This is a genomic window from Mesorhizobium onobrychidis, assembly GCF_024707545.1.
Lineage (GTDB): Bacteria > Pseudomonadota > Alphaproteobacteria > Rhizobiales > Rhizobiaceae > Mesorhizobium > Mesorhizobium onobrychidis.
Genome location: NZ_CP062229.1, coordinates 4444440 through 4500268 on the forward strand (window position 1 = coordinate 4444440; position 55829 = coordinate 4500268).

Consider the following 55829-nt stretch of genomic DNA (forward strand, 5'->3'; position numbering starts at 1 on the left):
CTGGCCTCGGCAAGATCCAATACAGTGAGCATTTCGAGGGCAGTGCGCTGGCGCTCTTCCGCACCGTCGAGAAGATCGGGCTCAAGGGAATTATCTCGAAGCGCGCCGACAGCCGCTACAGGAGCGGACTGTCGAACACATGGCTGAAGGCCAAATATTTCGAAGAAGCCGATTTCCGAGTTGGGCGTCGTTTATGAGCCAGGTACGGCTCCAATGGCCCTGATCGCTGCTCAAGGGGCGTCCTCACCGATTTGAGGATCGTGCAAGATTACCACCATAGGTATCCACGTTATGAAATAGCCAAGAAGAGATTCGCTCCGCTTGCGCGTAACCGGCCTGGGCGGGCGGACGCGACACGCATACCAATCTGGCGGAACAAATCATGATCATTCTCATTGTGGTGATCATCAAGGGAGATTGATCATGGGCGACCGGCACAACCCAAAAATCGAGGCACCGGCAAATGTCGAAAAGGACCCGGAAGATTGGATCAGCGGAGATGACCCCATGACCCCCGCACAAGCCTCCTATTTGAAAACTTTGGCCGAACAGGCCGACGACCCTGACGCCTATGCTGACGGCCTCAGCAAGGCGGAAGCCTCTAAACGCATTGATGCACTCCGGGAGAAGTTAGGCCTGTAGTGCCCGCTCGTGGCTTTTGGTCTCCAGCGACGGGGAGCCGTTCCATCGAACCAGGCAGCGGCTCTGTCCAGTTTGTTACCGTGGTCTGGAGGCTTGCGGTGCTCTGTATTACGAATTGGGTGACTGCGGCGGCAAGCGTGGCGACGCCGAGGGAGATCAGCCCTAAGAGCGGTCGCGGCAGCCGCCGTGACGGCATTCTACTGCCGGCGCGCCTTCGCCACTGGCCAGACCGATTGTCGTAGCGAGATTTGTCCACGCCCTTCTTCCCAAACGGAGAATGCGTCCATTGCGGGCGAGAGTCCAGCGCGCGCGGCGCTTACGCGGTCTGAAGCTGTTCGACAGAATTCGCGCCTGACAGAGCCTAGTGTTCGGTCGGCAGCGGCTCATGATTCGGGGAGATGATGATGCAGCACCTCACCAAGGTTTCTCCCACGTCGAATGTCTGGCCACAGACGGGGCAGAACTCGAAATGCCCTGCATCGTCGTTGGCAGGCGGCGCCTGCCCTTGATGCCGGTTGCGGGGTTGTCGGTTCGATCTCGTCTCACGTTGGTTGCTACCGCGCGCTTGATAGGGACGGCCCGACAGCCGCTGCGGGGTAGGCAACCGACCGGCGGGCCTAACCGGCGGGGTGTGGGCGTGTCCAGCCGGCTGGGACGAATAATAAGCCGTTTCATGCATCATTGCTAATTTAGTAAAATGGTCACGTTCCGTTCCCCTAGCCGCCAGATCGGACGGACCTAGACTCGAATCCGTGCGTAAACCAGTGCGTGCCGCATGAAGCCAAATTCGACGGCTACCGCTCGCAAATCATCATCGAGGACGCTGGCGTTCGCATTTTCACCCGGAGAGGTCTTGATTGGACTGCCAAGTTACCGCGATCTGGCCGAGGCAGCCAAAGGTCTCAACGTACCGAACGGCATCATCGACGGCGAAGTCGTCGTCTTGAATGATGCCGGCCTGTCGGATTTCGCGGCTTTGCGCAAGGCCATCACCAGGCGCCAGCACGACCTCTATTTCGTCGCGTTCGATCTGCTGCATCTCAACGGTCACGACTTGCGCGACACGGCGCTTGAGGATCGGCGGGAAATCCTGGCCGGCCTTATTGGATCTGACAGCCGCATCCAGTTCAGTGAGACAATACCAGGCGAAGCTAACGCGATCTATCATCTGATCGACACGGCCGGCCTGGAGGCGGTGGGCGCCGGCCCCAGTGCCCTGTTGACAGCGTCGATCAACAAGGCGGCCGGAAACGGCTTGTGAAGGTAGGCGATACAACCTGCCTTGGCGCCTTGCTGTTCGAGGGCTGCATCGTCAACGGCAGTGATGAAAATAACCGGGAGACGGGACCCCGCATCTTTCAGCCGCTGCCGCAGTTCGATGCCCGACATACCCTCAAGATGGATATCGAGCACAAGGCAGCCGATCCGGCTCGTGGTGTCGCGGTGGAGAAAGGCTTCGGCCGACGAAAATCCCTGGGTCAGAAAACCATGTGCGTTCAGCAGCCGCTCAAGACTCGTTCGCATGCTGGAATCGTCTTCGACGACCGCCACCACCCTGCGCTGGTCGGCTTGCCGGGTCATCACCTTCCCGAATTTATTCTTCGGCTGTCAGCGGATATGCGCGAGCACGACAATCACATATTAGTGAACCGGAATTAACCCCGCGCATAAAGCGGCCGCACCCAGACCATGATCCCGAACCGAAGGTCAGCGCGGGATGTATCTGCCTCTATTGGTGGCCACCGAGCTCAAAGGCCATCTTGCAGAAGTCGCCATGCGCATCCCGAATGCCGTCCTCGTCGCAGTCCTTCATGATCCCGGCGCGATCCTCCTCCGCCGTCGCCGCCCACGCGGTCTTGAATTCCTCTTTCGACTTCAACGTCTTCATGTCGGCAGCGGTTTAGAAGGGCGCCATTTTCGTCGGCTCGTCGAGGATGCCTTCGCCAGCAAGTGCGGCGCCGGTCATCATCGGAAGCGCCATCGCGCCCATGCAAAGAATCTTGATTTTCATGATCATTCCTCCTGCTTGGTTGAGCCTCCCGCTTGGTTGAGATCTGCAGCCTACGCTAACTGAAACGCCGAACGACTCATATTGTTCTTGTGGGCAAAATTCCCCTTATCAAGGCGGGGCGGTCGGTTCGGGTGATTTGGGTTTGACCCTAGTTCTCAGGCGAGATGGTTTGCGCCCTATCGGCTGATGCAAAGTCCATCGTGAACGGCTGCCCGCCGATCCCCTGGGCCAACAGGGGAGACAGTTCAACAGGTGTGCATCGATCCACTGCGTCCATGGCAGCAGCGACGAATTGCTGACGTGCTTTCTCGTCGCCGGCGACATTGATGAACGTGGCTTCTGGTGGACCAATCAGCGATCCATCGCTCTTGAGGCTGAAACTCAGCCTAACGGTGGAGTTTTTAGCGCCGGACGGCGGTTTCCAGCACGACATGACGGCTGCCCCAACCTCGTCCATCGTGGTGAGTGGATCCGCATGTGTCGTCAGCGGCAGCAAAACCAGCGCAATGGCAAAGGAAACATCTCGCTTGAGGCTTTTCATGGCTTTCCCCGATCTGGATGTCGCTTTTTCAAAATCCCGGCGGTGCGTAGTTGCGTCGATGCCTTGTCGCTCGGTCAGGCAAATCTGGCCTGCGCGCGTGTGCCCTCTCTTGTCGAAAAATTAGAGATACGAAATGCTTCGTGAGCATGATTAAACCCCTCTTTGGGCGTGCATGTCAGAAACCAAATGCATTGGTTCCGCGATGAGGCAGCAGACTTTCCATTACGTCTTGAGGCGCTCAATCTTCCCGCGGAAGACCCAGTAGACCCCGATCGTGTAGGCGACGATCACCGGCAGGACGACGATCCCGGCATAGAAGAAGAAGCGCAGCGAAACGTCCGGCGCGGCAGCGTCGGCCACCGTGACCGAATAGGGAATTAAATGGGGCCAGAACATTACGCCGAGCGTTAGAAATGCTGTGCAAAAGAACGCCATCGCCATCGTCAAAGGAACAGCATCCCGTCGCGTCCGTGCACCGGCAAGAAGGCCCAGAAGGGCAACAAGGCTGAACATCGGCAAGACCAGCCCCCAACTGCGCTGCCCAAGATTGCTCCTTGCAATGGCGCCTAAATCGGTCGTCAGCGCGATGATGAAGGCCACGCCCAGTACGGCAAACACCGCGGCGGCGAGCCACGGGATGCGCGCGTAGGCCCAGTCCCGCAGCCCGCCCTCCGTCTTCAAGACGATCCAGCAGGCGCCGAGCAGCGCATAGCCGAGCACAAGCCCGATTCCTGTGAGGACCGGGAAAGGGTGCAGCCAGGTGAAGGCGCCGCCGGCATATTGCATGTTCTCGACCGGAATGCCGCGGATCATTGCGCCAACCGCCGCCCCCTGGACAAAAGCGACCAGGATGGAACCGTAAGCAAATCCGGCATCCCAAAACCGGCGCATACCCCCGCTGCGATAGCGGAACTCGAACGCAACGCCGCGGAAGATCAGGCCGACAAGCATCAGCAACACCGGCAGATAGAAGGCCCCGAGGAAGACCGCATAGGCCGCCGGAAAGGCCGCGAAGAGACTTGCGCCGATTATCACCAGCCAGGTTTCGTTGCCGTCCCAGAACGGCGCGATGCTGGTCATCATCTCTCCGCGCTTGGCTTCGTCGCGGGTGGTGCCGAAAAGAATGCCGACGCCGATGTCAACGCCATCGAGGAGCACGTAGATCAGGATGGCGGCCGCGATGACCGCAGCCCAGAACAGGGCGAGCGTGCTCGGGTCAGTCATCGATGCCTCCGGCCCCTGTCTGGCTACCGGTCGCGGTGGCGGCCGTGTCGGCGAACGCCAGTGGCCGGCTGGCTGTCGCATTCGGGATCGCCTCGGCCGCCGTGACCGGCCCGTCGCGCAGCAGCTTGTAGATGTAAAAGGTGCCGAAGCCGCCAAAGACGGCATAGACCAGCACGTAAACAGTGAGCGAGAGGAGCACGTCGCCGGTGGTCAGCGATGGCGTCACCGCATCACTGGTTCGCAGGACGCCGTAGACGACCCAGGGCTGGCGGCCGACCTCGGCGGTATACCAGCCGCTCAGCACAGCGATGAACCCGGTCGGGAATGACAGGAATGTGCCCCAGAGGAACCAGCGGGTCGTCTCCAGCCGTCCGCGCCAGCGCAGGAGATTGCCGAACCAGGAGACGCCGAGCATGATCAGCCCCATGCCGACCATGACGCGGAAGCCGAAGAAGGGGATCACCACCGGCGGCCGATCGTCGACGGGAAAGGCATCCAACCCGGTCTCACGGGCAGTCCAGTTGCCCGAGGCGATGAAACTGCCGAGCCTGGGCACTTCAATCGCAAAGTAGTTGCGTTGGCTTGCCTCGTCGGGCCAGGCAATCAGCACCTCCGAGGCTGGTTGCTGGCTTTGCCAGCGGGCCTCGATCGCGGCGAACTTCGCCGGCTGGTGTTTTAGCACGTAAAGACCCGTGAGGTGGCCGAAGAACAACTGCACGGGGATCAGGACAGCCGCCAAGCCGAGCCCCCAGTGCAACATGACCTGTGCCGCCGGACGATGCTCTCTCCGCAGCATGTACCAGGCCCCTGCGGACGCGATGCTCATTGCGCTGGTCAGGAACGCAGCCAGCAACATGTGCGGCCAGCGCACCATCATCACCGGCCCGAGCACGATCTCGCGCCAGTCGGCGGGGATGATCCTGCCGTCGACGATCTCGTGGCCGACCGGCACCTGCATCCACGAATTGTTGGCGAGAATCCAGAACGAGGAGAGCATCGTTCCGAGCGACACCAGGCAGCAGGCAAAGAAGTAGAAGCCTGGGGGAACCCGGTCCCGGCCCAACAGCATGATACCGAAGAACGTCGCCTCGAGCATGAAGGCGGTGAAGGCTTCGTATCCCAGCAGCGGCCCCTGGATCGACCCGGTGCGCTCGGCGAGCACGCCCCAGTTGGTGCCAAACTGGAAGGCCATGACGATCCCCGTCACCACTCCCATGCCAAATGACACCGCAAAGACCTTCAGCCAGAAGTCGAAGATGCGCCGGTAGAGCGGATTGCCGGTGAAAAGCCGCATGCCCTCGATCGTCGCCAGCCACGCCGCCAGACCCATGGTGAAGGCCGGGAAGATGATGTGGAAGCTGATGACGAACGCGAACTGGATGCGCGACAGGATTACCGGGTCGAGTTCCATTGCATCTCCTCCTCGGCACCGTCAGGCGGATCGGGAGCCGCCTCACTCGGAGGCGCTGCCGACCCTGACTTGGATCTCCCTCAGTTCTTTTATGCAGGTCACGGGCTCGCCTCGGCGCCGTCAAGGCCCAGCACGACGACCTTGGCCTTCACGACCTTCGTCGGCCACATCGGCGAGGTGAAGCCAGCCGCCACCGCGACCTTCTGCTTGTCGTCGGCGGTGTAGGTGATGACGCCGCCGCCGATGCCGCCGCCGATATGCTCACCCCAGAGTTTCTCGCCGGTCGCTGCATTGAGCGCGTAGAAATTGCCGTCGACGTCACCGAAGAAAACGACGCCGCCCGCCGTCGGGGTCATGCCGCTGAGGACAGGGTAGTTCAGCTTGGCCCGCCAAGCCCATTGGCCGGTATCGGCGTCGATGGCATAGACCCAGCCGTGCCAGTCCTCGTCGCCCTCAAGAGGGTGGCCGAAATCGTTGAACGGATTCAGCGCCGACATGCCTGACCAGGGAACCCCCATCGGCGCTGTCTCGAGCTTGTGCCTGTCCTCGAGCGTTACCGCATAGCACCAGTCGACCTCGCCAACCAGGACGAGATTGGTCGCCGGATCATAGGCTGGGCTGTTCCATTCCGCGCCGCCCACCGAGCCGGGGCAAAACCGCACCGACTTGCCCACCACGAAGGGAGCCTCGACGTTCTCAATCGTTGTCGCCGGCACCCTGTACAGTCGCTCGCCGGTAGCGCGGTCGATGCCGTAGACGTGACCGTCCTTGGGTGTGACCACGACCAGGTCCTTGCCGCCCTGTGTCCTGACAAGGATCGGCGGGTTCGACACATCCCAGTCGTGCCAATCATCGGGGCTGATGTCGTAGTGGTCGCGGTAGTCGCCGGTCTTGGCGTCGAGGATGACCACCGAGCCGGAATAGAGGTTCGCAGCCTCTCCGGCGACGCCCTCGCGCACCCCGACGGCGAAGTCCGGCGCCGGGTTGCCGCCGGGGACATAGAGCGAGCCGGTCTCCGGGTCGAGGGTGGTCGACGTCCAGACCGCGCCGCCGCTGATCGGAATGCCGGGCTTCGTATTCCAGGTCGCTTCGGTGCGCGGCGATTTCCCGAGCGGGCCGCGGACCAGGTCGCCCTCCTGATAGGGCACGAGGTAGAACTCCCAGACGATCTTGCCGGTCTTGGCGTCGAGCCCGTACATGCGACCCTTCACGCCCTTGTAGTCGCCGCCGGCCTGGCCGACATACACCATGCCGTCCCAGGCGATCGGGGCGGCAGGCACTGTCTCGCCGATGCTCGGATCGGCGATCGTCGTCTGCCAAAGCCGCTTTCCGGTCTTGAAGTCATAGGCCAATACCTGTCCGTCCTGGGTGCCGCGAAACAGCATGCCGTCCCAGTAGGCGGCGCCACGGTTGACCCCCAAAATGCTCGGCGGAATGTCCTCGTGTGTGCGCCAGTTCTCGGCGCAGGTCGCCGGATCGAGCGAGAAGATGTCGAACTCCGTGGTGCCGATCAGCGCCCCGTCCACCATGATCAGGCCGGTTTCGAAGACGGTGAGGACGCCGGTGTCGTAGGTGCAGAGGACCTTCATCTGCCCGACGTTCCCGGGGGTGATCTGCGTCAGCGGCGAGTAGCGGTCTGACGTCACGGTGCGGTTATAGCTCGGCCAGTCCGCGCCCGCCGCCGGCGCCTGTGGCGTTCCGTTCGAGCGCGGCGCCTTAGCCGTCGAACCGCCCTGATGCTCAGGATTCGCCTCCGTCGCCAGCGTGCCCTTCGGGGCGTCGAAGCTCCGGTAGAAGTTGAACGCCATTCCGCCATATTTGGCCATTTGAGCCGGGAACATCTTGTAGATGGCGGCCCCTGCCGCCACACCGAGCAGGGCTAAGACGACGACGGCAAGCAGAATTCTACGCATAGCGTCCCTCCCAGGCTTTCAGGCGACCTCGCCCGTTGAGATCATCTCGGCCGATGCTAGCCGTTCGCGCGCTACTCAAAATCGAAGATGCGCTTCCAGTCCTTCTTCATGCTGATGACGATCCAGCCGTCCTTCATTGCTTCGTCGTAGAGTTCCTGCGGGAATGCGCCCACCTTGGTGTCGGGCAGGCCCTGGGCCGGACCGTAGGCGTACTCGCGCTCGGCGTCGTCGTGGAGCAGCAGCATGGCGAGCCGCGCACCGTCTCCGGCCATGGTGTATTCCAGCATCTCCCGGTCGCCGGTCGAATTTCCGAACGCCGCAACCGGACGCCGCCCGATCATCAGATGGATGCCCTCTGGCTTGCCGGCATTGTTGTCGTTCAGCAGAAGCTTCGGCTCCTTGGTCAGGATCGGCTTGCCGTCTTCGCCATAGCTATACGTGGTACTTCCAGCCGTCCCCACGACTTGCTCCGGCGGGATGCCGTATGTTGCCTCGGAATAGACGCGAACGAAGTCCTGCCCGCCCCCGGTCACAATGTAGGTCTTGTAGCCGTTGGCACGCAGGTAGCGTAGGACTTCCTGCATCGGCTGGTAGGTCAGCTCGGTATAGGGACGCTTCCAGCGCGGATCCTTGGCGGCTGCGGTCCACTTCGCAGCCTCGGCGTTGAACTCATCAGTTGTCATCCCCGTGAGCGTGGCCGCGAGGAGCTTTTCGAGTTCGTGCATCGGCAGCTTGGCGATCGCCTCGCGGTCCCCTGTCAGCACGGTCTTGAACGGCTCGACATCCTTTAGTTCGGGCTTTGCCTTGACGAGGTCCGGCACCCTGTCCAGGCAATAGATGACCTGGCTGTACATCGGGTGTTCGACCCAGAGCGTTCCGTCCTGGTCGAAGGTCGCGACCCGTTGTTCGGCCGGTACAAACGTCGCGCCGCCTTCCTTGGTCGTCGCCTCTACGAACTCGACGATCGCCTTCTTCGCCACGCCGTCATTCCAGGAGGGCAACGGGTCATCCTGCGCTCGCGCGATCAGGCTGGTGCAAGCAACAGCAATTGGAACCAGAATGGCGGTTAGTGCCGCAAAGAATGTACGGCGGCTGATCACAGGATGTTGGAACCTATCCATTTTGCCATCTCCTCCTGGATGTGAGCCAAGGCAGGCGCCTGAATCACCAGGCTCCTGGCTTCATCGGGTTCGGTCCGCCGTTCTCAGGGAGCGGCCCTCAACGTCATAGTGGTGACCCCGCCCGCGATGTTGATGCCCGTCTGGCCCTCGACAGAGATAGGCTGCAAGGAGAAGGCACGGCCGCTGCCGCCGACGAGAACGTTGGCGCCTGCGCCGAGGCCAATCGACGCGTTTGCGCCCACTCCCGAATAGGTCCCGGCCAGGGCCCCCGCCGGAACACCGCTGCTGGCAGCAATCACGCCCCAGATCAGATGACCCTCCGCAACCTCGCCGAGCGCCACGCCGAACTGATCGATTGACCCGGTGTAGTTTTCGACCTTTCCGCCCCGGTCTTGGAAGACGCACGAAAGTGTCTGCTTTTCGACCACGAACATTCCGATGCCGGCAGACACGTCACACGACAGCCTGCCGGCTTGCGTTGAGTCCTGAGAATTGGCTTCGAGAGGGACCAGTGCGACGATCAGTGCAAGACATGCGCTGCGGAGGTGGGCCATTGTCATTTCTCCCTTCAGGTCGTGAACTCATAAATCTGATCGAAAATCTAAATGGTGTGAGGTCATCTGCTGGGTACGCATGGTCCCGAACCGAAGCCAGCGAAGCAACAAGTTGCAGACCTTTCGGGCAAGACCATGCGAGGTTCCCTTTGTTCTTCCTAGTAACACGGCGGATAGGGATAATACCCGCACTGGTCCCCATAGTAGGGGTAGCCGTAGCGGTAGGGAGCGGTCGCCGCGGCTCCAATGGCAGCGCCAGCCACCGCGCCCGCTGCAAGGCCTGCGCCGCCATACCAGGCCCCATGATAGACCGGAGCATGCCAGTAACTGCCGCCATGCCACCCGCCGCCATGCCATCCACCGACATGGGCGAAGGTGGCATCACCGACATGCGCATAACCGCCGTGGAAGCCACCGCCGCCAAAACCTCCGCCGAAGCGATCGATGAAAAGCGCAGCCGGCCCAACAGCACCATCCAGATTTCCTTCGAGGACAGCGACGTCGAAGGTGAGCGTTGTTCCTTCGAGCTTCGGGGTTTTCAGGGTGACGACCGCATCGCTTACATCCGACCCGTCGCCGCCAAGCACCGAGACAGTCGCGTTCGGCGGATCGATGGCGAAGTTGTCCTTGCCTTCATCCCACTGCATGATGAATTGCTCTGTCATGACATGCCCCGCGGCCCGGATCGGGCGGTCGGCGAATACAATCGAGTTCTTGGATACGCCTGTCATGATCAATTTGCCGCCCTCCAGCTTGGCGCCCTCCGAGTTGAGGACGGCGAGCGATGGCACCGGGCCGGTCGGGGTAACCTCGCCGATGGTCTTTTCGAGCGGCACATGCGGCTTCTTGGCGGCGTCCTGGGCCATGGCTCCGGTTGTTGCCAGCGCCAGACCTCCAGCAAAAGCCACAAGGCTTGTGATGCGGGTCCTGTTCATTGCAGTTGTCCTTCGCGTTTGAGTTCGCCGGTACTGTCCTTGCGGTTTTCACCCTGATCGAAACCCGAAACCATGGTTCTACTTCTCTGGAAAAATCTGTTTCCAGTTTGCATAGCTAATTGCTCGACGGCGGGTTCCTGAGCTTCTCCATGGCCTGCTCCACCGAGAACGAGCCGGGCGCCTGACGGGGCGGAAACTCCTGGAAGCTCGCCAGATGCTGCGCGACAACTGACTGCGCCGGGACGAGGACGAAAGCGTGTTCGATGAACCATCGCACATAGTCGCCGGCCTCATGCTGGATGCGAGGCCGATGGCGACGGTTATCGCGGCTGCAAAACCAAATGCTATCGGTTTTTTCATCTCGCTTCCTCGAGGTCGATGGCTTTGTCAACGCGTGAGCCGAGGGCCAGTTTGTATAGCGCGCAGCCAGGCTGACGCGCGACCGGACGCCCCTCGAAGTGGGGCGTCCGGCATGGCGGGTCAGTCGTGACCTGTCTTCATGCTCCGGACTTGCGCCATCACTTGCTCCAGATTGTAGCTTGCAGGGTCCTGGAGCGGCGGGAAGGCGATGTAGGTCTCGAGATGCTTCAGCCACAACTGCTGGCCGATGGGCAGGATGTTCCAGTCATAGACGTAGGCGGTGGACGGTGACGCGATGGAGCCGCCCATACCGGTGATTGTCTTGATCTGCTGTCCGACCGAAGTTTCGAACGGATCGCGCTTGATGTTGACGACCTGGGTCCAGGCAAAGGGCATTACACCGGCAATGAAGCCAGCCGGATCGTCTGATACCATCGCGAAATACATCTTCCAGTTCTTGTAGCGGACCGCCGACGGCTCCTTGCCGGAATAGTACAGGAAAGAGTCGCGCGCGGATGGCGACTTGCCTTCCAGGAAGTCGCGCTGATCGATGCCGTCGAGAGTGGTCTTGACGACATTCGGATATTTGCCCGTTTCGATCTCCTTCTTCAATCCGTCACCCTTCGGGCCGCCGGCGATGTTCACGAGCGTCGGCACCCAGTCGAGCGACGAGAAGATGTCGTTCTTGACCGTGCCGGGCTCGATGTGCCCAGGCCAGCGCACGACCAGCGGGGCACGCATGCCGCCTTCCCAAGTGCTGAGCTTGCCGCCCTTGAACGGGGTGGTGCCGCCATCCGGGAAGGTGATCGTCTCTGCTCCGTTGTCGGTGGTGAAGACGACGATGGTGTTGTCGAGCTGGCCCATGTCTTCCAGCTTCTTGAGGACGACGCCGATGTTGTCGTCCATCTGCTTCATGCCGGCTTCGTTCATGCCCCAGTCCTTGCCGCCGGGCTCGCCGATCATATTCAGATATTTGTCAGGCAACACCGTCGTGATGTGCATGCGCGCCGGGTTGTACCAGACGAAGAACGGCTTGTTGGTCTGCTTGGGGTCGTTACGGTCGAGGAAGTCGACGACCTTGGCAGAGATTTCCTCGTCAATGGTCTTTGACCGCTCCAGCGTCAGCGGACCCTCGTCCTTGCAGGATTGATTTGCCGGGGATCCGTCGGAGGATGTGCACGCGAGCATTGGACGCGGTGGCGTCAGGCAGGTCGTTGTCTTGGGATCGACCGCGCCCGGAACCTCAGCCAGGCCTGGGATCGGTGTATTCATGCAAGGTGGCGCGATCCCCTGCTCAGTCGGGCTCTTGTTGATGTCGGGGAAGCTCACCCCCTGCATGGCGTCGAGGTGATAGAGGTAGCCCCAAAATTCCTGGAACCCGTGTGCGGTCGGCAGGGATTCGGTGGTATCTCCGAGATGGTTCTTGCCGAACTCGCCTGTCGAGTAGCCGAGATCATTCAGGAACCTGGCGAGGTGAGGCGTGCCGGCCCGCAGGTAGGACGGGCTTCCGGGAATTTCCGGCAGGACCATGCCGACGCGCACCGGCTGCATGCCGGTGATAAAGGCGGTCCGCCCAGCAGTGCAGCTCTGCTCGGCATAGTAGGTCATGAATTTCGCACCTTCCTGGCCGATGCGATCGATGTTGGGCGTTTCGCCGACCATCAGGCCCTGATGATAGATGCTGGGCTGCATCCAGCCGATATCATCACCCATGATGAACAGGATGTTGGGCTTTTGCGCATCCTGGGCCTGTGCCGGCGCATGCGCGCCCCAAAGGACCGTCGCAGCGGTCAGTATCCCAATGCTGCAGTCAAGGATTCTACGACTCATTTCCCTCTCCTCTGGTTGCTTACGGATAGATGCCTCGCCACCGCCCACGGCACGATTTCGAGCCTGAGCGACCTCCCGTCACCAGTCGGGGCGCTCAAGCTGACGCCACGGTAGCCCCTAGCTAACGCATGGTGATATTGTCCTTTGGGGAAGTTGTTCAGGTGCAGATGCGGTAACGCTGCCCGATCTACTTTCCCAGCTAAGAACTTGGCCTACGAGGGGACATCCGTCATGCTGCGCGACCCGGTTGGAGAAGCGCGCGATTGCCAGGCACCACGTGCCTATCAAGGATCAAATCGACGCGCCGGCATTGCGCTCGTATGGATTGCCGCCAATCTGCTGTTGATGTGCTGGCCGGCTGCGGCAGCCGCAGAGAACGAAGTCGGTCGCGCTCTGGAAATCTGGTCACGACGGCGGCGATCCCTGGCCACATACTTGCTCCGCCCTGTTAGCGAGGTCGTTGCACCGGGGTATCATTGCTCTGAAGTCTGCAGGGCGGAAGGTGCGCACGGGTGCGCACATGTGCGCACCCCATCTTTGGGGGCGGGCACGACAGGCTGACCCGCCAGCGGGACAGCACCAGGGACGTCACACAAGTGTCATCGATGTAGGCTAGCCAAATCCGTGCGCTTCCTTTGCTTCGTGCGATCAGCTATCTTCCACCGCTCGTAGTTTCGCTGGAAAAGGGTCGGCTTGGGGAGGGGTGTTTATGACACCAGCATCCGACGCCTCGGGTCGCGGGCCGGTATCACCCGGTCCACCGCCGGCCGACATCCGCTTACAGTTGGAACGTATCCTTGACAGTGCGACTCTTCAGGCGAGCCCGCGGCGGCGGGCCTTCCTCCGGTACCTGGTGGAAGAGACGCTCGCGGGACATGCCGACAGGCTGAAGGGCTATTCGCTCGAGCGTGCGGTCTTTGGCCACGACGGGACGTTCGGCTCGCAGTCCGAGTCGGTTGTCCGCTTCGAAGCCCGACGCCTGCGGCGCGACCTTGACAGCTACTACGTCGATGCCGGCGCGCGGGATCCCGTTCGTATCACCATTCCGAAAGGCCAGTACGTTCCACATTTCAAATGGCACCAGGCGCCGACAGAGGCACCGCCGTCGGATAACACCGAACCCGACCCCAGAGGTGGGACGGTAGTCGGGGCAATTGGCGCAGCGCCGGCCGCCGACGAGGCGGGCGGTGCCGGCATAGCCGGGCGCCGCCGGGGCGTCTTGGCCGGCCTGCTCGCCGTCGTGGTCCTCGCTGCGGCCGGCGGGCTGTGGCTGTGGCTCCGCAGCCCATCGCCGTCGGGTGCTGAGCCAGTTCGCGGTCCGGCCGTTGTCGTCCTGCCCTTCGAGACGCTCAGCGCCGGGGAGGACGACCGCTTCCTTGCTGCCGGCGTGACCCAGGAGCTCATCACCGCCCTGATGCGGTTCGAGGGGTTCAGGCTCTATTCCGTGCCGGCGAGTTTCGGCCAGGACGCGCGGGCCGACCCGGTAACGCTCGGTCGTAACCTCGGGGTCGGCTACGTCGTCAAGGGCAGCGTCAGTTCCGACGCGGCGACCGTGCGGGTGGCGGCGCAGTTCTACGACGCGCAGACGGGCCGTGTGATATGGAGCGAAACCTACGACCGGGCGCGGACAGCGGGCGCTCTGCTCGGCGTCCGGGCGGAGCTCGCCGCCAGCATCGCGGCGGTGCTGGGTCAGCCCTACGGCGTCGTCAACAGCGACATGGCGGCCCGCCTGTCGGGCGGCGTCGAGCCTAACATGGCCAGCTACACCTGCGTGCTGAAGGCCTACACGTACCGCCGCACCTTCCGGGACGAGCTTCGCCAGCCGGTCCTGGCATGCCTCGAGGCTGCGGTCGAGCGCGACCCGGACTATGCCGAGCCCTGGGCTCTGCTCGGCTGGCTGCACCTCGATGCCGCCCGCTTCGGCTTCGTGCCCGAAGCCGAGGTCCCGCGCGAACTGAGCCAGGCGCTCGACTTTGCCTCCAGGGCGGTCGCGATCGGCCCCGAGAACGTGGTCGCGCTGCGGGCGCTTTCGGCAGTCCAGTACCACCTCGGCAACTTCAACGAGTCGGAGCGCATCCAGCGGCAGGCGCTGGCGCTCAACCCGAACGATCCCGATACGCTGGCGCAGCTTGGCTGGCGGCTGGCCGTTCGCGGCCGCTGGGACGAGGGTCTTGCCTATAGCGAGCGCGCGATCGAGCGGACCATCGACCCACTTGGCTGGTACTACGATATGACCACGATCCACCTCTATCTCGAGGGTCGCTATCGCGAAATGCTCGCCTCGGCCGAGCATTCGGCGGCTGGGGACCCCACCGGGGTGTCGCTCCTTGCCATCGCCCACGGCGCCCTCGGAAACCACGCCGCGGCGCAGGAGGCGCTGGCCACGCTGGCTAAGCAGGCGCCGGCGTTCAACCGCGATCCCGCCGCCGTCTTCCGCCGCTTCCAATTTCTCGAAAGCATCAGCGACGCCTACATGGATGGCCTGCGTAAGGCCGGCTGGACTGAACCCAGCGTTTCGACCGTGCCCCACGGAAAATGACCGCAGCGGCGCAGTCGCGCCCGCATGGAACCCGCCAGTCATTAGACGCATCGGGGCGGACCGAGTCGATGGCGGCCGATACCTGTGTGGCTTAGTAACCGTCTCGTGATGCCGCCGCCACGAACATATCGATTTTGCGAAGGTGATGACCAGACGGTTCGCGGTCTTCCAGATCAAAACAGCAAAGTTCGCCTTGCGCCAAGTCGACCGCGCTGCTGCAAAATTGCTGCAAAGTGCATTGGAAAAGATGGTGAGAGGCGCGTCGGGAACCTTTACCAAACGCCAGAAAATATAGTCGCGTCAATGAGTTGCTCTGGTGCCCCCGGACGGGATCGAACCGCCGACCTTCGGTTTACAAATTCGGTGCCCCAAACAAGGGTTAACTCATATCGGGGGCAACGACCGCATACCGCCGTGAGGGAACTAGCAAGGGCTGTGCGATGGCACAGAAGAATTGGCGGAAGGGGCGGGATTCGAACCCGCGGAAGACTTGCGCCTTCGATGGTTTTCAAGACCATTGCCTTAAACCGCTCGGCCACCCTTCCACTGTTATCTGCGCCAGCGCTTGCCGAACGGGCGCAGATTTGGGGCAGATTTCGTCCTCCTTTTCAGCGATGACCCTTGTGTTACAAGGCATTGTTCGCCATCAGACACCGGTTTTCAAGACCGGTGCCTTAAACCGCTCGGCCATCCCTCCATCGTGATTTTTCAACCACTTGGATGCTCGTCCTGATCTCGACTCATACCTGTTGGCACTGCTGCGCCGCCTGGAGATCGCGTTCGCGCTTCATTGCTCTAGTGCGCCCGACGAAGTCCTGTCAACCGGCCGTTGCCTGTTCCTGCCAACGGCTGGGCATGGGCGCTTTGACGGCGGGGCTGAAGCAGGACGAACAGCGCAGCGCCGAAGCTCGAAAAGCCGTGAGTTTTTACCGCGACCACCGGGACGGTTTGCGCCACAATCTCGCCCGGTTCCGACCATATTCGGTTAATACGGTGATAAACAATTCCTGTGCACAAGGGATTGCGAATCAAGGTGGCGCTGCCATTGTCGAGTAGGTTTTTGGCCTGCCGACGGTCAAGTTGCGGCGCCTTTGTTGAGAGGGGACAATCGAAAAATGCAAAGCACGGCGCGCCCGCGTCTTCGTCGCGCTTCCGCTTTCGCGTTGTTTGCCATGTCGGCTGCCTTGCTGGCGGCTTGCGCCGCGCCGCCACAGCCGAAGGCGATGGTCAACAAGAAACCTCGCTCCAAGGAATATTTTTCCGAATCCGAATACGGCGTGAAGGCCAGCCCGCGCGTCACCTTCAAGATGTCGGGCCTGCAGCGTGGCGGCGGACGCGACCAGCTCGGCAAGCCCTATCAAGTGCGCGGCAAGTGGTATTATCCGAAGGAAGACAAACGCTACGCCAAGATGGGTCTCGCTTCCTGGTATGGCGAAGCCTTCCACGGCAGGCTGACCGCCAACGGCGAAGTCTACGACATGACACATCTGACCGGCGCGCATCCGACAATGCCGCTGCCGAGCTATGCACGCGTCACCAATCTGAAGACCGGCAGCTCGGTCATCGTGCGCGTCAACGATCGCGGTCCTTACCATGACGGGCGCATCATCGATGTGTCGAAGCGCGCCGCCGAAATGCTCGACTATGCCAATATCGGCACGGCCAAGGTGAAGGTCGAATATGTCGGCCGGGCGCCGCTTGACGGCAATGACGATCGGTACCTGATGGCCTCCTATAATCCAGGCAACAGGGTGCCGGATCCGTCGGACGGCTTACCCACCGGTGTCATGATCGCCATGAATGGACCATCGCCGAGTACGGCGTTGGCCGCCGCCGCTCCATTTCCCGGCCAGTTGACGAATTCCGCATCGGCACAGCCTGTCATTGCGGCGCAGGCGCCGGCCTCCGGGAATGTGACGCTGCCCGATTTCGGGCCGATCGTGCCGGAACGCCCGCAGATCAATCTGCCGGCGCAATCGCCGTTCAGCGTAGCGTCGCTGTCTTACGCGGACGAACGCGTGCAGCGCGCCTCCAATGTCTTTGCCGCGCTGGATGGCGCCGGCATGTCGCCTGCCGAAATCCTTCGATCGTGGAAGCGGCAAGCTCCTCCGGCCGCTTCGCCCACGGACTTTATCGCGGCTGGCTCGTTCGAGGATGCCGCCGAGGCGCAGCGTGTGGCAGCCCGGCTTTCCAGCTTCGGCAAGACCGAAATCCAGCGCTCCGAATTCGAGGGCAAGGACTGGCATTCGGTCAACCTCTATCCGGACGGCCATGGCAGCCTGGACGAGATGCTGCAGGCGGCATGGTCGCATGGCGCACCGGACGCGCTCGTGGTTCGGAACTGACCGGCAAAACCTGAAGTTTTGCCCTGTTGTCCATCGCGCGGTTGATCGGCCGGGACAAAGCCTGATAGCTTGTAGAGCTTGCCCCAGAAATGCCGGCTGACAGGTCGAACCTCTCATGAAATTTCGCTTCGCCGCGCCTCTCGCCGGGCTCCTGGGTTTTGGCCTCCTGCTGCTTTCGCTGGCTCCGGCCGCGGCGCAGCTTTTCGAGACCAAGGCCGCGCAGGCCTTCATGATCGATGCCGAAACCGGAACGGTGCTGTTTTCCAAGGATGCCGACAGGCCGATTCAGCCGGCGTCGCTGGCCAAGCTGATGACGATGGAGGTGGTTTTCAACGCCATCAAATCGGGGCGCGTGACGCTCGACGACACATTCGTGGTGAGTGAAAACGCATGGCGCACGGGCGGGGCGCCATCCGGGACGTCGACAATGTTTGCCAAGCTGAAGTCAACGATCCGGCTTGAAGACCTGATCCAGGGGGTGACTGTTCAGGCCGCCAATGACGGCTGCATCATCATCGCCGAAGGTTTTGCGGGATCGGAGGCGAATTTCGCGACTGAGATGACCGAGCGCGCAAGGCAGATTGGCCTCGAGAAATCGACATTCGTCAATTCAACCGGTCTGCCGGCCGACGGTCAGCAGACGACGGTTCGAGAGCTTGCGCTTCTGGCCCTGCATATCTGGCGCGAGTACCCGGACCTCTATCGCTATTACGGCCGAAAGGATTTCACCTGGAACAAGATCACCCAGAGGAACCGCAACCCGCTGCTGGCGATGGATATCGGTGCCGACGGCCTGGCGATCGGCAGGAGCGAGGCATCCGGGTTTGGCGTCGTCGGCTCGGTCAGCCACAGTGGCAGGCGGGTCATTGCGGCGATGAGCGGCCTGACAAGCGACCGCGAGCGCGCCGAGGAAGCGCGAAAGCTGCTCGACTGGGGCCTTCGTTCCTTCCAGAAGACCGAGATTTTCGCCAAGGACGAGGTGGTCGGCGAGGCCCAGGTTTTCGGCGGTGTGAAATCCGGCGTGGCGCTGAAGGCAAAAGCGCCCGTGGTCATCTTCCTGCCCATCGCCAACCGCGACAAGCTGACCGCCAAGATCGTCTATGACGGGCCGGTTGCAGCCCCCGTGGAGGAGGGACAACCAGTGGGTGCGCTGCGGGTCTGGATCGGTGATACGCTGAGCCAGGAGACGCCGCTTTTCGCGGCCGAATCGGTTGGCGTCGGCTCGCTGCCGCAACGCGCGCTCGATGCCGCTAAGGAACTGGCGGTCGGCTGGCTGCGTTAATGTATGTCGCCCAAAAGTGCGCATCGGTTTTGGGGCACGATATGCATGAAAGGGGCCGAAAGCGCGTCGCATATCTTCAGACGCGGCTCGCTTTAGCACCACGGCGTGGACCTTTTCTCAAGTCAGGACTATTACGGTCCCGCAGCATGGATAAGGGCTTTGGCATACGGATTTTTCATCACCTTCGAAGGCGGAGAAGGGGCAGGCAAGTCGACGCAGATCGAGCGGCTGGCCAGTAAGATGCGCGCCAAGAAATACGATGTCCTTGTCACACGTGAGCCGGGCGGCTCGCCGGGCGCAGAGGCGGTGAGGCATGTCCTGCTTTCCGGCGCTGCCGAGCCATTCGGCCCCAGGATGGAGGCGCTGCTTTTCGCCGCCGCGCGTTCCGACCATGTCGAGCAAGTCATCCGGCCGGCGGTCGAACGCGGCTCGATTGTGCTTTGTGATCGCTTCATGGACTCCTCGCGCGTCTACCAGGGCGTCACCGGCGGTCTCGACCCGGTGTTCATGGGCGCGCTGGAAAAGGTCGCCATCAATGGCATGGTGCCCGGCATGACGCTGATCTTCGATATCGACCCGGCCGAAGGATTGCGGCGCGCCACGGCACGACGGGGCACCGATGCCGGCGCCGACCGCTTCGAAAAGGAAACGCTTGATATCCATCAGCGCCGCCGCGAAGCCTTTCTGGCGATCGCCGCGGCAGAGCCCGAGCGCTGCATCGTCGTCGACGCGTCCGCTGACCCCGACACGGTGGAGAACGTCGTCACCGCCGCCGTATTCGCGGCCCTGGAGACGACGACGCCGGCGCACAGGAAGCAGGCGCCGGGATGATTTTCGAACGGATCGCACCAGCACAGCACGACACGCTGGACGGCGTACCGGAGCCATCCGAGACGCCGCGTCTGGTCGGGCATGGCCAGGCGGCGAACATGCTGGCGTCAGCCTATCGCTCCGGGAAGCTGCCGCATGCGCTGATCTTTGTCGGACCGGTCGGCATCGGCAAGGCGACGCTCGCCTTTCACCTGGCGCATCACCTGTTGAAGCATCCGGCGTTCGAACAGGCGCCGGAGGTCCTTGCCGTTCCCGATCCGGCGTCATCGCTGTTTCGCCAGATCGCCACCGGCGCGCACCCTTCGGTGCTGCATCTGACCCGCCCGCCGAACGACAAGTCGAAGAGCTTTAAGACGGTCGTCACCGTCGATGAGATCCGCAAAGTCAGCCGCTTCCTGTCGCTGACCTCGCATGACGGCAGCTACCGGGTGGTGATCGTCGACCCGGCCGACGACATGAATGCCAATGCAGCCAACGCTTTGTTGAAGAATCTTGAAGAACCACCGGCACGCACACTGTTCATCCTCATCGTCCATGCGCCGGGCAGCCTTCTGCCGACGATCCGCTCGCGCTGCCAAATGGTGCGGCTGACGCCGCTCGATGCCGCGAGCCTGATGACGGTTCTGGAGAGCGTCGAACCACCGCCACCGGACGATTCCGCGGAGCGCGCGGCACTGGCCAAGCGGGCAGGGGGCAGCGCGCGCACCGCAATCCTGTTGACGCAGTATGGCGGGCTGGAAATCGCCGAAACGCTCGACGCTCTGGCGACAGCAAGAAAGAGCGACGTCGCCGGCGCCTATCGCCTCGCGGAGGCGGTCGCCGGTCGCGACCAGGCGATCCAGTTCGATATCTTCAATCGCCGTGCGCTCGACCTGCTCTCGACCGGTGCAAGCCAGGCCGCGCTGGCGGGCGATCTGGCGCGGGCCAAAGCGCTGTCGGATACTTGGCACGAGGCTTTGAACGCTATATCTGAAACCGACACCTACAATCTCGATAAGAAGCAGCACGCCTTGACCATGATCGACCGCCTGAATTCTGCAATGCGAATGTGACGGCCCATCGGGATGGCAATCGCCGTTTCGATACGATATCTCACCGACATCTTTCATTCAGACATTCATGACGGCTCATCCATGGCACGCGAAAAATACTACCTCACGACGCCGATTTTCTATCCGAACGGCAAGCCGCATATCGGTCATGCCTACAATGTCATCGCCAGCGACACGCTGGCCCGCTTCCAGCGGCTCGACGGCAAGGACGTCTTCTTCGTCTCGGGAACCGACGAGCACGGTTTGAAGATGCAGCAGACGGCGGACGCCGAAGGCCTGACGCCGAAAGCGCTTGCCGATCGCAATTCGGCGATCTTCCGCTCGATGCTTGAAGCGACCGGCTGTTCGAACGACGTTTTCATCCGCACCACCGAGGAGCGCCACTACAAGGCCTGCCAGGCGATCTGGACACGCATGGCAGAAAACGGCGACATTTACCTCGACCGCTATAGCGGCTGGTATTCGGTGCGGCAGGAAGCCTATTTCGACGAGGCCGAAACCAAGGTCGGCGACGACGGCATACGTCGCGAACCGCTCGGCTCGCCTGTCGAATGGACCGAGGAAGAGAGCTATTTCTTCCGCCTTTCCGCCTATCAGGACAGGCTGCTCGCGCTCTACGAGAACAGCCCCGAATTTGTCGGACCGGCGGAGCGGCGCAACGAAATCATCAGCTTCGTCAAATCCGGGCTGAAGGATCTGTCGATCTCGCGCACCACGTTCAATTGGGGCGTGCCGGTGCCGGGCGACGACAAGCATGTGATGTATGTCTGGGTCGATGCACTGACCAACTACATCACCGCTGCCGGTTATCCGGATACGGCCGATGACAGATGGTCCTTCTGGCCGGCGAACGTCCACGTCATCGGCAAGGACATCGTCCGCTTCCACGCCGTCTACTGGCCTGCCTTCCTGCTGTCGGCAGGGATCGAACTGCCGAAGCGCGTGTTCGCGCATGGCTTTCTATTCAACCGCGGCGAGAAAATGTCGAAATCGGTCGGCAATGTCGTCGATCCGTTCGTGATGATCGAGCACTACGGCCTCGATCAGGTGCGCTATTTCTTCATGCGCGAAGTGCCGTTCGGCCAGGACGGCAGCTACAGCCACGAGGCGATCGTCAACCGCACCAATGCCGACCTCGCCAATGATCTCGGCAATCTGGCGCAGCGCTCGTTGTCGATGATCGCCAAGAACTGCGGCGGCATGGTGCCCATGCGCGGTGAACTGAACGGTGCCGACAAGGCGATCCTCGATCAGGCAAGTGCGGCCCTTGTCACGGCACGCAAGACGATGGCCGAACAGGGCATCCATCTGGCGCTGGCGGCGATCTTTGGCGTGGTGGCCGAAGCCAACCGCTATTTCGCCGGGCAGGAGCCATGGGCGCTGAAGAAGACCGATCCCGTGCGCATGGAAACGGTGCTGTGGACGACGGCCGAGGTGATCCGGCGTATCGCGATCCTTTGCCAGCCCGTGGTCCCGACTTCGGCGGCGAAGCTGCTCGACCTGCTGGCGGTGCCGGCAGACAGCCGTGACTTCGCGCATGTCGTCGAAACTCACGCGCTGGTTTCAGGCACGGCTCTGCCAGCGCCGGAACCGGTGTTTCCACGCTATGTCGAGCAAACGGTTGCAAGCGCCTGATGTTGGTCGACAGTCACTGCCATCTCGACTTTCCGGATTTCGCAGAGGAGCGGGCGGCCATTGTCGCCCGCGCTTTAGCCGCTGGAATCGGTCGCATGGTGACGATCTCGACGCGTGTGAAGCGGTTCCCACAAATACTTGAGATCGCTGAATCTTTCGACGAAGTCTATTGCTCTGTCGGCACCCATCCGCACAACGCCGCTGAAGAGCTGGACGTGACTGTCGAGGAGCTTATCCGGCTGTCCGCTCATCGCAAAGTGGTGGCGATCGGCGAGGCCGGGCTCGACTATTTCTACGATCATGCGCCGCGCGATGCGCAGGCGCAGGGCTTTCGTACCCACATCGCCGCAGCGCGCGAGACCGGCCTGCCTCTGGTCATCCACTCGCGAGACGCCGACAGCGACATGGCTGATATCCTCGAGGACGAAACAGGGAAGGGCGCCTTCCCCTTCATCCTGCATTGTTTTTCGTCAGGGCGTAGGTTGGCCGAAGTCGGCGTGGCGCTCGGCGGCTACGTTTCCTTTTCCGGCATCCTGACGTTCAAGAATTCGGCCGAGCTGCGCGCCATCGCCGTCGATGTGCCACATGATCGCCTGCTGGTCGAAACCGACGCGCCATACCTCGCGCCGATACCGTTTCGCGGCAAGCGCAACGAGCCTGCTTATGTCGCGCATACAGCCAAGGTGCTGGCCGAAACAATCGGCGTCAGCGAGGCGGAGATCGCTGATGTCACCACGGACAATTTCTTCCGGCTGTTCAAGAAGATGCCGCGCCCGAGCGCGCTGAGCGCCTGACGCATGAGCGACCGGCTGCGCCTCACCATTCTCGGCTGCGGCTCATCGCCGGGCACGCCGCGCATCACTGGTGACTGGGGCAATTGCGATCCGGCCAATCCGAGGAACCGGCGCATGCGCACCGCAGCGCTCATCGAGCGGATAGCGGCAAACGGGGACAGGACCACAGTCGTCATCGACACCGGGCCGGATTTCCGCGAGCAGATGCTGCTGGCATCGGTCAGGCGCATCGATGCGGTCGTCTATACGCATCCGCATGCCGACCATATCCACGGCATCGACGATTTGCGCGGCTTCGTGCTCGAGCAGCGTCATCTGATCGATGTCCACGCCGACCAGCCCACGATGCTGCGGTTACAGGAAGCGTTCGGCTATTGTTTCGAAACACCGCTAGGCAGTTCTTATCCGCCCATCGTCGAGCCCCATATCATCGACCACGCCAGGCCGGTCGTGATCGAAGGCGAGGGGGGTGCCCTCACCCTCGAGCCGCTGCCGCAGATCCACGGTGACATCATATCGCTTGGTTTTCGCATCGGCGGGCTCGCCTATTGCCCCGATATCAGTGATTTCCCCGACGCCACGGCCGAACGGCTGCGCGGTCTGCACATGCTGGTCATCGACGCGCTGCAATACAGGACGCATCCGAGCCATCTTTCGCTCGGTCAGGCACTCGACTGGATCGAAAAACTTGCGCCGAAAAAGGCCGTGCTGACGCATATGCATGTGCCGCTCGACTACGCCACGGTGATGGCCGAGACGCCGGCCAACGTCGAACCTGCTCATGATGGTATGACGATCGAAATCCCTCTTGAATCATCATGATCGGTTCGGTTCTTCATGGCTGGTAGCATTGATCGTGTGACCAAGGCAGCAGCCGATTCTGGTCTCGACATCGAGATCAGGCGCATGGGTGCCTCGACACGCACCGCCGAGGAAGCCGCCGCGCAATGCGGCTGCACGGTTGCACAGATCGTCAAATCGTTGGTTTTCCAAGGAGAAGCCAGCGGAAAACTGTTTCTCTTCCTGGTCTCCGGCTCCAACCAGCTCGATCTCGCCAAGGCTGCCGCGCTGACCGGCGAGCCGCTGAACCGCGCCGACCCGCGGCAGATCCGCGAGAAGACCGGCTTTGCCATCGGCGGCGTAGCGCCGATCGGCCATCTGATTGCGATCCCGGCGTTCGCCGACGAAACGCTGCTCGGTTTCGATCGCGTATGGGCAGCGGCCGGCGCGCACGACGCGGTGTTCGCCGCCGAGCCACACGCAATGCTCAAGGCGGCGCAGGCTCTCGTCGCGACGCTGACGACCTGAGTCGAACACGCCCGCTATCGCAGCTATTCGGCGGCGACCGCAGTGTGAGCGGGCGGCAACATGATGTCGGGCACAACCGGCGCGAACAACATCTTCACGAAGCTGCGGAAGGCGAGGATCTGGCGTTCGAGGACACGGGGATCGCCAAGCCCCCGGGACATGATGATGCCGCCATCAATCACGCAGGAGAACATGATGGCCACGTCGTCGAGGTCCATGCCTTTGCGGGCAGAATAAACGGCCGCAATCTCATTCAGCGCATCGCGAAACCGCCCGTTCCAGGAGCGTACGGCGTCGGAGGCGATGTCGCGAACGTTGCGGTCGAAGAGGCGCTCCTGATAGGTGAACGTCGCGATCAGGCAGCCGGGGTGGCCGTTCGGCAGATCACCCATCAGCTCGGCAAGCAGCTTGAGCGTGATCAGGAACGACTGCAACGGATCATCGGACAACTGCCGGCCGCGGTGAAACACATCATCGAAGATGCGGTCGTTCTCCTCGACGTAGCGCAGCATCAAGGCGCGGGCGAGTTCGTTCTTGTCCTTGAAATGATAGAAGAAGCCGCTCTTGGTGATGCCGGCTTCGGCGATCACCTCCTCGATGGACGTCGCGCCGAACCCCTTGGCGAGCACCGAGGCCTCGGCGATCTCCAGAATGCGTTCGCGCGTTTCCGCACCCTTGCGCATGACCGAATGCCCTCAAATTTACTGTACCGGCGGTATGGTTTTCACCCCAGCCAACATCGGCACCGATAGCAATAAGGCCGGCCCAGCGCGGCTATCCGTCTGTTATTGCTGCGGTTTCCGCTTCGGTGGAGTACCGGACCACAAGCCTTCTACCGCACCGGCGGCACGTGCTGCTAAAACTTGGCTATTCCGAACCGGCCGCCACCAAGGCGGCACGGTGTTATCTTACCACTGGAGACAAACATGGCCAAGTACCGCCTGAATCTGCCGCAACTCGCCAACAGAAAATTCCTGAGCGATGGCGGCATGGAAACGACCCTCATCTTTCACGAAGGCCTCGACCTTCCGCATTTTGCTTCATTCACGCTGATGGCGACGCCTGAAGGCCGGCAGAAGCTGAGGGAATATTACGTCCGTTATCTTACCATAGCGCGCAGAAGCGGGACCGGCTTCATCCTCGACACGCCGACGTGGCGGGCCAACCCGGATTGGGGAACCTTGCTCGGCTACGGGCCGGAAGCGCTACGCGCCGTCAACGAGAGCTCGATCGAGCTTCTTCTCGACCTGCGCAAAGAGTTTGAGACCGCCGAAACGCCGTGCGTCATCAGCGGCGCGATCGGACCGCGCGGCGACGGCTACAAAGCCGGCACGATGGATGCTAACGAGGCGGAAGCCTATCACGCGGCGCAAATCGAGAGTTTCGCGCGGACCGAGGCCGACATGGTGGCAGCCTATACGCTCACCAATTTCAACGAGGCAATCGGCGTGGCGCGGGCGGCCAAGGCGCATGAGATGCCGTGCATGATCTCGTTCACCGTGGAGACGGACGGGAAGCTGGTGACCGGGATGGCGCTCGGCGAGGCGATTGACAGGGTCGACGACGCGACAGACGGTGCGCCGGCCTACTATTTGATCAACTGCGCCCATCCGACGCATTTCATGCAGGCGCTGAAAAAGGGCGAGCGCTGGCTCGATCGCGTTTATGGCGTAAAGGCGAACGCTTCGGCCAAAAGCCATGCCGAACTGGACGAATCGGAAACGCTCGACGCCGGCGACCCGGACGATCTCGGGCGGCGCTACAGCAGGCTGACAGCTTCGTTTCCGACGATGCGCATCCTGGGCGGCTGCTGCGGCACCGACCACCGGCACATCGCGGCGATCTGCGAGGCCTGCGTGCCGCAAGCGGCGTAGGAACCTGTCCCAGGAGACGCAACGCTACCAACCGCAGTTCCGCTGGTTCCAAGGAACAAGCAGCTGCGGTTGGGGCCGAAAAGCAACGCAATCAAAACGCACCTCAGTTCCATAACCTATCTTATGCGACTTTCTCACTGCAACTGTAGCAGCCATATTGGGATGCGAAAGTTCAGCATTTTAGAGAGGCGGTAGTCCCCGGCTTTCACGGTAGCCGGGCGGATCTTCAACCACCACCATTGCTATTTTTTGTTGGACAACGACGAAGCGCAGTACGTTTGATGCCAGCATGAACTCCGTTGGCTTGGCGCATTTCCACTCAACTTTAACAACGTCGGCATCAACACCTGTGTCGCTAGTGACTTTTCGTTCTGTTTGAATGAGAAACTTCGAACAATCCGATTCCGGAAGATGTTTTACAAACTCCGGAAAAACCCCCGCCAAATCCGCGCCGAAGTCAAATATGATCCAGGCTGCATCAGGTGCCAGGAAAGTTTTGGCCTTGTCCGGATTTTCGATCGAGAGGCTAATATAGTTCTCGACGAGTTGGGCAGGCGCGAGGTCGGAAGCGCTCGCAGCGGCGATGGAAAGGCAAGTAGCGGTCGCCAGCACGACGCAGCTTAACTTCGTGGCGAGCGGCAGCGGTCCTTCTGAGGCAACAGTTTCGTTGGCCCGGTGATCGCTCAAATCTGTCAGTCCGATTTAGAGTAGACGCAGTATGACTACGCTTACTGATGGAAGGCAACATCCGCGATGCGGCCACGACAATGATGACCGGTACCGCTCAAGGCGGCGCGCTCAACTCATTTCGAGCGGATCAGACCCCGCTAGTCAAGCACGACCACGGCTTCCACCTCGAACAGCATGGGGTCGATCGCAAGCTTGGGCACGGGAATCAGAGTCTGCGCCGGCAGCGCCTCGCCGAACATTTCCTTGACGTTCTTGGTCAGCACCTCAAGCTTGGACATATCGTGATCGACCACGAAGACCGTGAGCTTGGCGACCTGATTGGGCTTCGCACCGATCCCCTCAAGCGCGGTGCGCAGGTTCGCATATGCCTGTTTCACCTGGACAGCGAAGTCGGGCGACAAGGCTCCCGTGCTGTCCTGGCCGCCCTGCCCGGAGATATATGCCACCCGGGCTTCGCGAGGCGCGATCACCGCCGTGCTGTAGCCATTCGGCGACGGGTCGTAGAGGTTTTGTGGATTGACGATGGTCAGCTTGAGATCATTCTCATTTGCTGTCGTCGCAGTGGGAACTCCGATGGTCATGACGATTAGCCCTCCGATAAGATGCTTGATTGCGCGTGACATGATTTTTTCTCCTTGCTCTGCGGACTGCGAGCAACGGCCCCCGCGGTCGTACCGTCCAAGCGACTCGTACAACATACGAGTCATCGTATGGTACTCTGTACGAGTCAACTGTTCAGGATCGACATTCCTGACGGTGCCTGCCAAAGTCGAGGTGCCGACTAGCGAGGAAGATGGATGGCAGCCAAACGTAGCGGCGCCCGGATCAAACGGCCCCAACGGATAAGTGAGAGGCTCCAGCCCGTGCAGCAGCCGCACAGTGAACCGCCTCTCTCGCGCGAGCGCATCGTGGCGACCGCGGTGGAACTGCTCGACGCTCAAGGGCTCGACGGATTGACGATGCGTCGGCTGGCCGATCGCCTCGGCTCGGGCGTGATGAGCCTATATTGGCACGTTAACAACAAAGAGGATGTCTTTGATCTGGCGCTCGACTCGGTGCTCGAATATCGCGGACAGCCACAAATAGTCGAGTCTCAAGACTGGCGCGGAGAAGTCGGTCATATGCTCGAAAACTGGCGTGCCTGCATGCTGCGTCATCCTTGGTCGGCGTCGCTGTTGCCGCGCCGGGCGCTCGGCCCGAACATGCTCAGTCGCCTGGAACTGCTGAGCAAGATCCTGTCCAGAGCCGGTGTAGCGGACGCGGATCTGAACGTAGCGATATGGTCGCTCTGGAACTATGTGATGGGCGCTACCATCACCCGGGCGAGCTTCGACCTCTCGGACGACGACAGGGCCGCCGCGCAGCAGCGCCTTGCACGCCTCAGCGAACGCTACCCCACAATCGAACGCTCTCGTCTGTTGTTGGACAACGATTGGGACGGCGCTTTCCGGAAAGGCCTCGACTTGCTGCTCGATGGCCTCGCCCCAAGATAATAAGCATTCCTTTTCATCGCCCAGCTATCCGGCCGGTATCGCACAATGCCGGAAACCGAGCCCGGATCGAGGCGAAGACGCGCGAGGTCCTGGCGTTGCCGGCGGTACCGATCCTGCTTGGCGGCGACGATTCCGTGCCCATTCCCTTCCTCGCCGGCTTTGCGGATCATGGGCCGGTCTGGATCCTGCAGATCGACGCCCATATCGACTGGCGCGACGAGGTGTCTGGCGAACGCTACGGCTATTCGAGCCCGATGCGCCGGGCGAGCGAGATGCCGCATGTCGCCGGCATCGTGCAGGTCGGCATCCGTGGCGTCGGCAGCGCACGGCTCACCGAAATCGAAGCGGCGCGGCGCTATGGCAGCCGCTTCGTGACCGCCCGCGAGGTTCACGCCCAGGGCGTCGAAGCCGCACTCCGGCATATTCCGGAAGGAGCGCGGGTCATCGTCACTCTCGACTGCGACGGCCTCGACCCCGGCATCATGCCGGGCGTGGCGGCGCGTACGCCCGGCGGCCTCACCTACACGCATGTGATCGACCTGATCGCAGGCCTCGGCAAGAGGGCCAGGATCACAGGATTCGACCTTGTCGAGCTCTATCCTCCCGCCGACATCGACGGCCTGTCGGCCCTGACCGCCGCTCGCCTTCTCGTCAATGTGATCGGCACCATCGTCCGGCAGGTTTGAAAACATCCCCCCGCGACATTTCCAGTTGCAGGGGATGTGACTGTCCCTTGCCCACGAAGGCCGATTTCCTGGTCAGACCGCCCTCCGCACTTCCATTCGTGTCAAAACTCAATATCACCAAAGTCCCCGCCGCCATCGGAGCTGGCATCGCCTGCCTGGTCGGCAGCGGCTTCGTCTGGCTGTGACGCCGCCGGCTCGGTTGCCTGCGCTTCGCTTCCGCCAAACATGCCTGCGATCGCGTTGCCGAGAAGCACGCCGCCGGCCACGCCCATCGCAGTCTGCGCGGCTCCGGCGAGGAAACCGCCGCCTGCCCTTTGTTGATCATTGCCAGAAAGCGGCTCCTGCGGCGCAGCGGCAGCGGTGCGCCCGACCCGCGGGACCGAACCCGAGCGCCTGGCGCCGCCGCCGAAGAGCCCGCCAAGCAATCCGCCGCCGGCAGACTGCTGTGCCTGTTGTTCCAGTTCCTCGATGCGGGACTGTGCCGCGTTCAAGGCCTGCTCCTGCACGACGATCGTTTGCGCCATGTAGTATGGCGCGCCGGGCTGCCGGGCAATCCGGTCGTTGATGAAGCGTTCCGCTTCGGCATCGCGCGGCGGCGTCTGTCGCTCGACGTTCGCAAGTTTCTCGAAAAGGTTGCCGATCGCCTGCTGGTCGTTCCTGTCCATGGGAAGCAACTCCGGTTATCCAGGCGCGCCGCGTCCAGCAGATTCTCGCGACGCACTCTAAGTCCCTGTTTTATGCATGTCGCGGTGCCAAAACCGCTGCCGCGACATGCATTGATTTGACGCGGCTATTCGCGCTCGCCGGTGAAGTTCAGCAGCAGCTGGAAGATGTTGATGAAGTTCAGATAGAGCGAGAATGCACCGAAGACGGCGAGCTTCTGCTGCGATTCCGCACCGAAGTTTTCCGCAAACTGCTCCTTGATCGTCTGGGTATCCCAGGCGGTGAGACCGATGAAGACGGCGATGCCGATCACTGAGATGGCGAACTGGAGCGCGGTCGAGCCGAGGAAGATGTTGACGATGCTGGCGATCACCACGCCGATCAGGCCCATGATCAGGAAGGACGAGAACTGGGTCAGGTCGCGTTTGGTCGTGTAGCCGTAAAGGCTTGTCGCGCCGAACATGGTGGCGGCGATGAAAAAGGTGCGCGCGATGCTGGTCCCGGTGAAGACCAGGAACACGGACGCCAGCGACAGGCCCATGACCGCACAGAATGCCCAGAACATCGCCTGAGCGCCGGCCGCGGACATCGTCTGTATTCGGAACGAGAACAGCAGCACGAAGGCGAGCGGTGCCAGCATCACCACCCACTTCAACGGGCTGGAAAAGATCGGCACGTAGAGGGCTGGCGTGGAAGCCACCACGAAGGCGATCACGCCGGTAACGACGAGGCCAACTCCCATATAATTGTAGACGCGCAGCATATGCTGGCGCAGGCCTTCGTCGTAGACGGCGCCGGTTTGGGCTCCGACGCCGGTGCGGTATCCTAGATTGGGGGTGTTCATGCGGGTTCTCCTTTGTGAGGTCAGTAAAGCGTGTTGGCGAGCGTTTCTGCGGTGCGATCGAGATCGCGGACACCGCTTCGGGCGACGACTGCGTAAGCAACTTCGCCGATCTGGAAATAGGCCGAGGAAATTTCGCCCGAGGGGGCGACGGTCGGCTGGACCACGTCGAACGTTCCGGGCCTGATCGCGAACAGTGAGACCAGCCCCAGGTCCCTAGTTTCGACAGCCATCTCGACGCTCGGGCCGAACTGCGACGGATAGATCTGCACGTCACGCACCTTCCAGTCCTTCGGCAGCGACGGCATGACGATCGCCGTGGCGGCGCGGATTTCGTCCGCATCGTAGTTCGGCGCTTCGGGCTGGGATGACATGGCCTCGCGCATGATCGTCGTCCTGTGTGCCCGGATCGCTTCCTCCAGATAGACAGGCGGCTGGGTCGAGGCGACGACTTTCGTCACCGATATCGGCCCGACGATCCCGTTCGCCAACCAGCCCGCAGCCACCAAGACTGCGACCGCCGCAGCCCGCTGCAACGTGCGTAAGGCGCGCCCCCGGGCCAGTCCCCGCTCCAGCCGCCGTGCCGCATCGGCCGTTGCCGGCCGCGCCATGCCCCTGGATCCGGCAAGCGCCACGCGCAGTTCGTCGCGCGTCCTGAGGTCGGACATCACGCGAGCGGCCGCCTCCGGACGGGCGGAAAGAAACGCCTCGACCTCGATGCGGCGGGCAACGTCCAGCTGGTCGTCGACATAGGCGTCGAGGTCGGCATCGGTCACCGGGTCGCGCAGTTCGCTCATCACAGACATCACGGGCCTCCCACGATCTTGAGGTGGTTTTTCGCACGTGCCGGCAATTTGTCCTCCATCTCGCGGAGCGCCGCGCGCGCCCTGCCAATGCGCGACATCAGCGTTCCCAGCGGTACGCCGCTGACCTCGGCCGCCTGGCTGTAGGTAAGTCCCTCGATGGCGACGAGATGCAGCGCCGACCGCTGCTCATCCGGCAATTTGAAAAAAGCTTCGCGCAACTGTGCCAGGCGGACGGAATGCTCCTGGGGAGCCTGCACGCTGGCGTCGACAAGATATCCGGCCTGCTCGACGCGCACCGCTTCAGACTTGCGGGACCGCAAACCGTCAATGAAAGCATTGTGGACGATCGACAGCAGCCATGCGCGCAGGTTCCCGCCCGATCGGAATGTGCCGCGCCGCTCATAGGCACGCACCAGCGCGTCATGCACCAGATCCTCTGCTTCTGCGCTGTCGCGCGTCAGCGAACGCGCGTAGCGCCGCAGGGAACCAAGCTGTCCTATGATATCGAAGCGTGGCATCGACCCTCTCATGTCCTGTTTACGGAGCATGGCAGGTTTTTAATCCCGCTCTTTGAGTTTTTTGCGATCCGGGAAGGTCAGGCATCACCGGTATAACGCCACCATCGCGCGTACGGCTTGTTTGTCCGCGAACGAGCAGCCCTCCCCTCAGCCGCCACAATTCGCCGCGCGGTTTTGGCGCACCGGGGATTTCGATGTTTATATCTGAATTAATTTGTGACGCGGAAAATCGCGAAGGTGTCATCTTTCTCGGGGCACTTGCGAGTTATAGGCAGGAAACATTCACCGCCGAATCTTCGCTTCGCCGACGGCCCTTTGGGCCCGCTTTGTTCAACGAATTATCGACCCGACATGACAAGCCCCGACATGACAAGCAATGTGCCAACCCAGCGGGATACCCGCATCGATGTCTTCCGCGCGCTAGCGCTGCTGACGATCTTCGTCAACCATGTGCCGGGGACGATCTTCGAGTATTTCACGCACAAGAATTTCGGCTTTTCCGATTCGGCCGAAGCCTTCGTGCTGATTTCAGGGATTGCCGTTGGGCTCGCCTACGGACTGAAGTTCCAGCCGGGGAACCGGTTGCTCATCACCCTGAAGGCTTGGCGGCGTGCCGGCGTCCTCTATGTCACCCATGTCATGACCACTGTCGCGACGCTGGCGATCTTCTCGGCGGCCGCATTGCATTTCTCGCGGCCCGATCTTTTGAAGCTGATCAACATCCAGATGATCATCGAGGACACGCCGGAAGCGCTGCTCGGCATCGCGGCGCTTGGGCATCAAATCGGCTATAACAACATTCTTTCCATGTATGCCGTCGTACTTCTGATGGTGCCGCTTTTCCTGTGGATCGGCACTTTCAGCCTGCGCCTGATGCTTGCTGCGTCCGCTCTCCTCTGGCTCATCGTCGGCATTTTCCAGATCGCGCCTTCGAATTTTCCCGGCGACGGCTTCTGGTTCCTGAACCCGCTCTCCTGGCAGTTTCTTTTCGTCATCGGGATCGCCGGCATGCTGCATGTCAAGCGCGGCGGCGAAATCCGCTTCAACTGGATGATGGCGAGCGCGGCCGTCGGGTATCTGGTCGGTGCGCTGATTTGGGTGCGGCTGCCGCTGTGGGGCATCGAGACGGCCTCCGGCCTGCCTACCGTGCTGACCGGCTTCGACAAGACGTTCCTGTCGCTGTCGCGCCTCATGCACATTCTGGCGATCGCCTATCTGATCGTGGCAATCCCGGCGCTTTCCAACCTGGCGAGGACCAGGCCCAGACACCCGCTCGCGGTTCTCGGCAAGCATTCGCTGCCGGTCTTCATCGCCGGAACGATCCTCGCCATGATCGCGCAGGTCATGAAGGTCGTCAGCCCAGGCGGGCTCCCCTACGACGCAATCCTGATCTCGACAGGCATCGCGCTGCAATTCGGCTTCGCCTATTACCTCGAATGGTTGCCGCGGATCGGTTGGGGCGGCAAGAAACAGCAACCTGTCGCCCCCTTGCCGTCGGCCGCCCTCAAGCTGGCGTCATAGAACGGCGTCAACCAACTGACATGCGGAAGCCGCATTTGCCTGCTGCGCCGTGCCAATCAGGCCTGTCTCCCCGCTTTGGCGGTTTTCAGCTTGGTGCAAATGAAACCGCTGGCGCAGCACGGCCGATTTGCGTATCACTCCGCCGCCAACGGAACCGCGCCGATGTTTGAAGACCTCCAGCCTGCCCTAGCCGACAAGATCCTCGCCTTGATCGGCCTCTATCGCGCCGATCCCCGCCCCGGCAAAGTCGACCTTGGCGTTGGCGTCTACAAGGATCTCGATGGCAAGACGCCGGTGATGCGCGCCGTGCGCGAAGCCGAAAAGCGATTGCTGCAGAGCCAGGATACCAAGACCTATCTCGGCCTTGCCGGCGATACCGGCTTCAACACGGCGATGGCGGGGCTGGTCTTTGGCCCTGCGGCCGAGCTGACGCGAATCCGTGCGGCGCAGGCGCCCGGCGGCTCGGGCGCGCTGCGACTGGTGGCTGAGCTGCTCAAGAGGACGCGATCGGACGCGACGATCTGGCTGTCGGACCCGACCTGGCCGAACCACATGCCGGTGATGCGCGCCGCCGGCCTGCAGATACGCGAATATCCCTATTTCGACGCCGCCTCAGGTGCTGTTCGCTTCGCCGACATGATGAGTGCGCTGGCGACCGCCAGGAGCGGCGACGTGGTGCTGCTGCATGGTTGCTGCCACAATCCGACAGGCGCCAATCTGGACACCGCGCAGTGGGCTGAAATAGCCGACCTAGTCGTCGAGCGCGGCTTGCTGCCCTTTGTCGACATTGCCTATCAGGGTTTTGGCGAAGGCCTCGACGCTGACGCCGTCGGCTTGCGCCTGCTGGCGGCGAAAGTCCCGGAAATGGTCGTTGCCTCGAGCTGCTCGAAGAACTTTGCCGTGTATCGTGACCGTGTCGGCGCGGCGATGATCCTGGCCAAAGATAGCGCGCAGGCGGATGTGGCAATGAGCCAGATGCTGTCGGCCGCCCGCGCTATGTACTCGATGCCGCCGGACCACGGCGCGGCCGCGGTGCGCATCGTGCTCGAAGACGCCACGCTGCGGGCCGACTGGGAAGCTGAGCTTGAGGAGATGCGCCTGCGTATGCTGCGGCTTCGTGTCCAGTTCGCCGAAGCGCTGCGGCGGCAGTCCAATTCCGACCGCTTCGATTTCGTCGCCAGCCATCGCGGCATGTTTTCCCGGCTCGGCCTGTCCGAAGCGCAGGTCGAGCGGCTGCGCGTCGAACACGGCGTCTATATGGTCGGCGACAGCCGCATCAACGTCGCCGGCCTGCCGGAGGACGGCATGGACGCGCTCGCCAAGGCGATCGTCTCCGTGCTCGACTGACACTTTGCTTGACCATGATCTTTTCCGAAAGCCGGCTTCCACTTTTCGGGATCATGGCCTGCGCGCAACTGTGGACAATGCGCCCTTGCCGGCTGACAGCATTTGCCGAGTGATCGGTGCACGATAGCATTCGACGGATGAAACCCTCGAAAGACATTTCCCGGCTGATCGAAATCATGGCGGCGCTGCGGGCGCCGGAAACCGGCTGCCCGTGGGATATCGAGCAGGATTTCTCGACCATCGCGCCCTACACGATCGAGGAAGCCTACGAGGTGGCGGACGCGATCGCACGCGGCGACCTGGACGATCTGCGCGACGAGCTCGGCGACCTCCTGCTGCAGGTCGTCTACCATGCGCAGATGGCCGAGGAGGCCGGTGAATTCGCCTTTGGTGACGTGGTCCAGGCCATCACCACAAAAATGATCCGCCGCCATCCGCATGTCTTCGGCGACGAGGAGGCGCGCAGCGCCGGCATGGCCAAGGGCATGTGGGAGAAGATCAAGGCTGAGGAAAAAGCGGAAAAGCGAAACGCCCGCCTCGCCCGCGGGCACGATCCTGAGGATCATGGCAAGGGTTTTCTGGACAGCGTACCGGTCGCCCTGCCCGCTTTGACCCGGGCGCTCAAGCTGCAGGAAAAAGCGGCCCGCGTCGGCTTCGACTGGAGCGAGGCCACGCCGATCCTCGACAAGATCGAGGAAGAGATCGGCGAGTTGCGCCAGGCCCTTGCCAAGGGCGATACGGCTTCGATCAAGGACGAGTTCGGCGACATGCTGTTTGCCGTCGTCAATCTCGGGCGTCATCTCAAGGTCGATTCCGAAGCGGCGCTCAGCGGCACCAACGAGAAATTCCGGTCGCGGTTCCACTATGTCGAGCACGCGCTGGAAGCGTCCGGAAACACCCTGGAAAAGGCGACGCTCGACGAGATGGAGGCGCTTTGGCAGCAAGCCAAGAGCGTGAAGTAACAGCGATTACCCGTTGTTTTTACGGCGCAATCTGCTTTCTATCTCTTCATGCGCGCTTTGCGTGGCCTTGAGCGCGACGGTCACGCCGCCATCTTCATTGTCGGTGCGCGAGACGACGTCGCCATTGCGGTAGAGCCAGTCGACGAGCCCGAGCTGCTCAGGCTTGAGCGTGACGGTCAGCGTTTCCAGTTCGCCAGACACTCTTGTCTCGATGATCGCCTTCAGCACATCGATGCCCTCGCCGGTGGCGGCCGATATGGCAATCGGCGGCGCCTTGTTGCCGTCGATGCCGTCGGCGAGCAATCGCGCCCGGTTGCCTTCATCGAGCCGATCGATCTTGTTCCACACTTCGATGACACGCTTGGTGTCGCCGGCATCGACGCCGAGATCGGCGAGGATGCGCTCGACATCCTCGGCCTGGGCGGCCGTGTCGGGGTCCGAAATATCGCGCAGATGGATGACGAGATCGGCCTCGACCACCTCTTCCAGCGTTGCCCGGAAGGCTGCAATCAGATGCGTCGGCAGATCCGAAATGAAACCGACCGTGTCCGAAAGGATGATCGGCGTGCCGTGCGGCAGTCGCACTCGACGCAGTGTCGGGTCGAGCGTGGCAAACAGCATGTCCTCGGCCAGCACCCCTGCTCCGGTTAGCCTGTTGAATAGCGTCGACTTGCCGGCGTTGGTATAGCCGACGATCGCCACCACCGGGAACGGCACCTTCTTGCGCTTGGCGCGGTGCAGGTCACGGGTGCGCCGCACGGTTTCCAGCTCGTGCTTCAGCTTCTTGATCTTGTCCTGCAGGGCACGGCGGTCCGACTCGATCTGTGTTTCACCAGGACCGCCGAGGAAACCGGCGCCGCCGCGCTGGCGCTCGAGGTGGGTCCAGCTTCGCACGAGCCGGCCCTTCTGATAGTTGAGGTGAGCCAGATCGACCTGCAGCGTGCCTTCCTTGGTCCGTGCGCGCTCGCCGAAAATTTCCAGGATCAACCCGGTGCGGTCCAGCACCTTGGCGTTCAATTCCTTTTCCAGGTTGCGCTGCTGCACCGGCGTCAGCGGATGGTCGACAATGACCAGTTCGGCACGGCCCTCTTTGACGATCTCCGCGAACTCCGCGACCTTGCCGCTGCCGAGCAGGGTTGCAGGCCGGGGATCGTTGACGGTCACCACCGCGGTATGGATCGGGTCGAGGTCAATGGCTTGGGCAAGGCCAACCGCCTCGTCGTGGCGGGCCTCGGCGGAACGCGTCAGGCGCGGACGATTCGTGTCTTCGTCGCCTCGTGGCTGGCGGGTAAGCACGGGCACAATGACCACGGCCCGGGTCGAGCCTTCGGTTTCCGTACTCGGCTGATATGCTGGTTTTTCGCGAACGCTGCGGTCCGCGTCTTTCTTACGTGCCAATCAGGCGCCCTGGCTTTCCTCGCCATCGAACATCTGAACCGGCTGGCTCGGCATGATCGTGGAAATGGCGTGCTTGTAGACGAGCTGGGAATGGCCGTCTCGACGCAGCAGAACACAGAAATTGTCGAACGAAGTGACCACGCCGGTCAGCTTCACGCCGTTGATGAGGAAGATGGTGAGTGGGTTTTTGCTTTTGCGAACTGAATTCAGGAACAGGTCCTGAAGATTTTGCGATCGTTCCGCCATTGTTCTTGTCTTTCGCCGATCCCCTTCGGTTTGCAAGCCAATGCGCCAAATTACCCGGCACGTGTCAAGCGCGCAAACACCATCTTGCCGTCAATAACGACAAGCAGAACGAGATATATTGATGTTCATTCCACCTGTGCGGTTATCAGGCTGGACTTTTTTCCGCAACGTCAAAAAAGGCTTGCCGCAAGGAAAGTGTTATCGAGCCCGGATGGCCGTTGGCGACGGGTGCACCGTCGATCGCCACGATCGGCATGGCGATCGTGGTGGCGGAGCTGATGAAAACCTCGCGCGCGGCTTTGGCTTCGGCGACCGAAAAGCCCCGCTCCTCGATCTTCAGGTCGAGCTTGGCGGCCACTTCGAACAGCGTGGTGCGGGTGATGCCGCGCAGGATGCCGTGCTCGGCCGGACGCGTGACCAGCACGCCATCCCTGGTGATGATCCAGGCGTTCGACGATCCACCTTCCTTGACGATGCCGTCGGCATCGACGAACCAGGCTTCCTGGGCGCCGGCTTCCTTGGCCTTCTGCTTGGCCAGCACATTTGGCAACAGGCCGACCGACTTGATATCGACCCGATCCCAACGGTTCTCCGGCACGGTGATAACCTTGATTCCGCTTTCGGCTCGCTTCGCGGCAGCAGCGGGGTCGGCTTTCCTGGCGGTCACCACCAGCGACGGCTTCGTGCCCGCCGGAAAAACAAAATCACGGCTGGCGACGCCACGCGTCACCTGAAGATAGACCAGGCCATCGGTGACATGGTTGCGGCGGACCACCTCGCGCATGATGATCGGCAACACGCCCCGCGTGACCGGCCAGTCGATCGACAATTCGGTCAGCGAACGGTTCAACCGCCCGAGATGGCGAGGCATATCGACGATGAAGCCGCACGCCACCTCGCAAACCTCGTAGACGCCATCGGCGAACTGATAGCCGCGGTCCTCGATATGCACGAAAGCGTCGGCGTGAGCGACATAGCGCCCGTTCACATAGGCAATGCGCGGCATGGGTCACCCCTGGAGAAGTCAGCGCATGACCCCGAAAATCGGAATCGATTTTCGGGGTCATGCGCGCAAAAATCAAAACGCTACAGCGCCCTCTGCGCGTCCCAAAAGACGCGCGGCGCTGTAGCGCTTTCTTAGGCGATTCCGCCGCCGCCGTAACCGATAATTGCGTAAGCCACGATTGGATTGGCTATCAGACGCCCAGCGACTTCAGCTTGCGGTGAAGCGCCGAGCGCTCCATGCCGATGAACTCGGCCGTTTTCGAGATGTTGCCGCCAAAACGGTTGATCTGGGCGATCAGATAGTCCTTCTCGAACTGTTCGCGCGCTTCACGCAACGGCAGCGCCATGATGTGCTGATCGGACTGGTTTGGCGTGCGCGGCATGACATCGCCGATCTCGGCAGGCAACAGATCGGCGGTGATCGGTGCATCGATATCGTCGCCGCGCGCCAGGATCATCAACCGCTCGACATTGTTGCGCAACTGGCGGACGTTGCCTGGCCAGTTGTGCGCCTGCAGCACCGCCAGCGCGTCGTCGCCGATGCGCCGCGGCCGGATGCCGGCCTGGCGGGCGATCTGCTTCATGAAATTGTCGACCAGATAGGGAATATCCTCCCGCCGCTCGGCCAGTCCCGGCACCATGACCGGAACCACCGCCAGACGGTGATAGAGATCCTCCCGGAAACGACCGTCGGCGATCATCGCCTCCAGGTTCTGCGAGGTCGACGAGATGATACGGACATCGACCTTGACCCGTTTGGTGCCCCCTACCCGCTCGAACTGCTGCTCGACCAGCACGCGCAGGATCTTGTTTTGCGTTTCGCGCGGCATGTCGGCCACTTCGTCGATGTAGAGAATGCCGCGATGGGCTTCCTCAAGCGCGCCGACCTTGCGTTCGACACCGTTTGATTCGGTGCCGAACAGCTCGACCTCCATGCGTTCGGGCGTGATGTTGGCAGCGCTCAGCGTGACAAATGGGGCGTTCTTGCGCGCCGACAGCGTGTGGATGGCGCGTGCCGCGAGTTCCTTGCCCGAGCCGGACGGGCCGATGATCATGACGCGGCTGTTGGTCGGCGCGACGCGCTCGATGGTCTGGCGCAACTGGCTCATCGCCGACGACATGCCGATCAGGTCGAAGGTTTCGCCGCTGCGCAGCTTGAGATCAGAAACCTCGCGTCTCAGTTTCGAGGTTTCAATTGCACGTTCGGCGATGAGGATCAGCCTGTCGGCCTTGAACGGTTTCTCGATGAAGTCATAGGCGCCGCGGCGGATGGCCGAGACCGCCGTCTCGATGTTGCCGTGGCCCGAGATCATCACCACAGGCAGGCTCGGATGCATCGTCTTGATCTCGTCCAGCAACGCCAGTCCGTCCAGACGTGAGCCTTGCAGCCAGATATCAAGGAAAATCAGCCTCGGCGCCCGGTCGGCGATCGCCGCCAGGGCGCTGTCGGCATCGAATGCCGTGCGGGTTTCGTGACCTTCGTCGCTCAGGATACCGGCGACAAGTTCGCGGATGTCTTCCTCGTCATCGACGATGAGAATGTCAGACGCCATTACCGACCTTTTCAGTTTCTCTTTCGTGTTCCGTCTTGCCTTCGCCGCGCGACGGCACGGTGGCGGCGAGCGGCAGGATGATGCTGATCATCGCGCCTCGCCCGTCGTGGAAATCCGCCGGCGCGTCATGCAATTCGAGCCGGCCGCCATGGTCCTCCACTATCTTCTTGACGATAGCGAGGCCGAGCCCCGTGCCCTTCTCGCGTGTCGTCATGTAAGGCTCGAGCAATCGCTGACGATTCTCGCGCGGCAAGCCCTTGCCGTTGTCGATGACATCGATGCGAATCGCACCATTCTGGCGCCCGGCTTGAATCCGGATTATGCCGTGCGAGCGGTCCTTTTGATCAAGTCCGTCAATCGCCTCGGCCGCGTTCTTGATGACATTGCCAAAGGCCTGCGCCATCAGGCGGCTGTCGAAAGTGCCTTTGAGCGGTTCGTTGCCGAACACGCGCTCGAAGGTAATATCGGAGCGGCTCACTTCGACGAGGAACGAGGCTTCGCGCAACGATTCGCGCAAATCGAGGGCCTTCATTTCGGGCTTGGGCATGCGGGCGAAAGCGGAGAACTCGTCGACCATCCGGCCGATGTCCTCCACTTGCCTGATGATCGTGTCTGTGCACTGATCGAAAACCTCGCGGTCTTCGGTGATGACCTTGCCGTAGCGGCGCTTGATGCGCTCGGCGGAAAGCTGGATCGGTGTCAGCGGGTTCTTGATCTCGTGGGCGATGCGCCGCGCCACATCCGCCCAGGCCGAAGAACGCTGCGCCTGGACCAGATCGGTGATGTCATCGACCGTCACGACATAGGATTTCTCCTCCGCACCGTCGTCGCCGGCCTCGACCGTGATCTGCACGTTGAAGGTGCGCTCCGTACCGGCGCGATAGAAGGTCACCTGCTCGCGGTGGACAGGCTTGCCCGACTTGCGGCCGATCTCGAAGACGCGGCCGACATGCGGCAGCACCGCGGAGAGGTTTTGCCCGAGTGCGGCAGTGGCGGATATGGCCAGCATCGTTTCGGCCGACCGGTTGACGATGGTGACGATGCCATATGGATCGACCCCGATGACGCCGGCGGTGACACCGGCAAGCACGGCCTCCGAAAAGCGCCGCCGCTCGTCGATCAAATCTTTGGCGGACAGAATCTCGTTACGCTGCGATTTCAGTTCCAGCAGCATCTTGTTGAAGGTGTCGCCGAGCGAGGCGACGTCGCCGTCGGAGGGCCGAACCGGCACGGCAACGTCGAGATTGCCGGTCGCGACCTCGTCGGCCGCGCCGATGAGCTGGCGGATCGGCCGCACCAGGCGGTCTGCCACGGCGATGCCGGTCCAGATGGCGGACAGAATGATGATCAGCGTCAGCGACAGATAGGGAAGTGCGAAGGCGACCTGCGAGGTGCGGCGATTGTCTTCCAGACCGCGATATTCGTCGGTGTTGGATCTGACAATCTGCCGCGCCTTGATCACCTCGGGATCGACGAGCCGGATGGTGTAGAGATAGAGCCCTTCGATCTCGCGCAGCTTGACGATGGCGCCCATGATGTTGCGCGTCTTCGGCTCGATCAGCACCGGCCTGCCGTCGGCGGCACTGCTCATGGCGCCTTCCGGCGGCTCCGGCATGGCAAAATCGGCGTCGGTCTTGGCGCTCATGACGAATGAACCGTCGGGCCTGACCAGTGCGGCATGGGCCAGAGAGCGTCCGACAGCTTCCTTGTTCATGAGATCGAGGAAGCCGGTTCGATCGAGGCCGTAGAGCGTGCGGGAGGCGTCGAGATCGTAAGCCATCGACAGGGTCGTCCCCTGGAGATTGCGCGCGTTCTCCTGCACATAGGCGTCGGCGATCGACAGCGACGAATTGACGATCGTCTTGGTGCGGATCTCGAACCAGCGATCGAGGCCGATATCGAGTGTGATCGAGGCGATGATCGCCACCATGATGGCGGGAATCGCGGCGACCAGCGCGAACATGGCGACGATCCGCACATGCAGCCGCGACGCCGCCTTGCCGCGCCGGCGCGCCATCAAAATGCGATGCACTTCGCGGCCGACCAGCGCGATCAGGAACAGGATGAACGCCGCATTGAGGGCGATAAGCGCCAGCGTCGTCCTCTCGTCCGGCGTGATCGGCGTGGCGCCGACGAGAATGGCGAAGGAGATCGCTGCCGTAACCAGCGCACCGGCAATTGCCACCACGCCCGGCAGCGCGAGCAGCCGGCGCCCGTCCCGTGTGCCAGGTTCGCTGAAAAGCGTTTCGCTCGGTGTCGGTGCCTGTGAAGCCATGTCGCCGTCTAGAGCCAGTGATTGCGTCGGATGTATGCAACGCATTGTGGCGATTATGCAACAAGTGTGGCCTGTACGGAAATGTTTCGGCGATCGATCCCCTGAAAAGGCTTCGCTCTGTCGCACCAGCCCGAAAAATCGGAATCGATTTTTTCGGAAAGCACGATGCGACAACTCAAAGTGCTAGAGCGAACTTTGTACGTCCGAACGGACGGACGTCGCTCTAAGCCTGCCTGTTCGATTTATAGACGTTGACGCCGAGTTCGCGAATTTTCTTGCGCAGCGTGTTGCGGTTGAGCCCGAGGAGTTCCGCAGCCTTGATCTGGTTGCCGCGGGTTGCCGTCATCGAGGCCAGGACCAGCGGATATTCGACCTCGGAGAGAATACGCTGATAGAGGCCGGCGGGCGGCAAATCGCCGGCGAACGAAGCAAAATAGCGCTGCAGGAAATGTTCCACCGCCTGGCCGATGGACAGATCGTCGGGTATGAGGTTGCCGCCACCGGGAACGACCGGCCTCTCGCCGGTCTTCAGTTCCGCCTCGATGACTTCGGCGGAAATCTCATCCTGCGAATAGAGCGCGGCCAGCCTGCGGACAAGATTTTCGAGCTCGCGCACGTTGCCTGGCCACGGATAGCGCTTCATCAACTCGATGCCGCCTGTGGAAATGCGCTTGGTCTGCAGGCCTTCGCTGGCGCCGAGCTTGAAGAAGTGCCGGACGAGATCCGGAACGTCCTCGGACCGCTCGCGCAGCGCCGGCAGCCTTAGCGGCACGACATTCAGGCGATAGAACAGATCCTCGCGAAAAAGCCCTTGATTGATCAGCGTGCGCAGATCCTTGTTGGTGGCGGCGACGATGCGCACGTCGGTCTTGATCGGCGTACGGCCGCCGACGGTGGTATATTCGCCCTGCTGCAGGACACGCAGCAGGCGCGTTTGCGCTTCCATCGGCATGTCGCCGATCTCGTCGAGGAAGAGCGTCCCGCCCTCGGCCTGCTCGAAACGGCCGGTGGAGCGGTTCTGCGCGCCGGTGAAGGCGCCCTTCTCGTGCCCGAACAGTTCCGATTCGATCAGGTCGCGTGGGATCGCCGCCATGTTGATCGCGACGAACGGGCCGCCGCGGCGGCGGCCGTATTCGTGCAGCGCGCGCGCCACCAGTTCCTTGCCGGTGCCCGATTCGCCTGAAATCATCACCGTCAGGTCGGTCTGCATCATGCGCGCCAGCATCCGGTAGATGTCCTGCATGGCGGCCGAGCGGCCGACCAGCGGCATCGTTTCCGGCGGCTCGTCGGCCCGCGCATCGATCTTCGGCCGTCGGGGCTCGGAAAGCGCCCGGTTAACGATGTTGAGAAGCTCGGTCAGGTCGAACGGTTTCGGCAGATATTCGTAGGCGCCGGTTTCGGAGGCGCGAATCGCGGTCATGAACGTGTTCTGGGCGCTCATGACGATCACAGGCAGTTCCGGCCGTGCCTTCTTGATGCGCGGCAGCATGTCGAAAGCGTTTTCGTCCGGCATGACCACGTCGGTGATGACGAGATCGCCCTCGCCCGCCGCCACCCAGCGCCACAGCGTCGAGGCGTTGGACGTCACGCGCACCTCATGGCCGACGCGCGAAAGCGCCTGATTGAGGACGGTGCGGATGGCCGCATCGTCATCGGCGACGAGAATATTGCCGCGAACCGTCATTTGCGGTCTCCTTCACCATCGTCGTCTGTGCCGAACGGCGTTACTTTCCAGGCTGGCATCAGGATGCGGAAGGTGGTTGCGCGCGGCGTTGAATCGCATTCGATGATGCCGCCATGCTCGCCGACGATTTTCGCAACCAGCGCCAGACCAAGCCCCGACCCGTTAGGCTTGGTGGTGATGAAGGGGTCAAACAGGATCGGCAGGATATCTTCGGAGACGCCAGAACCGTTGTCGCGCACGCAAAATTCCAGCGGCAGCGATACGCGGCCCTGCGTTCCCGGAACGGAAACACGGATGCCCGGCCGGAACGCGGTCGACAGCGTGATCTCGCCTTGCGGATCGCCGCCAATGGCCTCGGCCGCATTCTTGACCAGGTTGAGAAACACTTGGATGAGCTGGTCGCGGTTGGCGAAAACCGGAGGCAATGATGGATCATAATCCTCCAATATCTTGATCCGCTTGGCAAAACCGTTCTTGGCAATCGCCTTCACATGGTCGAGCACGACATGGATGTTGACCGGATAGCGGTCGATGGGCCGCTCGTCGGAAAACACCTCCATGCGATCGACCAGCGAGACGATGCGGTCGGTCTCGTCGGTGATCAGCCGGGTCAGCGCGCGATCTTCGTCGGAAGCGGACAGTTCGAGCAGCTGGGCAGCACCCCGGATGCCGGATAGCGGGTTCTTGATCTCGTGGGCGAGCATCGCAGCAAGGCCGGTCACCGAGCGTGCCGCACCGCGGTGCGTCATCTGACGATCGATCTTGTCGGCCATCGATCGTTCCTGGAACATCACCACGACGGAGCCCGGGAATTCCGACACCGGCGCGACATAGAGGTCGACGACCTTCTCGATGCCGAGGCGCGGCGACGATACGTCGACCCGGTATTCGTTGACGGGCGCCCGGCGCTCGCGCACCTGGTCGACAAGCGTCAGCAGTGGGCTGCCGAAGGGAATGAGCTTGGGTAATGTGTTGCGGGCGAGCATGGTCGCGCTCGAGCGGAAGAAATCTTCGGCATCGGCATTGGCGAAGGTGATGACCCCTTCAGCATCGACCATGATCACCGGGCGGCGGATGGTGTTGAGTAGGATGTGGGCGGCGTCCGCCATATCCATGCTCTGTGCAACGGTGGCATTCATGCTGCGCTCCGCAGGTTCATCGTCTCGGCAGCGCGTGAAAACACCTCGCGCAACGCGGCAACGACGCGGACGGGCTCGAAGGAGGTGAGGATGGCCTTCCGCCGCTCATCAACGACGCCAGCGGCGTGGCGGTCGAGATACCAGCCAAGATGCTTGCGCGCCTGGCGCACGCCGCTTTCGATGCCGTGGAGCGTTAGCATGTCCTCGTAGTGGGCAACGATGTAGTCGGCCAGCGCTTGCGGACTTTCGGGCGCACCAGGCGTTGTCTCTTTTGCCGCGGCTGCCGCGATGCTGCCTGCCGTCCAGGGCGCGCCATAATGCGCGCGGCCGATCATCACCGCGTCGGCGCCCGACTGGTCGAGGATCATTGCTGCCTCCGCCGGCGAGCCGACATCGCCATTGGCGACGACCGGGATCGACACAGCCTGCTTTATGCGCGCGATGGCGCGCCAGTCCGCCTTGCCCTGGTAGAACTGGCAACGCGTGCGGCCATGCACCGTCACCATCTTGACGCCCGCCTGCTCGGCGCGGCGCGCCAGCAGCGGCGCGTTGAGCGCGCTTTCGTCCCAGCCGAGCCGCATCTTAACCGTGACCGGCACCTCGACGGTGCCGACCACCGCCTCGATCAGCGACAAAGCGTGATCGAGATCGCGCATCAGCGCCGAACCGGCATAGCCGCCCGTCACCTTCTTGGCCGGGCAGCCCATGTTGATGTCGATGATGTCGGCGCCCTCGCCCGCAGCGATTCGGGCGCCCTCTGCCATATGCGCCGCCTCACGGCCGGCAAGCTGGACCATGTGCACAGGCAGCCCGGAATGGCGGATGCGCAGGCTGCAACCGGCTCTGCCCCTGGCAAGCTCGCCGCTCGCCACCATCTCCGACACGACCAATCCGGCGCCATGCGCATAGGCACGCTGCCGGAACGGCTCATCTGATATACCCGACATGGGCGCGAGGAAGGCGCGATTGCGGATTCTCACGCTACCCACGTCCAGCGGCGACGCCAATTTGGTCAGGTCAAGCATGCACAAAAACCAAGCATTCTTAATTGCTGCACATTCTCTAGCCAGAATGGCAGCAATGTGCAACGCGCAATGACGTCACATTAAGGCGCATTTGGGAAAAATGCTGGCGTTCCGCCCATACCACGCTCAAAGCAGGACGCTCTGACACTTTGCACCTGCGCATGATCTCTTCCGAAAAGCGATTCCACTTTTCGGGATCATGCGCTAAGCGTCTCGGCATGACAGATCCAAGCGAAATGCGAGCTTTGGCTGCGGACGACAAGGTTGCCGTTGTTATCGTCGCCGCCGGCCGCGGCGCGCGCGCCGGTCAGGCCGACGGACCGAAGCAATACCAAAGGATCGGTGGCCGTGCCGTCATCGCGCGCACATTGGATATGTTTTTGGCACATCCGAGAATCGGTCCTGTCGTCGTCGCCATCCACGCCGACGACAGCGCGCTTTTTCGCAGCGCCGCCGGGGCCAACGCCGATCGGGTCATCACGGTGACCGGTGGCGCGTCCAGGCAGGACTCCGTCCGGCTCGGGCTGCTTGCGCTGAGAGGCTATGCACCGAGCCAGGTTCTGGTCCATGATGCCGTTCGCCCGTTCGTCGACGCGGAATTGATAGACCGTACGATCGCCGGCATCGGCGAGCGCCAGGGAGCGCTCCCTGCCCTACCCGTCGCCGATACGCTGAAACGTGAGTCGGCCGCCGGCATGATCGGCGAGACAGTTTCCAGGAACGGGCTTCATGCCGCCCAGACGCCGCAAGGCTTTCCGTTCTGGCCGATCCTGGCCGCCCATGAAAAGGCCCATCATCTTGGCAAGGCAGACTTCACCGACGATGCCGCGATTGCCGAATGGGCGCATATTCCGGTGAAAATTGTTCCGGGTTCGCCGGATAATGTCAAACTCACCTGGGCAAGGGATATTTCGATGGCGGATCAGCGGCTTTCCGGCGAACGGCCGCGTTTTCCGGACAGCCGCACCGGCAATGGATACGACGTTCATGCCTTCGAGCCGGGCGATCATGTCACCTTGTGCGGCGTCTCTATCCCGCACGAAAAGAAACTGTCCGGCCATTCGGATGCCGATGTCGGCCTGCACGCCTTGACCGACGCGCTGCTCGCCACCTGCGGCGCCGGTGACATCGGCACGCATTTCCCGCCTTCGGATCCGCAGTGGAAAGGCGTGGCCTCGCGGATCTTCGTCGAATATGCGGCGAAGCTGGTACGCGCGCGCGGCGGGCGCATCGCCAATGCCGACATCACGCTGATCTGCGAGGCGCCGCGCATCGGCCCACATCGCGAAGCAATGACCGAAACCCTTTCGGCAATGCTGGCAATTTCCCGAGACCGCATCTCGATCAAGGCGACAACCAACGAAAAGCTCGGCTTTGTCGGCCGCGAGGAAGGCATAGCGGCCATCGCGACCGCCAGCGTCGTGTTTCCAGGGGATGTCCCCGAATGAGCAACAGCGATCTCGTAGATGCCCTGCTTCAGGCCTGCCAACAGCGCGGCATCATGCTGGCGACGGCCGAGAGCTGCACCGGCGGCATGATCATCGCCGCCCTGACCGACATCGCCGGCTCTTCCACGGTGGTCGACCGGGGTTTCATCACCTATTCCAACGAGGCCAAGACGGAGATGCTCGGCGTGTCCGCCGCCACGCTTGAGGCGCACGGCGCGGTCTCCCGGGAAACGGCGGTCGAGATGGCGCAGGGCGCCCTGACCCGTTCGCGCGCCGGGCTAACCCTTGCGGTCACCGGCATTGCCGGTCCAGGCGGCGGCTCGACGGAAAAGCCCGTCGGCCTGGTCTGGTTCGGCATCGCCTTGACTGGCCGGCCGGTCGTCAGCGAATGCCAGTTGTTCGCCGATAAGGGCCGCAATTTCATCCGCCGGGAGACGGTCAGGCAAGCGCTTGAACTGGGCTTGCGCGCACTCGCCGCGGATCAGGCTGCCGGCGTTGCGCCATAGATGACGTCGGCCCGCTTCTCGAACGCCTCGGAGAACATGCGGAAGGCGCGATCGAACATCGCTCCCATCACCGCACCCAGAATACGGCTCTTGAATTCGTAGTCGATGAAGAAGCAGACATTGCAACCGCCGTCGGCCGGCTCGAAGCGCCAGGCATTGCTCAGATATTTGAACGGGCCGTCGATGTATTTGACGTCGATGGCGTTCTCGTCAGGCTTCAAAAACACCTGCGTGGTGAAAGTCTCGCGGATCGCCTTGTAGCCAATGCTCATGTCGGCGATGAGCAGGGTGCGTCCGTCGCGTTCCTTGCGCGAGCGAACCGTCAGTGCCTCGCAAAGCGGCAGGAATTGCGGATAGGATTCGACATCGGCGACCAGGGCGAACATCTGTTCAGGCGTATGCGTGACGCGGCGATGGGCTTCGAATTGTGGCATGAAACCAGTTTGTTAGGCGGATTTCCTGAGAAACGCTTCCCGCGCCGCGCGCAGCCTGGCGAAATCGTCGCCGGCATGGTGCGATGAGCGCGTCAGCGGGCTTGACGCCACCAGCAGGAAGCCCTTGGTCTGGCCGATCGTCTCGAAGGACTTGAATTCCTCCGGCGTGACGAAGCGGATCACCGGATGGTGCTTCTTCGACGGCTGCAGATACTGGCCGATGGTCATGAAGTCGACATTGGCCGAACGCAAATCGTCCATCAGCTGCAGGATCTCGTTCCGCTCCTCGCCCAGGCCAACCATGATGCCGGATTTGGTGAAGATCGACGGATCGAGCTCCTTGACCCGCTGCAGGAGCCTGATCGAATGGAAATAACGGGCGCCCGGCCGGACCGTCAGATAGTTCGACGGTACGGTCTCCAGATTGTGGTTGAACACGTCCGGCTTTGCCGCCACTACGATCTCCAGCGCGCCTTCCTTGCGCAGGAAGTCAGGCGTCAGGATTTCGATCGTCGTCGAAGGCGTTGCCGCCCTGATGGCGCGGATGACCTCGGCAAAGTGCTGAGCTCCGCCATCGGCGAGATCGTCGCGGTCGACTGAGGTGACGACGACATGGGTCAGACCCATTTGCTTGACCGCATGGGCGATGCGCGCCGGTTCATCGGGATCAAGCGCGGTCGGAATGCCGGTGGCGACGTTGCAGAAGGCACAGGCGCGCGTGCAGATCTCGCCCATGATCATGAAGGTGGCGTGCTTCTTTTCCCAGCACTCGCCGATATTGGGGCAACCCGCCTCTTCGCACACCGTCACCAGTCTGTGCGACTTCACGATCTCGCGCGTCTCGGCATAGCCTTTCGACATCGGCGCCTTGACGCGGATCCAGTCGGGCTTGCGCAGCACATCCTGGTCAGGCTTGTGCGCCTTTTCAGGATGCCGCAGGCGCGGCGCATTGGCGATCGTGTCGAGGACGGTGACCATCAGAAATCCAGTTCATTCGCGATCGCCTTCCGGCGTTCGCTTTCAGAAGTCATCTAGGACTTTTCGCTGCAAAGAAAAAGGCCGCGGCGGCGCATGCCGCCACAGCCGTTTTCGCATGGCAAGAGTTCAGCGACTAACGGCGCACCATGCGCCCTACCCAGATCAGCAGGCAGGCGCCGACGAAACCGGTGATCAGATAAGCGATCCAGCCGGCGCCGAACGCGCCAATGTTGAGCGCCTGCAGGATGGCATTCAGCACGATCGCGCCGACGATGCCCAGAACGATGTTCATCAAGATGCCCATGTTGCTTTTCATGAACATCTCGGCAAGCCACCCCGCTAAACCGCCGATAATGATGGCTGTAATCCAGCCCACGCCATTCACGTCCATATGCCCTCTCCTTGTGTGATGAATGCATCCGGAAACGAATTACCTTGCCGTTGAGTTCCTTGGCTTTCACGTGTCGAGTCTCACGCGGTCAATTTATCACGCGTTCAGCGCGCGGCCATAGGCGTCGAGGACGCTTTCCTTCATCATCTCCGACAGAGTCGGATGCGGGAAGATCGTATGCATCAGTTCTTCCTCGGTGGTCTCCAGGTTCATCGCCACGACAAAGCCCTGGATCAGCTCGGTCACTTCGGCGCCGACCATATGCGCGCCGAGCAACTGCCCAGTCATCTTGTCGAAGATGGTCTTGACGAAACCCTGGTCTTCACCGAGCGCGATGGCTTTGCCGTTGGCGGCGAACTGAAAGCGGCCGACGCGGATGTCCTTGCCCTCGGCCTTCGCTTTCGCTTCAGTCAACCCGACGGAGGCAACCTGCGGGTTGCAATAGGTGCAGCCCGGAATCTTCAGCTTGTCAGTGGCGTGCACGCCGGGAAAATTTGCGATCTTTTCCACGCAGACCACGCCTTCATGTTCGGCCTTGTGGGCGAGCATGGGCGGGCCGGCGACATCGCCGATGGCATAGATGCCGGGCATATTGGTGTTGCCGTAGCCGTCGACGACGACGCAGCCGCGCTCGGTCTTCACGCCGAGCGCTTCGAGGCCGAGGTTCTCGACGTTGCCCTGCACGCCCACGGCCGAGATCATCCGGTCGGCGGTGATCTTCTCAACCTTGCCGTCCTTCATCTCGACATGCGCGGTTACCGAATTCGCACCCTTCTCGACCTTGGTGACCTTGGCCTCGAGGATGATCTTCATGCCTTGCTTCTCGAACTGCTTCTGCGCGAATTTCGAGACCTCTGCGTCCTCGACCGGCATCACCGCCGGCAACAACTCGACCACCGTCACCTCCGCGCCCATGGTCCGGTAGAATGAGGCGAATTCGATGCCGATTGCGCCCGAACCCATCACCAGCAGCGATTTCGGCATCTCTTTCGGCACCATCGCTTCGAAATAGGTCCAGATCAGTTTGCCGTCGGGCTCGATGCCGGGCAACGCGCGCGGTCGGGCGCCGGTCGCCAGGATGATGTGCTTGGCGGTGTAGGTGCCCTCACCCTTGACGCCCTTGGGCGCCGGCGGCTGCGGCTCCATCGGTTTCTTCGACGATTTCGACACGACGATCTCGCCCGGCTTATCGCCGGAAGCCGCCTTGGAAAGCTTGGCCTCGCCCCAGATGACGTCGACCTTATTCTTCTTCATCAGGAAGGCGACGCCGCCGTTCAGCCGCAACGAGACCTTTCGCGAGCGGTCGACCACGGCAGCGGTATCGACGCTGACCGTGCCGTCGATCTTCAAGCCGTAGTCCTTCAGATGATCGGAATAGTGCAAAATCTCGGCCGAGCGCAGCAGCGCCTTGGTCGGGATGCAGCCCCAGTTGAGGCAGATGCCCCCGAGATGCTCGCGCTCGACGATTGCCGTCTTGAAGCCGAGCTGGGCGGAACGCACCGCCGTGACGTAGCCGCCGGGGCCGGAGCCGATGATGATGACGTCGTAGTTCTCAGCCACGGATTTCTCCCTGATTCTCTAGAGTTCCAGCATGACGCGCACGATTGGCGCCAATGCCTGCCCGATTTTCCGCGTGTTCTCCGCGTCGAGATGGACACCGTCGAGCGGCGTGGTCTCGGCCACCGAGCCCGCATCGAAGAAGCCGCAGCCGGCCTCGTCGGCAAGGGCGGAATATTGCGGTGCCAGCCGCTTCGACGCTTCATCGCCGCCGGCGAACATTTCCTTGAACTCGGCGTTTTCCGTGCGGCTGACCGCGGGCGGCGCGACGATCAGGATCTGCGGCGCCGGCCAATCGAATGGGTAATCGTGCCCGCGCACGATATCGACCAGGCGCTGCATGCCTTGTTTGGCGGCGACCGGATTGCCGTGGATCCACGGCTTCATGTCGTTGGCGCCGAGCATGATGATGATCAGGTCGATCGGCGCATGCGTCATCAGGATCGTCGGCAGCATTCTTGCGCCGTTACGGTCGGCGCCAGCCAGATGGTCGTCGAAAGCCGTCGTGCGACCGTTCAGACCTTCGGCGATGACCTCAATACCGTCCCCCAACGTCGCCTGCAGCACACTCGGCCAGCGGTCCTTGAGCGGGTGGCGATCCAGACTTGCCGCATCATAGCCCCAGGTCAGCGAGTCGCCGTAGCAAAGGACTGTTTTCATGCGCTTGCCCCGCTCCCGCCAAAGCCTGCTTGTGCGCGCTTTACCCGCCAGCCCACGAACAGCCATTGCACGATGATCGTCACGATGCCTGGAAGGCTGAAGGGAAAAAGGCTGGTGAAGAATTTCCGCACCGCCTTCTTCCTTTTTAGACCAGCATGCCCATCGGGTTTTCGATCATGCGCTTGAAGGCGCCGAGCAGTTCGGCGCCGAGCGCGCCGTCGACGGCGCGATGATCGGTCGACAGCGTCACCGACATGATTGTCGCGATCTTGATCTCACCGTTCTTGACCACCGCACGCTCCTCGCCGGCGCCGACCGCCAGGATCGTCGCATGCGGCGGGTTGATGACGGCGGCAAAGTCCTTGATGCCGAACATGCCGAGATTGGACACTGCCGTGGTGCCGCCCTGGTATTCTTCCGGCTTCAGCTTGCGGCTGCGAGCACGGCTGGCAAGATCCTTCATCTCGTTCGAGATGACCGACAGCGTCTTTTCGTCGGCGCGCCGGATGATCGGCGTGATCAGGCCGCCGGGGATCGATACGGCAACGCCGACATCGGCATGCTTGTGCTTGACCATCGCGCTCTCGGTCCAGGAGGCGTTGGCATCCGGCACCGCCATCAGCGCCATTGCCATCGCTTTGATCACCATGTCGTTGACCGACAGCTTGTAGGCCGGCGCCTCCCCCTTATCGGTCTTTTTCACCGGGGCGGCCGCGTTGATCTGCATGCGCAGTGCCAGAAGCGTGTCGAGCTCGCAGTCGAGCGTCAGGTAGAAATGCGGGATGGTGGTCGTGGCCTCGACAAGCCGGCGCGCAATGGTCTTGCGCATGTTGTCATGCGGGGCAAGCTCGTAGGAGCCTTCGGCAAACAGTTTTAGCACCTGGTCGTCCGACATTGGCTTTGGCGCGACAGCCGGAGCCGGAGCGCCGGCAGGTGCGGCTCTCGCGGCTAGTGCCGCCTTGGCGCCGCCACCGGAAATCGCTGCATCGACATCGGCTTTGACCACGCGGCCATGCGGGCCGGAGCCGGTCACCACGGAGACATCGACACCGGCTTCCCGGGCGATGCGACGGGCAAGCGGCGAGGCGAAGGTGCGCTCGCTTGCATGGCCGTTGGCGACCGGAGCCGCTTCCGCCTTGGGCGCAGGTGCGGCGGCAGGTTCCGGCTTCGGCGCTTCGGGCTTTGGTGTTTCAGCTTTGGGGGCCTCCGCTTTCGGAGCCTCGGCCTTTGCCGGCGCAGCGCCGTCACCGCTCTTCGCGGCAGCCGCCGCATCTTCGCCTTCGGCTGCGAGCACGGCGATCAGCGCGTTGACCTTGACGCCTTCGGTGCCGGCCGGAACGACCAGCTTGGCCACCGTGCCCTCATCAACGGCTTCGACTTCCATCGTCGCCTTATCGGTCTCGATCTCGGCGATCACGTCGCCCGGCGAAATCTTATCGCCCTCCTTGACGAGCCATTTGGACAGATTGCCCTCTTCCATAGTAGGCGAGAGGGCCGGCATGGTGATGTTGATCGGCATGTTTTCCTCCCGCCCTGCTCAGCGATATGTGACGGCTTTGACCGCCTCGACGACCTCGCCGACATTGGGCAGCGCCAGCTTTTCGAGGTTCGCCGCATAGGGCATCGGCACGTCCTTGCCGGCAATGGTGATGACCGGCGCGTCGAGGAAATCGAAGGCGCGCTGCGACACCTGGTTGGCGATATGATCGCCGACCGAGCTCTGCGGAAACCCTTCTTCCACCACCACCAGCCGATTGGTCTTCTTGACCGAGGCGATAATGGTGTCGAAATCGAGAGGGCGGATGGTCCTGAGGTCGATGACCTCGGCATCAATGCCCATGCCGCGCAATTCGGCCTCGGCCTTCACCGTGTAGGTCATGCCGATGCCGAAAGAGACGATGGTGACATCCTTGCCTGACTTGTGGATGCGCGCCTTGCCGATCGGCAGCACGAAATCGTCCATCTTCGGCACGTCGAAGGACTGGCCGTAAAGGATTTCGTTCTCGAGGAAGATGACCGGGTTCGCGTCGCGGATCGCGGCCTTCAGCAACCCCTTGGCGTCCGCGGCGGTGTAGGGCATCACCACTTTCAGGCCGGGAACGTGGCTGTACCAGGCGGCATAGCACTGCGAATGCTGGGCGGCGACACGGGCGGCCGCGCCGTTCGGCCCGCGAAACACGATGGGCGCGCCCATCTGGCCGCCGGACATATAGAGCGTCTTGGCGGCGGAGTTGATGATCTGGTCGATCGCCTGCATGGCGAAGTTGAAGGTCATGAACTCGACGATCGGTCTCAGGCCGGCCATCGCCGCGCCAACGCCGACGCCGGCAAAACCGTGTTCGGTGATGGGCGTATCGACGACGCGCCGCGCCCCGAATTCCTGCAGCAGCCCTTGCGTGATCTTGTAGGCGCCCTGGTACTCGGCGACCTCCTCGCCCATCACGAAGACGTCGTCGTCACGGCGCATTTCCTCGGCCATCGCGTCACGCAGCGCTTCGCGCACGGTGGTCGAGACCATTTCCGTGCCGGCCGGGATGTCGGGATCGGCGGCGATTTCGGTTCTCGGCGCCGCGGCGACAGGTGCTGCGCCCTCGCTTTTGGCCGCAGCAGGCGCTGGCGCTGCTGTTTCAGCCTCGGCAGGTTCCTCGCCGATGCCTTCGCCTGCCTTGTCGATGTCTTCACCATCAAGGGCGAGCACGGCGATCAGCGTGTTGACCTTGACACCTTCGGTGCCGGCAGGAACCACGATCTTGGCTAGCGTGCCTTCGTCGACGGCCTCGACTTCCATCGTGGCCTTATCGGTCTCGATCTCGGCGATGACATCACCAGCGACAACCTTATCGCCCTCTTTCTTCAACCATTTGGAAACATTGCCCTCTTCCATGGTCGGCGAGAGAGCGGGCATGAGAATTTCGATCGGCATGTCCTTGCCCTCTCGTTACAATACGATGTCGGTCCAGAGCTCGGACGGATCCGGCTCTGCGTCGTTCTGGGCAAATTCGGCGGCGTCGGCGACAATGTCGCGAACCTCCTTGTCGACGGTCTTGAGCTCGTCCTCGTCGGCCCAATTCTTGTCGAGCAGGCGCGCCTTGACCTGCTCGATCGGGTCACGCTCGGAGCGCATCTTCTGCACTTCTTCCTTGGAGCGGTATTTTGCCGGATCGGACATCGAGTGGCCGCGGTAGCGGTAGGTCTGCATTTCGAGGATCAGTGGCCCCTTGCCGTCACGGCACCATTCGGTTGCGAGATCGCCGGCTGCCTTGACCGCGCGGACGTCCATGCCATCGACCTGGATACCGGGGATCTTGAAGGAGGCGCCGCGGTGCGAAAAATCCGTCTCGGCCGACGAACGCGATACCGAGGTGCCCATGGCATAGCGGTTGTTTTCGATGATGTAGATCACCGGCAGCTTCCACAGCGAGGCCATGTTGAAGCTCTCATAGACCTGGCCTTGATTGGCGGCGCCGTCGCCGAAATAGGTCAGTGTCACGTTGTTGTTGCCGCGATAGCGATTGGCGAAGGCGAGGCCGGTGCCGAGCGAAACCTGCGCGCCTACAATGCCGTGGCCGCCGTAAAAATGCTTCTCCTTGGAGAACATGTGCATGGAGCCGCCCTTGCCCCTGGACAAGCCGCCGCGGCGCCCGGTTAATTCGGCCATGACGCCGCGCGGCGACAGTTCCATCGCCAGCATGTGACCATGGTCGCGGTAGGCGGTGATCATCTGGTCGCCGTCGATCAGCGCCATCTTCATGCCGGTGACAACTGCTTCCTGGCCGATATAGAGATGGCAGAAGCCGCCGA

At 62.1% G+C, this 55829-nt stretch carries 55 protein-coding genes, 2 tRNA genes and 1 pseudogene (2 of these 58 cut by a window edge); 21 read left to right on the top strand and 37 right to left on the bottom strand.

What is annotated here, in order from left to right; translation table 11 throughout:
- The 3 genes from IHQ72_RS22070 to IHQ72_RS22080 form a co-directional block, all read left to right on the top strand.
- Positions 1–197 carry the end of an ATP-dependent DNA ligase gene (locus tag IHQ72_RS22070; RefSeq protein ID WP_258117215.1) on the top strand. The gene continues 430 nt to the left of window position 1, outside the view, so 197 of the gene's 627 nt are visible here — the last part of the coding sequence; its start codon lies beyond the left edge, outside the window; the stop codon is at positions 195–197.
- A 226-nt stretch (positions 198–423) separates the two neighbouring features.
- On the top strand, positions 424–642 hold the full coding sequence (locus IHQ72_RS22075; RefSeq protein WP_091591041.1) for a DUF3072 domain-containing protein: 219 nt from the start codon (positions 424–426) through the stop codon (positions 640–642).
- An 853-nt stretch (positions 643–1495) separates the two neighbouring features.
- A complete protein-coding gene (locus tag IHQ72_RS22080) occupies positions 1496–1903 on the top strand; it encodes an ATP-dependent DNA ligase (RefSeq protein WP_258117217.1) in 408 nt (135 codons plus the stop codon).
- Here IHQ72_RS22080 and IHQ72_RS22085 read toward each other — a convergent pair.
- The 11 genes from IHQ72_RS22085 to IHQ72_RS22135 form a co-directional block, all read right to left on the bottom strand.
- Positions 1807–2223 (bottom strand): response regulator transcription factor, encoded by a 417-nt coding sequence (locus IHQ72_RS22085; protein ID WP_258117219.1) that lies wholly within the window; start codon positions 2221–2223, stop codon positions 1807–1809. The genes IHQ72_RS22080 and IHQ72_RS22085 overlap by 97 nt on opposite strands.
- A gap of 148 nt (positions 2224–2371) precedes the next feature.
- On the bottom strand, positions 2372–2530 hold the full coding sequence (locus tag IHQ72_RS22090; RefSeq protein ID WP_258117223.1) for a hypothetical protein: 159 nt from the start codon (positions 2528–2530) through the stop codon (positions 2372–2374).
- Positions 2531–2801: 271 nt separating this feature from the next.
- Entirely contained in the window at positions 2802–3194 is a 393-nt protein-coding gene (gene tolA / locus IHQ72_RS22095; protein ID WP_258117224.1) for a cell envelope integrity protein TolA, read from the bottom strand.
- Between the two features lie 222 nt (positions 3195–3416).
- Positions 3417–4418: a cytochrome d ubiquinol oxidase subunit II gene (cydB, locus tag IHQ72_RS22100; RefSeq protein WP_258117226.1), complete on the bottom strand. Its 1002-nt coding sequence runs from the start codon at positions 4416–4418 to the stop codon at positions 3417–3419.
- A complete protein-coding gene (locus IHQ72_RS22105; protein ID WP_258117228.1) occupies positions 4411–5829 on the bottom strand; it encodes a cytochrome ubiquinol oxidase subunit I in 1419 nt (472 codons plus the stop codon). The genes cydB and IHQ72_RS22105 overlap by 8 nt, the downstream gene beginning before the upstream one ends.
- Positions 5830–5927: 98 nt before the next feature.
- Positions 5928–7742 (bottom strand): pyrroloquinoline quinone-dependent dehydrogenase, encoded by a 1815-nt coding sequence (locus tag IHQ72_RS22110; protein ID WP_258117229.1) that lies wholly within the window; start codon positions 7740–7742, stop codon positions 5928–5930.
- Positions 7743–7813: 71 nt separating this feature from the next.
- On the bottom strand, positions 7814–8863 hold the full coding sequence (locus tag IHQ72_RS22115) for an HAD family hydrolase (protein WP_258117230.1): 1050 nt from the start codon (positions 8861–8863) through the stop codon (positions 7814–7816).
- A gap of 83 nt (positions 8864–8946) precedes the next feature.
- The gene (locus tag IHQ72_RS22120; RefSeq protein ID WP_258117231.1) at positions 8947–9417 is read right to left on the bottom strand and encodes a DUF992 domain-containing protein; all 471 of its coding nucleotides are present in this window, start codon (positions 9415–9417) and stop codon (positions 8947–8949) included.
- 158 nt (positions 9418–9575) lie between these two features.
- Complete coding sequence (locus tag IHQ72_RS22125; protein WP_258117233.1) at positions 9576–10352, bottom strand: hypothetical protein; 777 nt, start codon at positions 10350–10352, stop codon at positions 9576–9578.
- Between the two features lie 115 nt (positions 10353–10467).
- A complete protein-coding gene (locus IHQ72_RS22130) occupies positions 10468–10629 on the bottom strand; it encodes a hypothetical protein (RefSeq protein ID WP_258117235.1) in 162 nt (53 codons plus the stop codon).
- Between the two features lie 203 nt (positions 10630–10832).
- Positions 10833–12425, bottom strand: coding sequence for an arylsulfatase (locus tag IHQ72_RS22135; RefSeq protein WP_258123906.1), 1593 nt, complete (start codon positions 12423–12425; stop codon positions 10833–10835).
- A 901-nt stretch (positions 12426–13326) separates the two neighbouring features.
- Between IHQ72_RS22135 and IHQ72_RS22140 the strand changes: the two genes are divergently transcribed.
- Positions 13327–15081, top strand: coding sequence for a tetratricopeptide repeat protein (locus IHQ72_RS22140; RefSeq protein ID WP_258117237.1), 1755 nt, complete (start codon positions 13327–13329; stop codon positions 15079–15081).
- A gap of 145 nt (positions 15082–15226) precedes the next feature.
- A complete protein-coding gene (locus IHQ72_RS22145) occupies positions 15227–15376 on the top strand; it encodes a hypothetical protein (protein WP_258117238.1) in 150 nt (49 codons plus the stop codon).
- A 160-nt stretch (positions 15377–15536) separates the two neighbouring features.
- On the opposite strand, the gene IHQ72_RS22150 is transcribed toward IHQ72_RS22145, so the two are convergent.
- Both IHQ72_RS22150 and IHQ72_RS22155 read right to left on the bottom strand, forming a co-directional pair.
- A tRNA-Ser gene (locus tag IHQ72_RS22150) sits at positions 15537–15626 on the bottom strand.
- Between the two features lie 28 nt (positions 15627–15654).
- Positions 15655–15775, bottom strand: a tRNA-Ser gene (locus IHQ72_RS22155).
- A 421-nt stretch (positions 15776–16196) separates the two neighbouring features.
- Between IHQ72_RS22155 and IHQ72_RS22160 the strand changes: the two genes are divergently transcribed.
- The 8 genes from IHQ72_RS22160 to IHQ72_RS22195 all read left to right on the top strand — a co-directional run bounded on the left by IHQ72_RS22160 (position 16197) and on the right by IHQ72_RS22195 (position 24328).
- On the top strand, positions 16197–17426 hold the full coding sequence (locus IHQ72_RS22160; RefSeq protein WP_258117239.1) for a septal ring lytic transglycosylase RlpA family protein: 1230 nt from the start codon (positions 16197–16199) through the stop codon (positions 17424–17426).
- A 115-nt stretch (positions 17427–17541) separates the two neighbouring features.
- Positions 17542–18708, top strand: a complete 1167-nt coding sequence (locus tag IHQ72_RS22165; protein ID WP_258117240.1) for a D-alanyl-D-alanine carboxypeptidase family protein — start codon at positions 17542–17544, stop codon at positions 18706–18708.
- Between the two features lie 159 nt (positions 18709–18867).
- Positions 18868–19539 carry a dTMP kinase gene (gene tmk, locus IHQ72_RS22170; protein WP_258117241.1) on the top strand — a complete coding sequence of 224 codons (672 nt, stop codon included), beginning with the start codon at positions 18868–18870 and terminating at the stop codon, positions 19537–19539.
- Entirely contained in the window at positions 19536–20591 is a 1056-nt protein-coding gene (locus IHQ72_RS22175) for a DNA polymerase III subunit delta' (RefSeq protein WP_258117243.1), read from the top strand. The genes tmk and IHQ72_RS22175 overlap by 4 nt, the downstream gene beginning before the upstream one ends.
- Before the next feature lie 81 nt (positions 20592–20672).
- Positions 20673–22226 (top strand): methionine--tRNA ligase, encoded by a 1554-nt coding sequence (metG, locus tag IHQ72_RS22180; RefSeq protein WP_258117244.1) that lies wholly within the window; start codon positions 20673–20675, stop codon positions 22224–22226.
- Entirely contained in the window at positions 22226–23020 is a 795-nt protein-coding gene (locus IHQ72_RS22185; protein WP_258117246.1) for a TatD family hydrolase, read from the top strand. Before metG ends, IHQ72_RS22185 begins: the two co-directional genes overlap by 1 nt.
- A 3-nt stretch (positions 23021–23023) precedes the next feature.
- A complete protein-coding gene (locus IHQ72_RS22190; RefSeq protein WP_258117248.1) occupies positions 23024–23842 on the top strand; it encodes an MBL fold metallo-hydrolase in 819 nt (272 codons plus the stop codon).
- 15 nt (positions 23843–23857) lie between these two features.
- Entirely contained in the window at positions 23858–24328 is a 471-nt protein-coding gene (locus IHQ72_RS22195; protein ID WP_258117249.1) for a YbaK/EbsC family protein, read from the top strand.
- Positions 24329–24351: 23 nt separating this feature from the next.
- Here the strand turns inward: IHQ72_RS22195 and IHQ72_RS22200 are convergent, their stop codons facing one another.
- Positions 24352–25011 (bottom strand): TetR/AcrR family transcriptional regulator, encoded by a 660-nt coding sequence (locus IHQ72_RS22200; RefSeq protein ID WP_258117251.1) that lies wholly within the window; start codon positions 25009–25011, stop codon positions 24352–24354.
- 243 nt (positions 25012–25254) lie between these two features.
- Between IHQ72_RS22200 and IHQ72_RS22205 the strand changes: the two genes are divergently transcribed.
- Complete coding sequence (locus IHQ72_RS22205; protein ID WP_258117254.1) at positions 25255–26202, top strand: homocysteine S-methyltransferase family protein; 948 nt, start codon at positions 25255–25257, stop codon at positions 26200–26202.
- 180 nt (positions 26203–26382) lie between these two features.
- Here IHQ72_RS22205 and IHQ72_RS22210 read toward each other — a convergent pair whose 3' ends face one another.
- On the bottom strand, positions 26383–26889 hold the full coding sequence (locus tag IHQ72_RS22210; protein WP_258117256.1) for a hypothetical protein: 507 nt from the start codon (positions 26887–26889) through the stop codon (positions 26383–26385).
- 140 nt (positions 26890–27029) lie between these two features.
- Positions 27030–27515: a RidA family protein gene (locus IHQ72_RS22215; protein ID WP_258117258.1), complete on the bottom strand. Its 486-nt coding sequence runs from the start codon at positions 27513–27515 to the stop codon at positions 27030–27032.
- A 174-nt stretch (positions 27516–27689) separates the two neighbouring features.
- On the opposite strand from IHQ72_RS22215, the gene IHQ72_RS22220 reads away from it, so the two are divergent.
- Positions 27690–28385, top strand: a complete 696-nt coding sequence (locus IHQ72_RS22220; protein ID WP_258117261.1) for a TetR/AcrR family transcriptional regulator — start codon at positions 27690–27692, stop codon at positions 28383–28385.
- Between the two features lie 44 nt (positions 28386–28429).
- A pseudogene (locus IHQ72_RS22225) lies at positions 28430–29071 on the top strand (arginase family protein); the annotation flags it as partial.
- A 101-nt stretch (positions 29072–29172) separates the two neighbouring features.
- Here IHQ72_RS22225 and IHQ72_RS22230 read toward each other — a convergent pair.
- From IHQ72_RS22230 to IHQ72_RS22245, 4 genes are all read right to left on the bottom strand, one after another.
- Complete coding sequence (locus IHQ72_RS22230) at positions 29173–29736, bottom strand: DUF2076 domain-containing protein (RefSeq protein ID WP_258117263.1); 564 nt, start codon at positions 29734–29736, stop codon at positions 29173–29175.
- 125 nt (positions 29737–29861) lie between these two features.
- Positions 29862–30578 carry a Bax inhibitor-1/YccA family protein gene (locus IHQ72_RS22235; protein WP_029352369.1) on the bottom strand — a complete coding sequence of 239 codons (717 nt, stop codon included), beginning with the start codon at positions 30576–30578 and terminating at the stop codon, positions 29862–29864.
- 20 nt (positions 30579–30598) lie between these two features.
- A complete protein-coding gene (locus IHQ72_RS22240) occupies positions 30599–31372 on the bottom strand; it encodes an anti-sigma factor family protein (RefSeq protein WP_095494918.1) in 774 nt (257 codons plus the stop codon).
- A gap of 8 nt (positions 31373–31380) precedes the next feature.
- Complete coding sequence (locus tag IHQ72_RS22245) at positions 31381–31899, bottom strand: sigma-70 family RNA polymerase sigma factor (RefSeq protein WP_258117268.1); 519 nt, start codon at positions 31897–31899, stop codon at positions 31381–31383.
- A gap of 366 nt (positions 31900–32265) precedes the next feature.
- On the opposite strand from IHQ72_RS22245, the gene IHQ72_RS22250 reads away from it, so the two are divergent.
- From IHQ72_RS22250 to mazG, 3 genes are all read left to right on the top strand, one after another.
- Complete coding sequence (locus IHQ72_RS22250) at positions 32266–33420, top strand: OpgC family protein (RefSeq protein WP_258117270.1); 1155 nt, start codon at positions 32266–32268, stop codon at positions 33418–33420.
- 162 nt (positions 33421–33582) lie between these two features.
- Positions 33583–34767 carry an amino acid aminotransferase gene (locus IHQ72_RS22255; protein WP_258117271.1) on the top strand — a complete coding sequence of 395 codons (1185 nt, stop codon included), beginning with the start codon at positions 33583–33585 and terminating at the stop codon, positions 34765–34767.
- A 137-nt stretch (positions 34768–34904) separates the two neighbouring features.
- Positions 34905–35729, top strand: a complete 825-nt coding sequence (gene mazG / locus IHQ72_RS22260) for a nucleoside triphosphate pyrophosphohydrolase (protein ID WP_258117272.1) — start codon at positions 34905–34907, stop codon at positions 35727–35729.
- 6 nt (positions 35730–35735) lie between these two features.
- Here mazG and hflX read toward each other — a convergent pair whose 3' ends face one another.
- The 8 genes from hflX to dusB all read right to left on the bottom strand — a co-directional run bounded on the left by hflX (position 35736) and on the right by dusB (position 46054).
- The gene (hflX, locus tag IHQ72_RS22265; protein ID WP_258117273.1) at positions 35736–37127 is read right to left on the bottom strand and encodes a GTPase HflX; all 1392 of its coding nucleotides are present in this window, start codon (positions 37125–37127) and stop codon (positions 35736–35738) included.
- Complete coding sequence (gene hfq, locus IHQ72_RS22270) at positions 37128–37373, bottom strand: RNA chaperone Hfq (RefSeq protein ID WP_006202172.1); 246 nt, start codon at positions 37371–37373, stop codon at positions 37128–37130.
- A 145-nt stretch (positions 37374–37518) separates the two neighbouring features.
- Entirely contained in the window at positions 37519–38379 is an 861-nt protein-coding gene (locus tag IHQ72_RS22275) for a D-amino-acid transaminase (protein ID WP_258117275.1), read from the bottom strand.
- Positions 38380–38569: 190 nt separating this feature from the next.
- Complete coding sequence (ntrX, locus tag IHQ72_RS22280) at positions 38570–39931, bottom strand: nitrogen assimilation response regulator NtrX (protein WP_254021031.1); 1362 nt, start codon at positions 39929–39931, stop codon at positions 38570–38572.
- Positions 39921–42206: a sensor histidine kinase NtrY-like gene (locus IHQ72_RS22285; protein ID WP_258117279.1), complete on the bottom strand. Its 2286-nt coding sequence runs from the start codon at positions 42204–42206 to the stop codon at positions 39921–39923. The genes ntrX and IHQ72_RS22285 overlap by 11 nt, the downstream gene beginning before the upstream one ends.
- 223 nt (positions 42207–42429) lie before the next feature.
- Positions 42430–43890 carry a nitrogen regulation protein NR(I) gene (ntrC, locus tag IHQ72_RS22290; protein ID WP_258117280.1) on the bottom strand — a complete coding sequence of 487 codons (1461 nt, stop codon included), beginning with the start codon at positions 43888–43890 and terminating at the stop codon, positions 42430–42432.
- A complete protein-coding gene (locus tag IHQ72_RS22295) occupies positions 43887–45029 on the bottom strand; it encodes a two-component system sensor histidine kinase NtrB (protein WP_258117281.1) in 1143 nt (380 codons plus the stop codon). Before IHQ72_RS22295 ends, ntrC begins: the two co-directional genes overlap by 4 nt.
- The gene (dusB, locus tag IHQ72_RS22300) at positions 45026–46054 is read right to left on the bottom strand and encodes a tRNA dihydrouridine synthase DusB (RefSeq protein ID WP_258117286.1); all 1029 of its coding nucleotides are present in this window, start codon (positions 46052–46054) and stop codon (positions 45026–45028) included. Before dusB ends, IHQ72_RS22295 begins: the two co-directional genes overlap by 4 nt.
- Before the next feature lie 236 nt (positions 46055–46290).
- Here dusB and IHQ72_RS22305 point away from each other — a divergent pair, with 236 nt between their 5' ends.
- Together IHQ72_RS22305 and IHQ72_RS22310 are read left to right on the top strand one after the other, a co-directional pair.
- On the top strand, positions 46291–47502 hold the full coding sequence (locus IHQ72_RS22305; protein WP_374120404.1) for a bifunctional 2-C-methyl-D-erythritol 4-phosphate cytidylyltransferase/2-C-methyl-D-erythritol 2,4-cyclodiphosphate synthase: 1212 nt from the start codon (positions 46291–46293) through the stop codon (positions 47500–47502).
- On the top strand, positions 47499–48008 hold the full coding sequence (locus tag IHQ72_RS22310) for a CinA family protein (RefSeq protein WP_258117288.1): 510 nt from the start codon (positions 47499–47501) through the stop codon (positions 48006–48008). The genes IHQ72_RS22305 and IHQ72_RS22310 overlap by 4 nt, the downstream gene beginning before the upstream one ends.
- Here the strand turns inward: IHQ72_RS22310 and IHQ72_RS22315 are convergent.
- The 9 genes from IHQ72_RS22315 to pdhA all read right to left on the bottom strand — a co-directional run.
- Complete coding sequence (locus IHQ72_RS22315) at positions 47984–48442, bottom strand: type II toxin-antitoxin system RatA family toxin (RefSeq protein WP_258117290.1); 459 nt, start codon at positions 48440–48442, stop codon at positions 47984–47986. The two genes, IHQ72_RS22310 and IHQ72_RS22315, sit on opposite strands and share 25 nt — an antisense overlap.
- A gap of 12 nt (positions 48443–48454) precedes the next feature.
- Positions 48455–49420: a lipoyl synthase gene (gene lipA, locus IHQ72_RS22320; RefSeq protein ID WP_258117292.1), complete on the bottom strand. Its 966-nt coding sequence runs from the start codon at positions 49418–49420 to the stop codon at positions 48455–48457.
- A 133-nt stretch (positions 49421–49553) separates the two neighbouring features.
- Positions 49554–49811 carry a GlsB/YeaQ/YmgE family stress response membrane protein gene (locus tag IHQ72_RS22325; protein WP_258117293.1) on the bottom strand — a complete coding sequence of 86 codons (258 nt, stop codon included), beginning with the start codon at positions 49809–49811 and terminating at the stop codon, positions 49554–49556.
- Between the two features lie 96 nt (positions 49812–49907).
- Positions 49908–51371 carry a dihydrolipoyl dehydrogenase gene (lpdA, locus tag IHQ72_RS22330; protein ID WP_258117294.1) on the bottom strand — a complete coding sequence of 488 codons (1464 nt, stop codon included), beginning with the start codon at positions 51369–51371 and terminating at the stop codon, positions 49908–49910.
- Positions 51372–51389: 18 nt separating this feature from the next.
- Positions 51390–52028: an SGNH/GDSL hydrolase family protein gene (locus IHQ72_RS22335; protein ID WP_258117295.1), complete on the bottom strand. Its 639-nt coding sequence runs from the start codon at positions 52026–52028 to the stop codon at positions 51390–51392.
- Positions 52025–52159, bottom strand: a complete 135-nt coding sequence (locus IHQ72_RS22340) for a hypothetical protein (RefSeq protein ID WP_258117297.1) — start codon at positions 52157–52159, stop codon at positions 52025–52027. Before IHQ72_RS22340 ends, IHQ72_RS22335 begins: the two co-directional genes overlap by 4 nt.
- Positions 52160–52173: 14 nt before the next feature.
- Positions 52174–53547, bottom strand: a complete 1374-nt coding sequence (locus tag IHQ72_RS22345; protein ID WP_258117299.1) for a pyruvate dehydrogenase complex dihydrolipoamide acetyltransferase — start codon at positions 53545–53547, stop codon at positions 52174–52176.
- Between the two features lie 18 nt (positions 53548–53565).
- On the bottom strand, positions 53566–54951 hold the full coding sequence (locus IHQ72_RS22350; protein WP_258117301.1) for a pyruvate dehydrogenase complex E1 component subunit beta: 1386 nt from the start codon (positions 54949–54951) through the stop codon (positions 53566–53568).
- 15 nt (positions 54952–54966) lie between these two features.
- Positions 54967–55829 carry the 3' portion of a pyruvate dehydrogenase (acetyl-transferring) E1 component subunit alpha gene (gene pdhA / locus IHQ72_RS22355; RefSeq protein WP_374120268.1) on the bottom strand. Its footprint extends 178 nt past the window's final position, so 863 of the gene's 1041 nt are visible here — the last part of the coding sequence; its start codon lies beyond the right edge, outside the window; its stop codon occupies positions 54967–54969.

Bases quoted from the DNA above. Each gene is read 5' to 3' on its own strand.
- IHQ72_RS22120 (WP_258117231.1), bottom strand. From the start codon at position 9,417: ATGGCCCACCTCCGCAGCGCATGTCTTGCACTGATCGTCGCACTGGTC.
- IHQ72_RS22165 (WP_258117240.1), top strand. From the start codon at position 17,542: ATGAAATTTCGCTTCGCCGCGCCTCTCGCCGGGCTCCTGGGTTTTGGC.
- IHQ72_RS22125 (WP_258117233.1), bottom strand. From the start codon at position 10,352: ATGAACAGGACCCGCATCACAAGCCTTGTGGCTTTTGCTGGAGGTCTG.
- metG (WP_258117244.1), top strand. From the start codon at position 20,673: ATGGCACGCGAAAAATACTACCTCACGACGCCGATTTTCTATCCGAAC.
- IHQ72_RS22310 (WP_258117288.1), top strand. From the start codon at position 47,499: ATGAGCAACAGCGATCTCGTAGATGCCCTGCTTCAGGCCTGCCAACAG.
- IHQ72_RS22105 (WP_258117228.1), bottom strand. From the start codon at position 5,829: ATGGAACTCGACCCGGTAATCCTGTCGCGCATCCAGTTCGCGTTCGTC.
- lipA (WP_258117292.1), bottom strand. From the start codon at position 49,420: ATGGTCACCGTCCTCGACACGATCGCCAATGCGCCGCGCCTGCGGCAT.
- IHQ72_RS22185 (WP_258117246.1), top strand. From the start codon at position 22,226: ATGTTGGTCGACAGTCACTGCCATCTCGACTTTCCGGATTTCGCAGAG.
- cydB (WP_258117226.1), bottom strand. From the start codon at position 4,418: ATGACTGACCCGAGCACGCTCGCCCTGTTCTGGGCTGCGGTCATCGCG.
- IHQ72_RS22135 (WP_258123906.1), bottom strand. From the start codon at position 12,425: ATGGGTGATGATATCGGCTGGATGCAGCCCAGCATCTATCATCAGGGC.
- IHQ72_RS22075 (WP_091591041.1), top strand. From the start codon at position 424: ATGGGCGACCGGCACAACCCAAAAATCGAGGCACCGGCAAATGTCGAA.
- IHQ72_RS22110 (WP_258117229.1), bottom strand. From the start codon at position 7,742: ATGCGTAGAATTCTGCTTGCCGTCGTCGTCTTAGCCCTGCTCGGTGTG.
- IHQ72_RS22160 (WP_258117239.1), top strand. From the start codon at position 16,197: ATGCAAAGCACGGCGCGCCCGCGTCTTCGTCGCGCTTCCGCTTTCGCG.
- IHQ72_RS22200 (WP_258117251.1), bottom strand. From the start codon at position 25,011: ATGCGCAAGGGTGCGGAAACGCGCGAACGCATTCTGGAGATCGCCGAG.
- IHQ72_RS22115 (WP_258117230.1), bottom strand. From the start codon at position 8,863: ATGGATAGGTTCCAACATCCTGTGATCAGCCGCCGTACATTCTTTGCG.
- IHQ72_RS22295 (WP_258117281.1), bottom strand. From the start codon at position 45,029: ATGAATGCCACCGTTGCACAGAGCATGGATATGGCGGACGCCGCCCAC.
- IHQ72_RS22235 (WP_029352369.1), bottom strand. From the start codon at position 30,578: ATGAACACCCCCAATCTAGGATACCGCACCGGCGTCGGAGCCCAAACC.
- IHQ72_RS22195 (WP_258117249.1), top strand. From the start codon at position 23,858: ATGGCTGGTAGCATTGATCGTGTGACCAAGGCAGCAGCCGATTCTGGT.
- IHQ72_RS22345 (WP_258117299.1), bottom strand. From the start codon at position 53,547: ATGCCGATCAACATCACCATGCCGGCCCTCTCGCCTACTATGGAAGAG.
- IHQ72_RS22215 (WP_258117258.1), bottom strand. From the start codon at position 27,515: ATGTCACGCGCAATCAAGCATCTTATCGGAGGGCTAATCGTCATGACC.
- IHQ72_RS22205 (WP_258117254.1), top strand. From the start codon at position 25,255: ATGGCCAAGTACCGCCTGAATCTGCCGCAACTCGCCAACAGAAAATTC.
- IHQ72_RS22145 (WP_258117238.1), top strand. From the start codon at position 15,227: ATGACCAGACGGTTCGCGGTCTTCCAGATCAAAACAGCAAAGTTCGCC.
- ntrC (WP_258117280.1), bottom strand. From the start codon at position 43,890: ATGACGGTTCGCGGCAATATTCTCGTCGCCGATGACGATGCGGCCATC.
- IHQ72_RS22350 (WP_258117301.1), bottom strand. From the start codon at position 54,951: ATGCCGATCGAAATTCTCATGCCCGCTCTCTCGCCGACCATGGAAGAG.
- IHQ72_RS22085 (WP_258117219.1), bottom strand. From the start codon at position 2,223: ATGACCCGGCAAGCCGACCAGCGCAGGGTGGTGGCGGTCGTCGAAGAC.
- IHQ72_RS22240 (WP_095494918.1), bottom strand. From the start codon at position 31,372: ATGAGCGAACTGCGCGACCCGGTGACCGATGCCGACCTCGACGCCTAT.
- IHQ72_RS22275 (WP_258117275.1), bottom strand. From the start codon at position 38,379: ATGCCGCGCATTGCCTATGTGAACGGGCGCTATGTCGCTCACGCCGAC.
- IHQ72_RS22325 (WP_258117293.1), bottom strand. From the start codon at position 49,811: ATGGACGTGAATGGCGTGGGCTGGATTACAGCCATCATTATCGGCGGT.
- mazG (WP_258117272.1), top strand. From the start codon at position 34,905: ATGAAACCCTCGAAAGACATTTCCCGGCTGATCGAAATCATGGCGGCG.
- IHQ72_RS22090 (WP_258117223.1), bottom strand. From the start codon at position 2,530: ATGAAGACGTTGAAGTCGAAAGAGGAATTCAAGACCGCGTGGGCGGCG.
- IHQ72_RS22250 (WP_258117270.1), top strand. From the start codon at position 32,266: ATGACAAGCAATGTGCCAACCCAGCGGGATACCCGCATCGATGTCTTC.
- IHQ72_RS22255 (WP_258117271.1), top strand. From the start codon at position 33,583: ATGTTTGAAGACCTCCAGCCTGCCCTAGCCGACAAGATCCTCGCCTTG.
- dusB (WP_258117286.1), bottom strand. From the start codon at position 46,054: ATGCTTGACCTGACCAAATTGGCGTCGCCGCTGGACGTGGGTAGCGTG.
- IHQ72_RS22230 (WP_258117263.1), bottom strand. From the start codon at position 29,736: ATGGACAGGAACGACCAGCAGGCGATCGGCAACCTTTTCGAGAAACTT.
- IHQ72_RS22285 (WP_258117279.1), bottom strand. From the start codon at position 42,206: ATGGCTTCACAGGCACCGACACCGAGCGAAACGCTTTTCAGCGAACCT.
- IHQ72_RS22335 (WP_258117295.1), bottom strand. From the start codon at position 52,028: ATGAAAACAGTCCTTTGCTACGGCGACTCGCTGACCTGGGGCTATGAT.
- tolA (WP_258117224.1), bottom strand. From the start codon at position 3,194: ATGAAAAGCCTCAAGCGAGATGTTTCCTTTGCCATTGCGCTGGTTTTG.
- ntrX (WP_254021031.1), bottom strand. From the start codon at position 39,931: ATGGCGTCTGACATTCTCATCGTCGATGACGAGGAAGACATCCGCGAA.
- IHQ72_RS22220 (WP_258117261.1), top strand. From the start codon at position 27,690: ATGGCAGCCAAACGTAGCGGCGCCCGGATCAAACGGCCCCAACGGATA.
- IHQ72_RS22315 (WP_258117290.1), bottom strand. From the start codon at position 48,442: ATGCCACAATTCGAAGCCCATCGCCGCGTCACGCATACGCCTGAACAG.
- hfq (WP_006202172.1), bottom strand. From the start codon at position 37,373: ATGGCGGAACGATCGCAAAATCTTCAGGACCTGTTCCTGAATTCAGTT.
- IHQ72_RS22245 (WP_258117268.1), bottom strand. From the start codon at position 31,899: ATGCCACGCTTCGATATCATAGGACAGCTTGGTTCCCTGCGGCGCTAC.
- IHQ72_RS22305 (WP_374120404.1), top strand. From the start codon at position 46,291: ATGCGAGCTTTGGCTGCGGACGACAAGGTTGCCGTTGTTATCGTCGCC.
- IHQ72_RS22175 (WP_258117243.1), top strand. From the start codon at position 19,536: ATGATTTTCGAACGGATCGCACCAGCACAGCACGACACGCTGGACGGC.
- IHQ72_RS22190 (WP_258117248.1), top strand. From the start codon at position 23,024: ATGAGCGACCGGCTGCGCCTCACCATTCTCGGCTGCGGCTCATCGCCG.